This window comes from Bacillus sp. FSL H8-0545 (genome assembly GCF_038006105.1).
In the GTDB taxonomy this organism is placed as follows: domain Bacteria; phylum Bacillota; class Bacilli; order Bacillales; family Bacillaceae_G; genus Bacillus_A; species Bacillus_A cereus_U.
In genome coordinates, this window is the sequence record NZ_JBBOUO010000001.1 from 4,160,480 (window position 1) to 4,218,150 (window position 57,671).

Genomic DNA, 57,671 nt, shown 5'->3' on the forward strand with positions numbered 1-57,671 from the left:
GTTCGCTATTATAATATCATACGTTTTACATTTCATTCAACTATTTACTTCTTCATTTTCAAAATTATTTTGAAGGAAGCTCCATCTCTTGTTTTCTAAGTTCAATACGGCGAATTTTTCCGGAAATCGTTTTTGGTAGTTCATCTACAAATTCAATTTTTCGAGGGTATTTATATGGTGCAGTCAGTTCTTTGACGTGTTGTTGGAGCACTGGAATTAATGTTTCTTCGTTCTTTTCTATATTCTCTCTTAATACGATAAATGCCTTCACAACACTTCCGCGAATTTCATCTGGACTTGCGACAACCGCACATTCTCTTACATATGGGTGTTTTACAAGTGCATCTTCTACTTCAAACGGCCCGATTGTATAGCCAGAGCTAATAATGATATCATCTCCGCGTCCTTCAAACCAAAAATAGCCGTCTTCATCTTTTTTCGCTTTATCACCGGTAATATAATAACCACCGCGGAATTGCATCGCTGTACGCTCATCGTCTTTATAATATTGTTTAAAGAGTGCTGGTGTTTCAATGTGAACTGCAATATCACCAACTTCTCCTACCTGTACCGGAATACCTTCTTCATTTACGATATCAACATGGTTTCCTGGCGTTGGTTTTCCCATTGATCCTGGTCTAATATCCATCCCTTTCATTATCCCAACAAGTAATGTGTTTTCCGTTTGCCCATAACCGTCTCTTACCGTAATATCGAAATGCCTTTGGAACGTTTCAATCACTTCTCTGTTTAACGGCTCACCAGCTGATACAGCGCTATGTAACGCTTCTAAATTGTACTCATTTAAGTTTTCTACCTTTGCCATTAATCTATACTCAGTCGGTGTACAACAAAGCACATTCACCTTATTATCGCCTAATAAATTTAAATATGTTTTCGGTTCAAATTTACCGTGGTATACAAATCCTGTTGCACCTGAACCGAGAGTCGCTACAAACGGGCTCCAAATCCACTTTTGCCAACCTGGACTAGCCGTTGCCCATACAACATCATCTTCTTCGATTCCGAGCCAGTTCGGAGCGCTTGTACGTAAATGAGCGTATGCCCAGGCATGCGTATGAACAACTCCTTTTGGATTTCCTGTCGTCCCTGACGTATAAGATAAAAAGACCATATCTTCTTTATCTGTCTTCGCCATTTCTAACATGTCACTTTCTGTTTCTAATGCTGTTTTTAAATTCGTCCAACCATCTACTGAACGCTCGCTCAAGACGAATTTTTGAAGAGATTCCACCGCTTCTACGCCGTCAAATTGTCCAATATACGGTTCGTAACTTACGATAGCCTTTACTTCTCCGTGCCCAATACGATACTCAATATCTTTTTTACGTAACATTTCTGAGCTTGGAATAACGACAAATCCTGCTTTAATCGCAGCAATATACGTCATGTAAGCTTCAATTAAGCGCGGCATCATAATAAGGAGCTTGTCCCCTTTTTGTAAGCCACTTTTTATAAAAGCGTTTCCAATTTTATTCGCACCTTGCATTAATTCAAAATATGTAATCTCTCGTCTATTCCCTTTATCATCTTGCCAAATTAAAGCAAGCTTCTCTTTATCACTCGTATATTTCTCTATTTCCGAAACTAAGTTATAAGACGGCGGCGCCAACAATTCCTCTCTCTTCATAAACATCCTCCTTTATTTCTATGCCTCTCTTATATAATAAAGAATTTTCTGTGAATTTTGAACCCTCTTCTTTTGACAAATTTTTTATATTTATGTCGAACCGTTGAATAAAATTATATCGATTTATCGATAAAGTGAAACTTTAATCAGCCCGCACCAATCGGGCCTTTACGGGCAGTAAGACTCCCACCTAACTTCTTCCCATTCGCCGAATTTCGAGGTGGGAGTCTTACTGCCCACAAATAGCGGGATAAATAATGACAAAAAAAAGAAAGAGCGGGAGAACCCGCTCTTTCTAAGCCATCGTATATGGGATTATTTTTGGTAACCGCCTAATTGTTGCTCAGCTAGTGAAACTAGACGTTTAGTAATTTCGCCACCAACAGATCCGTTAGCGCGAGATGTTGCATCAGCTCCAAGTTGAACACCAAACTCTTGAGCGATTTCGTATTTCATTTGATCTAATGCTGCTTGAGCACCAGATACTGCTAATTTATTTGTGCTTGCCATGTTGTATCACCTCCTTGTGAGTATAGAGTGTGATAAACAACATGACTTCATGCACATTTGAATGTGGTAATTTATGGGTTTAGAAAAGTTCTTCGAATTTTTCTTCTTCAGCCACTACTTCTACTGTTTGTAATACCATTGTTTCTTTGTTCGCTACAGCCTCTTCAATTAACGGCGCGAAATCGTATTTCGCTTCAAAACGATTTGCTTTCTCACGCTTCGGTTTCGTCGATGGACTTGCTGGTGTGAATACTGTACAGCAGTCTTCATATGGACGAATTGAAATATCATACGTTCCAATTTCTTTTGCAATTTTAATAATTTCTAATTTATCCATCGTAATAAGCGGACGAATAACAGGATAGTTTGTTACTTCGTTAATCGTATGCATACTATCTAACGTTTGGCTTGCTACTTGTCCAAGACTTTCACCAGTCGTAATTGCAAGTGCATTACGCTCCTCTGCAATACGCTCTGTAATACGCATCATCATACGACGCATAACTGTCATAGAATAGCTAGATGGAATTTCTTTATTAATCGTTTTTTGCACTTCAGTAAATGGAACAAGGTGAAGTGTTACACGTTTACAGTATTTCGTTAACTCTTGTGCTAAATCGATTACTTTTTGTTTCGCGCGCTCGCTTGTGAAAGGTGGACTATGGAAATGAACTGCTTCCACAGATACGCCGCGTTTCATCGTTAAGTAAGTTGCTACCGGGCTATCGATACCACCAGAAAGAAGTACCATTACTTTTCCGCCAACGCCAACTGGTAAACCGCCTGCTCCCATGTGCTCACCACACATAATATAGCTATAACCACTGCGAATTTCTACACGTACATTCACATCTGGATTATGAACATCTACTGTGATATCCTCTGTATTTTCTAAAATGTGCCCACCGATTTCTGGAAGTAACTCCATCGTCTTCATTGGGAATCGCTTATCAGAACGGTGCACTGTAATTTTAAATGTTTTCACATCACCTTTTACTTGTAAGAAAGCTGCTAATGCACCTTTTTTAATATCTTCTAATTCTGATGGTACTTTCATCGCTAAGTTAAACTTATGAATACCAAATACATCTTTCAATCTTTCAGAAATTTCTTCATGGTCTTCGCCATTTAACTGAATGTACATACGATCATGTGTTGCATCAATTTTAATGTTTGGGAATTTTTTTAATTTGAATTTCACATTATCTCTTAACGTACTTACAAACTTAGAACGATTCTTTCCTTTTGTCGTCATTTCTCCATAACGAACTAAAATATATTCATATGTCATCATATTTCTTTACCTCATCACTTCATATAATTTTGGCATTGTCTCTTTAACAATACCTTCAAATTGTTTTACTTCTTCCATCGTGTTGTCCGGTGCTAGACTAATGCGAATCGCACTTGTAGCTGCGGCGTGCGGTACTCCCATTGACACTAGTACTCGGCTCACTTCATTTGCTTTTGAAGAACAAGCAGACTTAGTCGATACATATACACCATGCTCTTCTAAAGCATGAACGACTACTTCGGGTTTTAAACCGACAAATGATACATTTAAAATGTGCGGTGCCGCATATTCAAGTGATGTATTAATCGTTACAGTTTCCATCTCTTTAAAGAAACGGACCAGCTCTGTTTGTAAATTTTGCAAATGAACTATCTTTTCTTTCACTTGTTCCATCGTCATACGAAGTGCTTTCACCATCGCTACAATACCAGGTAAATTTTCTGTACCTGAACGATACTTGAGCTCTTGTTGACCACCTGATAAGATTGGATCTAATCTTACACCATCACGTACGTAAAGAAGACCTGTCCCCTTTACGCTATGAAATTTATGTCCAGATATTGAACAAAGGTCAATATGAGAAGCGTATAAATCAAGTGGTACTTTTCCTATCCCTTGTACATGGTCCACGTGGAATCTTATTTTCGGATAGTTCGCTAATAATGTTCCAATTTCAGCAACGGGCTGAATCGCTCCAGTCTCGTTGTTCACGTGAATAATTGACACAAGAATCGTATCTTCACGAAGCGCTCGTTTTACATCTTCTACCGATACAACACCGTGCTCGTTAACCGGTAAATATGTTACATCAAAACCGAGATCTTCTAATTGTTTATATGCCTCAAACACAGACGCGTGTTCAATATTTGTTGTAATGATATGTTTGCCGCGCGAACGATTCCTCATCGCTATCCCTTTAATCGCAAGGTTATTCCCTTCCGTTCCACCTGATGTGAAAATAATTTCAGAAGGTTTAACGTGAAGGAGCTGTGCCGCAATCGTTCTCGATTGTGTTAATAGACGCTCTGCCTCTCCTCCAAGCGAGTGAATAGAAGAAGGATTACCAAAATATTTCCCTGCAACCGTTACGTACGATTGAAGAGCTTCTGGATATGGCTTCGTCGTCGCACTATTATCAAAATAGATCATCGTTCTTCCCCTTTCAACGCTATCACATCATATAATCATATCACAAATACGTGTAATTACGCTAAGACTACTCAAAGGTTCCGTTTTTATATAAAAGTGTACATTTCCCCCCGCCATTTGCAGGCATACTGAGTGGTGAAGATTAATAATTAGTGGTGGATGAAACCCCATCACTTACGGTTTCACTTTATTTTGAAACGAACGACCTTACTGTATTCCGCTATTCATTATAGCAACATCGACTTCAAAATTACACAAAAAAACAAACCCTTTATTAAAGGGTTTGCTCATTGTCTACATATTCAGCTATTTTTTGAACAACGCCAGGTTCAAGTTGCTCTAATATAGAAGCCGCTTGTTCTAAAGCTGCATCGTATTGATATTCACGGAATAATTTCTCCGCATAATTTAAGCTTTCTGCAAGATTCTCATCATGACTGCGGTACCGGTTACCGTATTGAATTAGTTTTTCAACTAAATACGCTTGTCCAATTAATTCTTCCGTCATTTCAGATACACCATTCACAACTGTGTATGCTTCTTCTAAACTGCTATTTACAGTATTCATATTTAACGGCTTTACTTCTAATTGCTCATACACAGCTTGCATCGCCATTTGCCCTTTTTGTAAATCTTCCATAATACTCTCTGGAAGACCTGGTAAATTCGACTTTTGCATAAAACGTTTCGTCTCAAAAATTGTATTTCGCATTTCTTGTAACTTCTCACGTGCTTCAAATTCCTCTTTGCGCATCGTTTGCAGCATTTCTTTATATTCTGCATGAAGTACTTTTAAAGTTTCACATTGCTCATAAACCTCTTCTAGTTCCTCACGAATAATAGAGAATGCAATATCTTGTTCAGCAACACGGATTTGCAACACTTCAAAACGTTTCATTAAAATATGCATTTGCTTTTCAATTACTTTTTGTGACTCAATGTCTTTGTCTTGTAATTGATAACTTTGTTTCACAAGTTGTGTTTCTATTTTCGTTTCAATTGTTTCTGTACGAATTTCTTCTAAATCTTCATAAACAGACAGTGTTTTTTGCTCCACATAGTGTTTCGCATGCACTTCTTGTTCAAGTTGATCATAAAAACTGTCTAAACGAGTTTTTAAGTCCTCTACTTTTTCTGCTGCTTCCGTTATATAAAGCTCCTGTATATCCATTAAACATGTTTGTAGTTGTGTCGTCATATCACGGACTTCTTTAGGAATTTCCAAATACTCTAATACATAGCCTTGTCTTATCATATCATCATGGCCTTGTAATAAATCTTCCAGCTGAACTGGTAATGTCGCTTGACACTCTACCAATAAATCTGGAATTTGATGAATAACGATTTCTAAACTTGCTAAACCTTCTTCTAAACTAATAACAATTTCTCTCGCTTTTAAATAATCACCATTATCAGTTGCCTCTTCAAAAGTTTTGAACTTCTCGGATTCAACATCTAACATCTCTTCAATTTTTTGCTCAGCTGCTCCATACATGTGTCGATGAGCAAGAACGCTCTTTTTCATACTACGATATGTATCACGTAACCCTTCAATTTCCGAGCTGTTTTTCTCATGGCTTTCTAACAGTTGCTGTAATTCATTTAAAATGTCTGTAATCCGATTATCAGCGTCATCTAAACCACTTATGGATTCTTTCATCGCATGCTTTGCTTTGCGGAAGGAGAATTGCGAGGCGAATTTTCGCGCTTGCCCTAAATCTTTTTCAGCTTTCGGAAGAGTTGTTGATACAATTTCATCCCACTCTTCACGCCATTTACCAAACAGTTCTTCTGTTTGACCTGTCATATTTAAATCTTTTACCCGCTTTAGTTCATCTGCCACAGGTTTATCTTTTATCTCTTGTTTCCACTGCTCCAGTGCTTCAATATCTTTATATGAACGATTTCTTATCACAAGCTCTATCATGAGCAGCACTAGAATAGAGCTTACTACAATGATAACGATCGTCAGGATAGAATCCATGTAAAAAAGCCTCCTAAGTTATATCTCTTTTTTTGTCCGTTCCGTTTATGAAATGGAAGGCATTATGTATAAAAAGGGAATTCCCCTATATTTAACAACTAACAATGTTCTAATCATACCATGTAATGACGTGTTTTTGACCTAGTTTTTTTTAAAATTTCATGTTTCTTTAAATGTAAATGTAATCTTTCTTAATATTCCGCTTACTTAACTACCTATCCTCAAATGATTGTAATAACAGGCACTCTTTCATATGAGATGCGAAATAAATTTTGCGCACAAGTGACATTTCCTTGCCTTACCGCTTGCTCTACCACCATTTCCGGAATTAAAGTAATACCAAGGCCAGCTTTTACCATTGCAAGCATCGGTTCTGCATAAGATGTTTCAACTATTAACGGCATATTATTTATGAATTTAGTTCCTGTACTTGCACTTATCGGTTTTATGTTTCAAGGTTATACTGTCGATAACATAGAAATTGCCGGCGCCTCATTAACAATTATTGCGCTAGTATGCAACAATTTATAGCAAAGAAAACAACATATAAAAATCCCCACCTCAATTCGTTAGGTGGGGGTTTTTCACATATGAACAGCTCTTGGCAGTTCATAATACATACTCGCTTTATATAATGTTCGTTCCATCCATTGCTCAATTTCCTTCGTATACATTTCTAAGAAAAACGTCTCGGATGGAAATGAGTGTAGCACCTCTGATATATATTGTGGATATAAAAACGGCATATTCATCATGCCTTTTAATTGCGTCATAAACATTGTAAAAGATACCTTTTTAAATTCTTGCTTCATTTGTCCTTGTTTAATGATTTGCTCTATATAATATCTTTCTCTAGAAAAATAAACGGTCATCACTTCACGAATTAATGTCGTATCAAGCGAAAGCTCTCTATAAAAAAAACGTGTCAGTTCTCTATTATCAAATTGATATCGTAAAATCCCGCGCACCATTTGCACCATCACATCTTTAGCCGATAAATATTCTCTCTGTTCAAATGACGTTTCAATTACATGAATATATCCTTCTAAAAAATCAGTAATAAGCTGTTCTAATAACCCTTGCTTTCCAGCAAAATAATATGAAATATTCGCTACATTCACATCCGCTCGCTTTGCAATGTCCCGCACCGATGTCCCGTCATACCCTTTCGTATTAAACAACGATATTGCCGCATCAATTACCTTTTGTTTCGTCTGCTTCATGCGCTCACTTCCTCTCAATGAACAGCTATAGTTTAAATTTCTTGACTTTTAAGACAAATTCCTTTAATTTTCTATCGACAAAGTCATGTGAAATACATCGTATTTTGCTACCATTTTACATATCTCGATAAAAAGGGAGTTGTTTCCATGTTTACAAAAGAAAGTTATGCAGGATCTCGTGAAAAGCAATATGAGACAGTAATTAAACAACTAGATGCATTATTAACTGGCGAACCGAACGTAGTCGCAAACTTATCAAATGCGTCCGCACTATTAAATCAATTTTTAGATCGCGTTAATTGGGTTGGCTTTTATGTAACAGAAGGAAATCAGCTTGTTCTTGGACCATTCCAAGGAATGCCAGCTTGCGTGCGTATTCCTTTCGGACGCGGTGTTTGCGGCGTTGCAGCTGAAACAAAAACAACGCAACTTGTAGCAGATGTTCACCAATTCCCAGGACATATCGCTTGCGATAGTGCCTCTAATTCTGAAATCGTTGTACCGATTCTGAAAGAAGGAACTATCATTGGTGTACTTGATATTGATAGTCCTGAAAAAAATCGTTTCGATGAAGTAGATCAGCATTATTTAGAAAAGTTTGTGGAAACACTCCTAAAACATATTTAATAAAGAAAAGAGTGAGTTATCGATTAAGTACGTAACGTACGAAACCGATAGCTCACTCTTTTTTATTGATTGCTAACCGTTGATATCTTCTTTAGTGCCTGTTCTAAATCAGAAACGATATCTTCCCATGATTCTAAGCCGACAGATAGGCGTATTAAATTATCGAAAATACCCATTTCTTTTCTTAGTTCAGCCGGAATAGCTGCATGTGTCATCGTCGCTGGATGCTGAATTAACGTTTCTGTATCACCTAAACTTACGGCAATTGTAATAAAATGGAGGTCATTGATAAACGACTGTGTTTCCTCTTTCCCGCCTTTAATTGAAAAAGAAATAACGCCCCCGCCTCGTTTCATTTGCCGAGATGCTAATTCCCCTTCCGGATACCAAACACCTTCTACCGCTTCATGATTTTTCAAAAACGATACAATTTTTTCTGCATTATCACAATGACGATCCATTCTTACTGCTAATGTTTTTAATCCGCGTAACAATAACCACGCGTCAAACGGCGCCATAATACCGCCGATATCTTTTCGCATCGGACGGATTTTGTCAGCTAACGCTTTCGTTCTACAAATTGTTACACCCGCTACAACATCCCCGTGACCACCAATATATTTTGTCGCACTGTGAACGACGGCGTCACAACCGAGCTCAAGAGGTCTTTGTAAATAAGGTGAACAAAACGTATTATCGACAATAACAAGCAAGTCATTGCGCTTCGCTACCCCGATCACCTTTTCTAAATCAATTAATTTCATCGTTGGATTAATCGGTGTTTCAACGAAAATGAGCTTTGTATTTGGACGAATTTTATTTTCAATATCCGTCTCTGTCTCCATATCACAAAACGAATGAGTAATCATAAATTTTTCTTCTAATACTTCTAAAAAACCGTACGTACATCCATATAATCCATTTGAACAAATAATATGATCTCCAGCCTTTAGAAAACCGATTAACGTTGCTGAAATGGCTGCCATACCTGAACCGAACGCCAGCGCTTCCTCTCCACCTTCTAAAACAGCCATACGTTCTTCAAATAATTTCACAGTTGGATTCCCAAGCCTTGAATAAATATAAGATGGATCTTCTCCCGCAAAACTCGCTTCTCCTTGCTGTGCTGTCTCAAACGTAAATGTAGAAGTTTGAAATAAAGGTGGCGTTAAACTCCCTTTATTTTCATTTGATTCATATCCGTGATGAATTAATGCTGTCTCCATATGTTTCTTTTTCATAAAAACATCCCCCTTATGTCTTTATTGCCACATATCCACCAAGAAAAATCTGATGAACGTTTTTACTACATTTTATGTAAGCGTTTTACTTCTGTTTCTATCTCTTCTTTCATATTGTTTTAAATTCCTTCTTGTTAATTTCCAAAATTTATCTGCATAAAACAAAAAGGGAGTCGCTTGACGAAACTGTAGGTAAAAGATATAATAGCGTTTGTGTAAAATAAAAAGGCAGCCTTGTAATGTGAGTTTATCGTTTGTATTTTGTTCCTCTGCGGAGGTGTATCTCGTAACTCCCTGCTGCTGGAGCGAAGGTACATGAAAACAAAATACCCGTAAATATCGATTACGTCTGTTTTTATTTTACGAAAATAAAAACATTTTTGAAGGAGGAGTCAACTATGGCTCGTTATACAGGTCCAGCATGGAAACTGTCTCGTCGTCTTGGAATCTCTCTAAGCGGCACAGGAAAAGAATTAGAAAAACGCCCTTACGCACCAGGTCCTCACGGTCCTAACCAACGTAAGAAACTTTCAGAATACGGTTTACAATTACAAGAGAAACAAAAACTTCGTCACATGTACGGCATGACTGAGCGTCAATTCCGTCGCACATTTGACCAAGCAGGTAAAATGCCTGGTAAGCACGGCGAAAACTTCATGATCCTTCTTGAAGCTCGTCTTGACAACCTAGTTTACCGCATGGGCTTAGCTCGCACTCGTCGTGCAGCTCGCCAATTAGTAAACCACCGTCACATCACGGTTGATGGAGCTCGCGTAGATATCCCATCTTACCGCGTTAAACCTGGTCAAACTATCGGCGTTCGCGAAAAATCTAACAGCCTTGTTGTTGTTAAAGAAGCGATCGAAGTTAACAACTTCGTACCAGAATACTTAACTTTCGATGCTGATAAGTTAGAAGCTACTTACACTCGTCACGCTGAGCGTCCTGAGTTAGCAGCTGAAATCAACGAAGCATTAATCGTAGAGTTCTACTCTCGTTAATCTCGGTACTCTGCAAAGAGTATTATTAAAAGCCTTAGGAACCTTGTTTATCAAGGGGCCTGGGCTTTTTTTATTGAATATAGCCGGTATATGTATAGAAACGGGACAATGTAACAAAATAAAAAGAACTGTAGACCTATAGTTAATGATGCTTAACCCTCTCTCTAGAATTTCACCAATTTTTTATCCACATTAATAAAAATCTCTCTTCTTCTAACAACGAAAAAATACTACACTCTACCCCCTGACTCATTTTTCTTTGTTATACTCTCCTTCCTCCCCTTTTGTTAATATTATTTTTACAACGTATTCTTTTGTACATAAACTATACCTTCCCCTTTTCTATTTACATTCAACCTTAAAAACCCCTGCATCACCCGAGCATCCGAATGAGATTAAAGAACTTAATGAACAAGTACCTCTTTGATCATGAATTTATGAGAATATTCCATTTACAACCCTCCCCTTAAATTGGTATTATTTCCTTGTAAAGGGGAGGGAAAGTTCATGTCTTTAAATATGTATCTGGGAGAAGTACAGGCTCAAACACAAAGTATGAATGCTTTCTGTACCGCTACTATTCAAGGTATGGAACAAGCTATTCAGTCGATTGATGCTTTCACCAGTGATACTGTTCTACAAGGGCAAACATATGACAGTGCAAAGGCATTCTTTGCAGAAACTTTTCGTCCTTTAGCACAAGGAATCATTTATTTGTGTGAAGAACTAATTCGTCAGAATGATGCCTTTCCAAATCAATTTCAATCACAGGTCGCTTCGACAGATGTAATCGAACAAGAAATATTAGAACAAATTCGAGAAATTGACCGAATGAAGGCAAGTATGGAAGCTATCAGTCAAGCTATGCCAATCCCAGGTATGGATGCTATGGTAAATCTTTTTATTGCCATGAGGCGCAAACTTCAAGAAAAGTTAGATCATTTGTATCAGTTCAACCAAACATCTAGCAATAACTACAGTACAGCAATTCAATTAGCTGCTAGTATTGCAACAGGTCTTGCAGAAGTCCAAAGTGGAAAAGGTTTTAGTCCTGCAAGTGGTACATTTAGTACACAAGCGTTGAATATGGAATGGGTGACTTCTATCCAAGCAATTACAGAAGATAGGAAGCGTCAGGCTGATAATTCAATTGAAGAAGGTGCAATGTGCGGCAAAATCCCACCACAATCAGAACAATCCTTTTGGGATAGAAATAAAAAGGATTTGAACGATGCCTGGACTGGTATTTCCACTGGTGTAGTAGATGGCGTTGTAGACGCATGGGACGGATTTGTTGCTTTGGGAGATAAAGAGACCTGGTTGAATATGCGGGATGCGATTGTAAACTATGAGGAAACACTTCCTGCTGCATGGAATGCTTTATCAGATTCATTCATGAATGAATTTTGGAATGGGGATATGGAAAGTAGAGAACATTATGCAGCTTATGCAGTCACTTCGCTACTCACTGGTTTTATTGGTAGCAAAGGTCTGGATAAAGTTGGACAAGTAGGAAAAGTAGCAGCTGTTACAAGTCTTACAAAAGGAAAATCGCTTCTAACAAACTCCTCTGCATACAGAAATGCATTGCATATATTAAATAACTATGAATTCATACCTGGAACTCCTTTCTCATATGCAGGAGTTGGAAGTATCCAACAGTATTTGCAGAAAGCAGCTCCATATACTTATGAAGGTCCAAATGGCCCTAAGACAATAAGATTAAGAAAAGGTGAGTTGGCAGGAGACAAACATCCTGTTACAGGTATTCCGTATGATGCAGATGGGTTCCCTATTTTTAAATCTAAGGGTGAGGTAATCCTCAAAGAGGCAGACTTCAAAAAATCTAGACCAACACATTTTAGAAAATGTAGTAAAGCATTATACGAACAAATAATAAAAGACCCTGATTTAGCTTCAAAATTTACGAAAGAAGAAATCCAAATGTTTAAACAAGGTGAAACACCAAAGCATTACACATGGCATCACCATCAAGATACTGGTAGAATGCAACTTGTAGATTATCAGATACATCACGATACTGGTCATACAGGTGGATATAGAATTTGGGGAAAAGATAGCGATAAATAAGGAGTGGCAAAAATGAACAATATTACATGGTCCTTTATGAGTAAAACACCAGTTACAGACGAAGAAATCCAAAAGATAGAACAATATTTTAATATTAAATTACCCAACGATTTTGTTGCGTGCGTGAAGAAATATGACGGGGGATACCCTAACCCAAAAGTATTTGATGTACCAGGACAAGATGAAAATGTATTCAGTGACCTCTTAACTCTTCATATAGAAGATAAATATTCGATTGTCCAAAACTATGAAGGTATAAAAGATAGATTAGTTGATAAAGTATACCCTTTTGCTAGAGACCCGTTTGGTAACCTTCTATGCTTTGATTACCGAAATAATCCCGAAGCCCCAACCGTTGTATTTTGGGATCATGAGGAAGAAGAGATGGAAGAAGCAATTTACCCTGTTTGTTCATCTTTTACAGAATTGCTGGATAGCTTACGCGATTTTGAAGACGACGAATAAAATAAAAAAAGAAGAACGCCTTGTAGTGAGGTGAACTGTACCCCGAATCATGGACACTTAAAAAAAGCCCCATGATTCGGGGTTTTTGTGTATTTTTATCAAAAAACCTCGTTATAATGGAACCAACGATAGAAATGAGGTACGGAGAATGAGTAAAATTATTTTTAACGAAATTCAAATGAAACAGCTAGAAAAAAATAAAAATGTATTAAAAGCGTCGGACCGTTCGATTAGCTATTGTTCAGATTTCAAAGTAAGAGCGGTAAAAGAAAATCAACAAGGAAAAGGTCCTAGCCAAATCTTTTTAGAGAATGGGTTTGACTTAGCTGTGATTGGTGAGAAGAAGCCAAAACAATGCTTGAAACGTTGGCGAAGAACCTTTGAACAATTTGGTGAGGAAGGCTTTTATACAGAACGCCGTGGGAAAGGAAGTACGGGACGCCCTTCGGAAAAAACCCTCTCTTCTGATGAAAAATTAAAGAAAGCGGAAGCACGTATTGCGTTTTTAGAAGCGGAATTAACATTCCTAAAAAAGTTAGACGAACTCGAAAGGCAGGCGTTACAGAAGAAGTGTTAACACCACGAGAAACATACACACTGATTGAACAAACCTTACGTCGATTTCAATTCCCACGTATGGTGCGTTACCTTTGCACACTGGCTGGGGTAAGTCGGAGTGGATACTATGCGTGGCTTCATCAGACAGATAAACAGCTGGAAAAAGAACGCAATGATGAAACAGATTATGAATGGATCCAAGAAATTTTCAATCGAAAAGGGAAAACATGTGGTGGTCGTTCTATCAAAATGGTGTTGGAAAAGACAAAAGGAATTTGTATGAATCTCAAGCGTATTTATCGTATTATGCGTAAATATAGCCTTGTGACAAAGATTCGCCGAGCGAATCCTTATAAACACATCGCAAAAGCGACACAAGAACATAAAACATGTCCGAACCTTTTAAAACGCCAATTCAATCAAGAAGAGCCTGAAAAAAGTATGTTAACGGATATTACCTATTTATTTTATGGAAAAGGAAAGAAGGCTTATTTATCATGTGTAAAAGACAGCGCAACACGAGAGATTTTAGCCTATCATGTCTCTTCCTCTTTACGAATGGATATCGTCTATCAAACATTAGATAACTTGAAAGAGAGATTAGGAGAAGTCATTCATCCTGAAGCGCTTCTACATTCAGACCAAGGTATTCATTATACACACCCTGAATTTCAGAAACGTGTAAGAGAAATGGGGATCAGACAATCTATGTCCCGTAGGGGCAATTGTTTAGACAATGCACCAATGGAATCCTTTTTTGGTCATATGAAAGATGAATTAGATTATAAAGATTGTCAAACCTTTGAATCCCTTGAGCTCAACATAAAGGATTATATGGAGGAGTATAATTATAATCGTTATCAGTGGACATTAAAAAAGATGGCTCCGATCGAATATCGGAACCACCTTTTAAGTGCTTGATTTTTCAGGGCTTTTTTATTAAACTGTCCATTTTATAGGGTACAGTTCATTCAGTTACTTCGAGTAGCTTTTATTTATATATATTAAAGTTATTTATTTTCCTCTTTTTGAACATATACATAAGCATCTTTCTGCTCTTTATGTATATCAACCTTCGTGTTCTCTGCAAGCTGACCCGCATTTAGCAAAGAAAAAATAATGAGCGCTTCTAGTGACATTTCGTTTTACCACTCCTTTCTATTTGTTATACGTTTATCATACCGCTTACATGTGATTTCCGTATGAACTCGAAAAGGAGATTACAACAAAAAGGTTACAGGAATACGAATGCACGTTATAATAACCATAAAATAGGAGGTTGATTCGTTTTGACAATAAACCAAATGGTTCAATTGGGCAGTGCATGTATGCTGTTTATTACTTCAGCACTTATGAGTTGGTATCAAGGGAGTAATTTAATAGATTATCCTGATGAATGGAAATATAGTGCTAAGTTTACGAATTACTTTAAAGGCACCGTTTCAAATTACCAAGATATTTATCAAATCGACTTCTTTATATATGCGGCAAAATTTTATCCCGCAGCATTTGTCGTTATGTTAATTAGCTTACTTTATATGCTCGTATTAATTCTTCATATTCTATTTAAAAGAAATCATGAGGCAATTTAAATGCATACATAAAAACCCCGAACGATAGACTTTTCAGCCTACCATTCGGGGTACTATTTGTTTTAAATTCGTTTCTGATTAGTAACGAATTAAGAAATATTTCTTCTTACCGCGGCGAATAATTGTAAATTTACCTTCGATGCGGTCGTTTTCTGTTACAACATAGTCTAACGCTTGTGTACGCTCACCGTTTACGTAGATTGCACCGTTCGTTACATCTTCACGTGCTTGACGTTTAGATGGAGAGATTTTGCTTTCTACAAGTAAGTCGATTAATACCGTATCTTCTGCAGTACGTTCTACAGATGGTACGTCTTTGAATCCTTGTTCGATTTCGCTTGCAGTAAGTTCTGCTACTGAGCCACTGAATAATGCAGCTGAAATTTTAATTGCTTGCTCTAACGCTTCTTCGCCGTGAACAAGTTTTGTCATTTCAGATCCTAATGATTTTTGTCCTGCACGTTTTTCTGGTGCTTCAGTTACTTGCTTCTCAAGCTCAAGAATTTCTTCATGAGATAAGAATGTGAAGTATTTTAAGTATTTAACTACATCGCGGTCATCTGTATTGATCCAGAATTGGTAGAACTCGTAAGGAGTTGTTTTCTCTGGGTCTAACCAAATTGCGCCGCCCTCTGTTTTACCAAACTTCGTACCGTCAGATTTTGTAACTAGTGGAATTGTTAAACCGAATGCTTTCGCATCTTCTTCTGATTTACGGATTAATTCAAGACCAGCTGTAATGTTACCCCATTGGTCACTACCACCGATTTGAAGACGGCAATTGTGTTGTTGGTATAAGTTTAAGAAGTCGTATGATTGTAAAATCATGTAACTAAACTCAGTAAATGAAATACCAGTTTCTAAACGAGATGCTACTGTATCTTTTGCTAACATATAGTTTAAACCGAAGTTTTTACCGATATCGCGTAAGAATGTAATTACATCTAAGTTACCAAGCCAGTCATAGTTATTAGCCATCGTTGCTGGGTTGTCCACATTTTCAAACTCTAAGAAGTTTGAAAGTTGGTTTTTAATGCTTTCCGTGTAGTAAGCAACTGTATCTTTCGTATTTAATGTACGCTCTGCTTTTTTACCACTTGGGTCACCGATCATACCAGTACCACCACCAACAAGTGCGATTGGTTGGTGACCAGCTAATTGGAAACGACGTAACATTAATACTGGTAACATATGACCAATATGTAAGCTATCCGCTGTCGGGTCGAAACCACAGTATAATTTAACGCTTTCTTTTTCTAATAATTGCTCTAATCCCTCAGCATCTGTTTGCTGATTAATTAGCCCGCGAAATTCAAGATCTTGTAAAATACCCATATCCTACATACTCTCCTTTAAGTTCATTACTGGCGTGAAGGTTGAAAACATAAAAAAATCGCCCCTTCAAATAAGGGACGATTTTGATCATCGCGTTACCACCCTAGTTGCAGACAAAAAAGCCTACCACCTTATTTACATAACGGCTTAGCACCGTCTTTTCCCTTTTGAATATAACTCAATCGAAAAAAGATGCTCTAGGGGCGTAATTCGCGATCATCTATGTGCTGATTTTCACCGACCATCAGCTCTCTAAAACAGGGAAATGATCACTACTTCTCCCTTTCCACGCTCAATTATTCATATACTTTTCTTTATACCATCATTTATATAGGCGTGTCAAATAGAGGTAGGATTTCTCTCCTTCCCAATCCTTTACAACGTCGCAAGGAGTATCGTAATAAGAGAAAGAACTGGCACACCAACTAATAACGATACATGAAACACAACCGATAAATCATTCCCAATCGTCGCCTCCACAGGATCTTTCGCTGGAGAAGCAAGAAATCCAAGTAATCGATCGAAGCGACTTACCGTTTTCGGAAAATCCGGTATTTCTACATGGTCACTATCTAAATGCTGCTTTAATTTATATTCATTCTTAAAGGGATTTTCGCTCAATTTCATCCACCTCCAGCAATTGTTTTAATTTCTTTATCCCGTTATGAAGTCTCGACTTCACTGTTCCAATAGGAATATCTAGTACCTCTGCAATTTCTTTTTGCTGCATATCATGATAATAAGAAAGAATCAGGACCGCTCGCTGTTCTTCAGGAACTTTCAAAATTGCTTCTCTTACCGTGAGCCGATCTTCGTGGGAAAATTCCTTTTCTTGAATCGGTACTAAAAACGGTAAGAGCGAACGCCACTTTTTTCTTCTATTTAATTTATTAATCATAAGACGATAACCGATTTGAAATAAATACGTTTTTATTTTTCCTTTTTCGATTTCATACATATGTTTCTTATGCTCTAACGTTAAAAATGTATCTTGAACGAGATCTATACTCAGTTGTTCATCACGATTAAATCGATACAAAAATGTATATAGCGCTGGCTTGATTAAAACATATAGTTTTTCTCCCGCTTGCTTATCTCCATTTTGATACGCAAGCATGAGTTCCTCCTCAATCCCAATCTGCGCCATTTTTTTTGATCTCCTTTATTCCTTTTAACGTTAATGAAATACGGGAAATTAAATATGCACTTGCGACAATGACCCATGCTTGTGACTGGTTCGTAAAAAATTGAACATATGGGTTTTGAATCGTATGGCCGGTTGAAACTAAAATATTTAACGCCAGCACACATATACATGCATACACTGCAAGACAGACCGAAATTGTATCAAATACATTCCAACGAAAATATATTTTTGTTTTTGTAAAATCAATTTTATTTCCATTTTTTCGTACAATATACTTCTTATCAAACGGAATAAGGATTGAAAAAATAACAATCATAATAATCCCAACTGTAATCATTGAAATTTTAAATCCAATTGGTATAGGTAATAACATACCACAAGAAAACACAACTATAATTCCAATTAAAGCAAAAGTAAGCATCAATTTATTGGACATATAAAAAGCCTCCCTCATCTATTCTTTCATAAATGTATACAGACGAGGAAGGCACTTCGTTCAAATATTATTTTATTTTTTTAATAATTTTCGCAGGATTCCCGCCAACTACTACATTATCTGGTACATCTTTCGTTACAACAGCTCCAGATGCAATGACTGCATTATGTCCAATTGTTACCCCCGGATTAATAATCGCTCTTCCGCCAATCCATACGTTATCGCCAATTGTTACTGGTTTTCCGTACTCTGATCCGCTTATGCGCTCCACCGGATCAAGTGGGTGCGTTGCTGTATAAATGTGAACTCCTGGAGCTAACATACAATTCACTCCGATTGTAACTGGGCATACGTCTAAAATAGTGCAATCAAAGTTTGCGTAAAAGTTTTCACTAACGTGAATATTATAACCGTAATCACATCTAAAAGAAGATTCAAGATGAATGTTATCTCCAGTCGTTCCGAATAATTCTTTTACGATTGCACTACGTTCTTCTAATTTTACTTCTGATGTTTCATTTAACTTTCTTGTTAATATACGAGCTTGCTCCCTCTCTTGTACTAAAACCGGATCAGCTGGTATGTACATTTCCCCTTGTATCATCTTTTCTTTTTCTGTTTTCATCATACTATCCCCTTTAACTTATATATATGAGTTTATGATACCATAAAAAAAGAAAGGTCTGAACGTCATTTCGTTCAGACCTTTCTCTCTTAATCTTCCATCGTCGATAAATCGCCTGTTGGTAAGTTTAATTCCCACGCTTTTAATACGCGGCGCATAATTTTACCACTTCTCGTTTTCGGTAATTTATCTCTAAATTCAATTTGTCTTGGCGCTGCATGAGCTGCTAGGCCTTTTTTCACAAATTGACGAATCTCTTCTTTTAATTCATCAGATGGTTCGTATCCCACGCGAAGCGCGATAAATGCTTTAATGATTTCCCCGCGTACTGGATCAGGAATACCAATTACACCAGCTTCTGCTACAGCAGCATGCTCGATTAATTTACTTTCTACTTCAAACGGACCAACGCGCTCACCTGACGTCATAATTACATCATCAATACGTCCTTGGAACCAGAAGTATCCATCTTCGTCCATATAGGCAGAGTCTCCTGATACGTACCAATCTCCCGGCATGAAGTAAGAATCATATTTTTGTGGGTTATTCCAGATTCCACGCATCATAGCTGGCCAACCTTTACCAATCGCTAAATTCCCCATTGTGTATGGAGGCACTTCATTTCCTTCATTATCAACAATCGCTGCTTTCACACCTGGAATTGGTTTACCCATTGAACCTGGACGGATTTCCATACAAGGATAGTTACAAATAACTTGTCCACCTGTTTCTGTCATCCACCACGTATCATGAATACGAAGTCCAAATGCGCTCATACCCCAGCGAATTACTTCTGGATTTAATGGCTCACCAACACTTAATACGTGACGCACTTGTGATAAATCATATTTTTTAATTGCGTCTTGTCCAGCTCCCATTAACATACGGAACGCTGTTGGTGCGCTATACCAAACTGTTACACCGTAATCTTGTAGCGCTTCATACCACGCTTCTGGACTAAAGCGTCCACCTAAAATAACATTTGATGCCCCCACTAACCACGGTGCAAAAATACCGTAAGCTGTTCCAGTTACCCAGCCAGGATCAGCTGTACACCAATATACATCATCTTCTTTTAAGTCTAATACCCATTTCGCTGTTTGATAGTGCTGCACCATAGCGTTTTGAGCATGAAGGACGCCTTTTGGCTTACCAGTAGAACCCGATGTGTAATGTAGAATTAAACCGTCTTCACGGCCTAACCACTCGATATGTAATTCTTTTGAAGCTTGTTCAAATAAAGGATTGAACGCTACAGTTTTACCGCCTTCTTCTGCATTGTCTCCAACAAGGAAGACCGTTTTTAAAGCAGGTAAATCATTTAATGGTATGCGCTCTAACAATTCAGGAGTTGTAATTAACACCTTTGCTTCGCTATCTTCTAAACGATCGCGAACTGCGCCTTCCATAAATGCTTCAAATAATGGTCCAACAATTGCCCCTAATTTCACTGCACCTAGAAGTGCGAAATATAATTCTGGGGAACGCGGCATAAAAATAAAAACGCGATCGCCTTTCTCAACATCGCCATAGTTTTTCAGGACATTTCCTGCTTTATTAGAAAAATCCTTCATTTCCTTAAACGTATATTTCTCTTTTCGCGATCCATCTTGATAATAAAGTGCTACTTTATTCTTTCGATCGGATTTCGCATGCTTATCAATTGCCTCATACGCCATATTTACTCGGCCAGTTTCATTCCAAGTAAAATTTTTATTAACCTCTTCCCAGTTAAAATTCGCGTATGCCTCTTCATAATTCGGCAAATTATTTTCTCCTTTAATGACAGGAAGCGTTTCCACTTTCATACTTTACATCCCCCTCCTATGTATTCTATTATCTATTATAATGATATTATTTAAAATTTTCAGTATATTTGTTGATTTTTAGACAAATTTTTAATGACAAAATTCGATTCACATCGCATATATTATAAAGTACGATATTAATAGATTCACAAACCCTCAAGGTGGTGAGCAATAAATTGATTCATAAAAAAATATATAATGCCAGAAACTTAAAAACAGCGAAAGGTACTTTAATTATTGAAGGTCCTGTCTCTACACATAATCTTGAAATGTATGAATTTCATCCAGACTTAATTGCGTTTCGTCCTGCCGAGCAGCAATATAAAGCAATTGTCGAAATTTCTAAATTGCCAGAAGCTCGTCTCATTATTGCTAGACATGACCAAACGATCGTTGGATATGTTACATACTTATATCCTGATCCGCTCGAGCGATGGTCAGAAGGAAAGATTGAAAACTTAATTGAACTCGGGGCGATTGAAGTTGTCCCAGCCTTTCGCGGTTGCTCTGTCGGAAAAAACTTATTAGAAGTTTCAATGATGGACGATCATATGGAAGATTACATTATATTAACGACTGAATATTATTGGCACTGGGATTTAAAACAAACAGGCTTAAATGTTTGGGAATACCGAAAAGTAATGGAAAAAATGATGAATGCCGGTGGTTTACAATGGATGGCTACAGACGATCCTGAAATTTGTTCACACCCCGCTAACTGTTTAATGGTTCGCATCGGTAAGCGCGTCGATACGGATTCCATTCAAGCATTCGATCGTCTACGTTTTCACAATCGTTTTATGTATTAATAAAGGGGGCAACTGGAATGATTGTAGAAGAAATTATGAATCAAAATGTAGTAACATTGCATCCAGATGACACAATCGAAACAGCAATCCGAACAATACGTACGAAAGGTATTCGGCACATTCCAATTGTCGATCAAAATAATCACGTAGTAGGCATTATTTCTGACCGGGATGTAAGAGATGCAAGTCCATCAATTCTTGATGAACAAGTTTCACTCGATATGCTACAGCAACCGCTCGAACTTATTATGAAACACCCTGTCATGACTTGCCATCCTCTTGATTTCGTTGAGGAAATTGCTACTTTATTTTTTGAAAATAAAATTGGCTGTCTCCCTGTTACAAAGGCCGGAAAGCTAGTAGGCATTATTTCCGAATCTACAGTACTGCACACATTAGTGAAATTAACAGGAGCACATCAGCCTAGTTCACAAATTGAAATTCAAGTGAAGAATGAACCTGGTATTCTCGGAAAAGTAGTTGCTATTTTTAGCAATTTAAAAATTAATATTGTGAGCGTTCTCGTCTATCCAGCAAAAGACGAGAATGATAAAGTACTTGTTTTCCGCATTCAAACGATGAATCCTCTAAAAGTGATTGATGCACTTGAAGCAGAGGGCTACCGCGTATTATGGCCAAACATAATGGGGATGCAAGCATGAGCAGCGCCTTCATTTATTCAGACGATTTTCGGGGCTATTCTTTTAGCCCTGATCATCCTTTTAACCAACTACGCGTCACACTTACGTATGATTTATTACAAAAGAGTGGTTTTATCTCCCCTTCTCAAGTCATCTCGCCAAGAATGGCTACGGATGAGGAAATTGCATTCATTCATACAGAGGAGTACATAAATGCGGTAAAACTTGCTGGAGAAGGAAAGTTAGAAAAATCAATTGCGATGACATATGGGCTCGGAACAGAAGATACACCGATGTTTCCAAATATGCATGAAGCAAGTGCATTACTCGTTGGCGGTACGTTAACAGCTGTCGATGCTGTTCTTTCCGGGAAAGTAAAGCACGCCCTCAATTTAGGCGGCGGCTTACATCATGGCTTTCGTGGTAAAGCATCTGGCTTTTGCATTTATAATGATAGCTCTATCGCAATGAAATACATTCAGAAGAAATACGGTTTACGCGTTTTATATATTGATACAGATGCTCATCACGGTGACGGGGTACAATGGTCTTTTTATGACGATCCTAACGTGTGCACCATTTCATTACATGAAACTGGGCGTTATTTATTCCCTGGAACTGGCGCAGTAAATGAACGTGGACAAGGAAATGGATATAGTTATTCTTTTAACGTTCCACTCGATGCTTTTACAGAAGACGAATCATTTTTAGATTCATATCGAACTGTTGTTAAAGAAGTTGCAGAGTACTTTAAACCGGATATTATTTTAACGCAAAATGGTGCTGACGCTCATTATTACGATCCACTCACACACCTTTGCGCAACGATGAACATTTATCGTGAAATACCGAAACTTGCTCGTGAAATCGCTAATGAATATTGTAATGGTCGCTGGATTGCCGTCGGCGGCGGTGGCTACGACCACTGGCGCGTCGTCCCAAGAGCCTGGGCACTCATTTGGCTCGAAATGAACAACATCCAAAACATCTCAGGTTATCTCCCCCCAGAATGGATTGACGCTTGGAAAGGACAAGCAGAAACAGAACTTCCCCTCACATGGGAAGATCCAGACAACATGTATCAACCTATCCCTAGAAAACCAGAAATCGAAGAAAAAAATGCATTAACTGTAGCGAAATCTCTTGAAATTATTCGGAATAATATGACAAAATCTTTATATTAAACAGAGAGGAGGCTCGCTTTTTGAACAGCCTCCTTTTATTTATTGTCGGTTTCTGTCGGTAAGTCGATATATTTTAATAATCGCTGATATATTTTGAGTTGCGGTCGATATATTTTGATAATCGCTGATATATTTCGAGTTGCGGTCGATATAATCGAAAAATCGCTGATATATTTCGAGTTGTGGTCGATATAATCGAAAAATCGCTGATATATTTCGAGTTGCGGTCGATATAATCGAAAAATCGCTGATATATTTTCAGTTACTAATGGACTGGTCCAACTTTTATAAGACAAGGGAGTGATATTATGTGGAAACAACAAATAATTAACACGAAACGTGGCACATTTGAACTCTTTACAAAAGGAAATGGTGAACCGCTTTGCATTACACATCACTATTCACAATTTAATGAAACTGTTGATTACTTTGCGGATGTTTTTACTTCTACACATCGTGTATTCCTTATTAATTTACGAGACGCTGGTAACTCTGTAAAAGCCCGGTCAGAAAATGAATTACGTATGATCGAAACGATTCACGACTTAGAAGCGATACGAGAATCTTTACAATTTCCCACATGGCATTTGGCTGGTCATTCAACAGGCGGTATGCTTGGACTTTTATATGCCATTACATATCCAACTTCCTTGCAATCATTAGTTGTGGTCGGGGCTGCAGCGAGCGATTATACGAAAACATCTAATTGTATTTATCATCCAGAACATCCGCAGTTTCATTATATGCAAGAACTCATCGAGAGCTTAAAAAGCCCTCACCTTACAAATGAAGAGCGAAAAGAACTATCTACTAAGAGAACCAAATTATCATTGTATAAACCTGAAAACTACAACTCTTATTTTTGTAAACCAATCCAAAAAACAATGTCCGCTAGCCGGATGAACGCTTTCTCTTATGAATATCCGTTATTTGATTTAAGAAAGTACTTACCTTCTATCCATACAAAGACGCTTATTATTTGCGGAAGACATGATGTGCAGTGCCCGATTCAATATTCTATTGAAATGCATGAGGGGATACGCAATTCTATTTTTGTGCCATTTGAGGACAGTAACCATTATCCTTTTTTAGAAGAAGTCGCCTTATTTACTTCTACTACTCAAAAATTTTATAAATCGTTACACAAAAAAAGTAGCAGGCACTAAACTTGCTACTTTTTCATATTTTACTTCCCTACAAATGTAACTTGCTCGCCAGTCGCCCAGCCTCCCATCGGCATAACTGTATACTTCATTCCTTGCTGCAGAGTTGCACCGTTTTGTAAGTCGAAGATTCCTACTGTACCTTTTCGAGAGCTGAAGCGATATTGTGCTTCTACTTTATTTCCGTCTGCACTTTGTAATTCTACTTTTCTACCAGCAAAGAGTTCCATGCTCGGATCTTTATCTAATGTAACTTGAATAGATGTATTGTCTATTGCTTCTGCACTTTGAATGATTAACGGAGCGATAGACGAAGCAGTAAATTTCGGATTTTTAACAGTTGCCCAGTCAGACGTAATTGTGTATTTTGTTCCTAGCTTCAACGTTTGGCCTGCAGGTAGGCGGAATTTAGGCGCTTGTCTACCATCTGCTGCTTGTGTAAACGGAACATATCCAACTTCAATTTTCTCACCTGAACTTGCTGTAATCGTTAGTTTTCTATCACGAAGTGAAGAAATGATTTGATATTGTTTACCATCTTTATCTTTATTTTCTTCATCTAATTGGAATGCTTGATTACCTCTTCCTGCTTTATACGCTTCAATAATATTTGCATAATCTACCACACCATCTTCTAAAAATGATTCAATTTCAAACGTATCATTTGTCACTTGCTTCGCTTGGCGAACATTAATCTTTTCCGAACTTCCTTCAAACTTTTCTTTTTTACCACCCTTATAACTTAACGTATATTTTTTACCTGGTTTTTGCACCTTTACAGGTACGATATATGTACTCGTTGCCCCTGTTTTTAGTCTCGGTACATTCACAATTTCCAGGCCATTACTAAACACGAAGTTTTTCTTAATAGCATCTAAGTTTTCTAATTTCACTTCTTCTTCTGATAACGGTTTAGCAAACGTTAGTTGCAATGTCATCGCATTTAATGGCTCTAATTTCGTAATTTGTGCTTGTTGTTTTTTCTTCTCTTTTTTCGCCTCTTGCTTCGTTTCTTGTTTTGATTCCGCCTTCGTTTCACCTTGCGCGCACCCTGTTACAAGTACTGTAAATCCAATTACTGCTGGTACTAAAAATTTCATTTTTTTCATCTTTATACCCTCCAAATTTATGATTAATATCTTCATTGTTTCCTATGATATTTATAATAAATAGCGGGTATAAATTGCCTATAAATAAATTATTAAAAAAAGATAAAATAAAGATAATATATTTTTAATCTCATTTTTTTCAATAAAAAAACCTATCAACAATTTGACAGGTTTACTACACATTAAAGCGATAACCAGCTCCCCACACTGTTTCAATATATTGCGGATGAGCAGGATCTCTTTCAATTTTTTCACGTAACTTTCTAATATGAACAACAACCGTTGCTAAATCGCCAGCTGAGTCTAATCCCCAAATGCGTTCAAATAACTGTTCTTTATTTAACACTTGGTTTGGATGCATTACAAAAAATGTTAATAAATCAAATTCCTTCGTTGTAAACGAAACTTCTTCATTATTTATAAAAACTTTCCTCGCTCGCTGATCGATAGAAATCCCGTGAATGTATAATGTATCACGCTTCTTAACCATATTTCCTGGTAATCTTTCATAACGAGAAATATGTGCTTTTACTCTTGCAACTAACTCACTTGGACTAAATGGTTTCGTTATATAATCATCTGCACCTAATCCGAGTCCGCGAATTTTATCTATATCTTCCTTCTTTGCTGAAACAAGCAAAATAGGAATGTCTTTTATAGCGCGTATTTGTTTACAAATTTCAAATCCGTTCATCTTCGGAAGCATAATATCTAAAATAATTAAGTCATAATCTTCCTGTAAAGCCCTTTGTAAGCCTGTTTCTCCAGAATGCTCTACATCAACTTGAAAATCATTAATTTCTAAATAATCTCGCTGTAATTCTGCAATACTTACTTCATCTTCAATTAGTAAAACTCTCTTCAATTCATTCACCACATTCCTGTACTTTTTGCAGCGAGAAGAAAATACTTGTGCTTTCTCCAAGCTTACTTTCCGCCCAAATTTCCCCACCATGTTCTTCAACAATTTGCTTCGCTATCGCTAAACCAAGTCCACTTCCACCTGTGCTAGAATTTCGTGATTGCTCTGCACGATAAAAACGCTCAAAAATATATGGAAGTGTATCAGATTCTATTCCTGATCCATTATCCTTTACCTTCACGATAACTTTGTTTTCATTACTTGATGCTGTAACGGTAATTTTTTTCTCACCTTTATCCATGTACTTCACACTATTATGAATTAAATTCGATATAACTCTCTTTATTTTTTCACGATCCGCTATTACATATAGTGGTGATACATGCTGTAATTGTAAGTATACAGATATACCTTCTTCACTTAAATCCATCTGCATCTCTTCTATTAAATCTTGCATAAACATATTTAACTCTATCGTTTCAAACTGAAATGGAACTCGGTTCAAATCGAGCTTCGAAAACAAAAAGAGTTCATCAATGAGTGTGTCCATATGTTTTGCTTTCGTATGAATGGTTGTTAAATATTTATCCATTTTTTCCGGCGTATTTGCTATCCCATCTTTTATTCCTTCCACATAGCCTATAATAGATGTAATTGGTGTTTTTAAATCGTGAGAGATGTTTGAAATAAGTTCTTTTCGATTTTCTTCATATTGCGTTTGCATCTCAATCGACCCTTTTAACTTCTTCCTCATTTCCTCAAATCCTTGGTTTAACTGTCCTATTTCATCATGCGATGTAGCTGGAATTTGAAAATCTAAATTTCCTTCTTTAATTCTCTCAGTCGCATCTTTCAATACAAAAATTGGTTTTATAACACTTCTTGAAACGAAGTAACTTAATAGTCCAATAAGTAAAATGGCTAAAAGTAAGAGCGATACGAACAAAATTGGAAATAATTTTTGTGTAAGATCTACGAACGAACTTTGCTTTTTTAGTACAAATATACTCCCTTCTTCATTCTCTGGAAAATAAAAATCAAATTTTACATATCGATAAAATGTACCATTTAGTTCCGTTGTTCCACGACTATTGATATTTGTCTTTTCAAACTTTGGAAGAGCTTCTTTTAAAGCTACGCTTTCAAATACTTTTGAAGCATATGAAATTGCTTCTCCTTTCCTTACAACTATTTTCACATCCTCCTCTTCGATCGATGACATGAACGATTCATCTAACAATTGCGATTGATTCTGTTTAGCCTCCGATTTCAATTCAAGAAAAATATTTTCTTCTTCTGCCGTCAGTGGCTTTTGAATATAAGAACTTTTGTAGAAATTTTTCACTGATTCTAAATCACCAGTTATCGAAAAAACAATTAAAAATCCCGTAACTAATATAAGCGTAATGGAAACGAGAATAACAGCGATATAAGAAAATAAAAATCTTGTTTTAATAGACATAATTAAAATCCTCACTTTACCCCGCTATTTGTGGGCAGTAAGACTCCCACCTCAAAATTCGCCTGGAGCAAAGAAGTTAGGTGGAAGATCAACTGCCCGTAAACGCCCGATTGGTTCAACTAATAATCAGTGGGGGATGCCCCCCCATTGATTAAAGTTTCACTTTATCTATCCTTATTACTCATAAGCATAAAAATATATGTTCAAATACTCAAGCGATTTTATAGTAATTTTAGCACCAGTTTATAAAAATTTAATGTTCCTATTTTACAGTTTAAATTAGGATACCGAATTGCTTACAAAAGGAGGTTGAAATTCCATGTTCAAAAAAACATTAAGCATGATATGTTGCGTAATTTTTTTACAAGGATGCTCGCAAGAACAAGAAGTAAAAAAGGAGATGACAAACATGGGGACAGCATTACTATCAGCTACTGAGAAAAAAGAAACTAACACTGTTATAGCATTACTAAAAAAAGGGGCAAATATAAATATAACTGACGGTAAAGGACGTACTCCTCTTATGATTGCTACATACAAGAATGATGTAAAAACTGCCAAAGCTCTTATCGACGCTGGTGCTGACGTAAATATCCAAGATGATATGAAAAACAATCCATTTCTATACGCCGGTGCAGAAGGTTACTTAGACATTTTAAAACTAACGATTGATGCTGGTGCAGATCCAGCTCTGACGAATCGTTACGGCGGAACGGCTCTTATTCCAGCCTCAGAGCATGGTTATCTCGATGTAATAAAAGAACTCCTCACTCGAACAAATATCGATGTAAACCATGTAAATAACCTCGGATGGACAGCTTTAATGGAGGCCATCGTACTAAGCAACGGAGATGAAACACAGCAACAAGTCATTCAACTTCTTATTGAACATGGTGCTGATGTAAATATTCCCGACAATGATGGTATTACTCCGCTACAACACGCCCGTGCTCATAACTTTGAAGAGATAGAGAATATTTTATTAGCGACAAATAAATAAAAGCTCATTTCCTATAAAAAACGTATCATTTTCAAATCTATTTTTTGCCATTCTCCCCAGTCTATGCTACAGTTATTTCGTCACATAGCTATACAGCTAGACAACTTATATATTTATAATAGGGGGGAAAAAAACATGAGCAAACCTCGTATTGGAATGATTGGATTAGGTAGTATTGCACAAAAGGCTTACCTTCCAACACTGACAAAGGAAACCGATTGGACTTTTGTGGGAGCGTTTACACCTAATGTTAATAAAAGAAAACAAATTTGCGAGCAATATCGTATTCAAGATTTTGCTAACCTTCAGGTACTCGCTTCAGAATGTGATGCGGCTTTCGTTCATAGTTCAACTGCAACACATTATGAGATCGTTTCTGAACTTCTCCAAAAGGGAATCGATGTTTATGTTGATAAACCGTTAGCAGCTACAGTGGAACAGGCTGAAAAATTAGTTGAAATGAGTGAAAAGTATAATCGAAAGTTAATGGTAGGATTTAATCGCCGTTTCGTTCCTATGTATGTTACTGCCAAAGAGCAAGCTAATGATATTTCATGGATTCGAATTGAAAAGCACCGCACAAATAAGGTGGGGCCATATACGTATGACTTTACTATGTTAGATGATTACTTACATATTGTAGATACTGCTCGCTGGTTAGCTAACGATGACCTTAACGTCGTTCACAATATGATGCAAATCAATGAAAAGAACGAACTTCTTTACGGACATCATACATATACAACTTCAAATGGACTATTACTTTCTACGGCGATGCATCGCCATGCTGGTACAAATTTAGAACAAATTGAACTTGTAACGACAGGTAAAATCATTCGCGTAAAAAATATGAACACATTTGAAGTGGAGCAAGAAAACTCCGTTTCACAAAGTGGTTCACCATCATGGGAGACAACGTTAAAGCAGCGCGGATTTGAAGATGCTGTTCATCATTTTATCGAATGTGTACAAGGTGATACAAAGCCTATTGTAGATGGATTAGAAGGATTAAAATCTCAACAAATGCTCCAATCTCTACTACAAGCTGTAAGCAAAAATTAAAACGGATACATTTTTCAGAATTTACTTTCATTCCCATTTCCTCTTTATTTCTATCACAAATTTCTATAGAATATGTTGATAGGAATTATAAATTTCATAATGAATCGTGGAAAGGGTGGGATTGACACATGTGGAACGAGTTTAAAAAATTCGCGTTCAAAGGGAATGTAATCGATTTAGCTGTCGGGGTTGTAATCGGTGCTGCATTCGGTAAAATCGTTAGTTCTTTAGTAAAAGATATCATCACACCATTACTTGGTATGGTACTGGGCGGCGTTAACTTTACAGATTTAAAACTTACATTCGGTAAATCATCTATTATGTATGGTAACTTCATCCAAACTATTTTTGATTTCTTAATTATTGCAGCTGCTATCTTTATGTTTGTTAAAGTTTTCAACAAGCTAACATCTAAAAGAGAAGAAGAAAAGAAAGAAGAAAAAGCAACAAAAGAAGAAGTTCTTCTTGGCGAAATTCGCGACTTACTAAAACAACAAAACTCTTCTAAAGATAGAGCATAATTGAACGGACAAAAGGCATGCCCCTCTCGGGATATGCCTTTTTTATATGCTATAACGTTTCCGAATTCATATGAATAAATGCAATAATACCTGCAACCATAAGTACCATAATGCTACCTGCAAATAGTGTAATACCGATAAACATTAAACTCGTACTTAAATCTATCGAAATACTTTCAGTAAAAATTGAAACTACATACGTGATAAGGGCGATTCCTGCAAGAATACTTCCTGGAACAAATCGCTTTAAGCCATTTTGTTTTAACGTCATATATGCAAAAATAGCAGTCATGCAAAGCGTAATTATCCAAAGAACGATCATCTCTTCTCCCCCCTCACAAGTCTTTTCTTTCTATTATACATGACATTGCCCTATAATAGTTAAATTTGCACTTGTGTGACATATAACAAGGAATAACCCCAACTGTAGCGAATGTCTTATGCAGAATCCCAAATACATTACCATTATCAAAGCAACGTATTTACAATACCGGCTTCACTTATCGCGAGTATTGTTTATAAAGTAAAACATTCAGCATAAGGAGATTGATCTCATATGTACGCTGTAAAATTATTATTTGAATCTGTTCATTCAGGTGAACCTAATCCTAGTAAAATTGATGAACATTATGAAGAGAATCACGATACACTTTTTGAAGAAAGTATCATTCTCGTTAAGGCGAACACTTTAGAGGAAGCTCACGAGCTAGGTGAAAAGATAGCTCTACAGTCTGAAGATACGTACGATAATATGTACGATGTGCAAGTAACATGGCAGTTTCGAAAAGTGTTACATGTATTTGAATTAAATGATACGTCATTTGAGACAGGAACAGAATTGTACGCAAGATTTTTACATGTTAAGAAAAATGAAACTGTCGATACAGTAGTTAAACAATACTATCCTGAATACTAATAAGAGCTCACAGCTATCGCTGTGAGCTCCCTTATTCTTACTTCGTTGAATCTCTAAATTGGATACGGTGAGGTAAGATAACTGAGTGATCTTCTACTTTTTCTTTGTTCATGTATTTCGTTAGTAGACGCATTGCTACTGCACCGATATCATACATTGGTTGTACAACTGTTGAAAGCTGTGGACGCACCATTAATGCAAGACGTGTGTTGTCAAAACCAAGCACTTCGATATCAGTTGGTACGTTTAATCCCGCGTCTTGTGCTGCGTGGATTACACCTAGTGCCATTTCATCAGAAGATACGAAGATTGCTGTTGGCTTTTCATCCATGCTCCAAAGTCTTTCAAACGCTTCTATACCTGAATCATATGTGTAATCTCCATCAATTATAAGATTTTCATCATATGAAATACCTGCTTCTTCTAAAGCTTTTTTATAACCTTGTAACTTCTTCGCGCTTCCTGCTTTATCAATGAAAGGACCAGAGACGAAACCGATACGTTTATGTCCTTGCTCAACAAAGTGCTTCATTGCATCGTAAGCGGCTTGTGTATAATCAATATTTACTGATGACGTTTCATTTTGCTCATCAAATGACGCTGCTAATACGATTGGTACTGGAGATTTTTTGAACTCTTCAACGTGAATATCTGTAATATCTTCACCCATGAAAACAATCCCGTCCACTTGTTTCCCAAGCATCGTATTTAATAAGTGGAACTCTTTCTCTTTGTTTTGGTCAGAGTTACTTAAAATGATGTTATATTTGTACATTGTTGCGATATCTTCAATTCCACGAGCAAGTTCTGCATAAAACGTATTTGAGATATCAGGAATAATAACACCCACTGTAGTTGTCTTCTTACTTGCTAGTCCACGTGCTACCGCATTTGGGCGGTATCCTAAAAGATCAATTGCTTCTAATACTTTCTTTCTTGTTGTAGGCTTTACATTTGGGTTACCGTTCACAACACGTGATACGGTAGCCATTGAAACGTTTGCTTCGCGCGCTACATCATAGATTGTTATGTTCATCTCTTCGCACACTCCTTCTATTTATGTTATCTATTTTTATGTATCGGTTCACTTGAATGAAAAAAAGACATCAACTCTATTTGCAGATGCCAACAATCGTCCCGAGTTCTTCCTTTTACTAATGATACGATAAAAACGCAGGGTCATACAATATTTTCCCGCAAAAGTTTCGAAAAAATTCGCTTCTTTTCTCGTATTTTCGTATTTTTTATGCAAAAAAGGTCAATTTTTGTAAAAAATTATGTAACAAGGGCTACATAGACTAAGAAATCTTTTTATAATTTACTTCCGAATGCTTTTAATTCTTTCATAAACTCATTGAACTGCGGAAAATTTATAAAATAAAAAAGACAGCTTAAAAACTGTCTTTTTTATTTTATAGGAAAGAAACAAACGGTTTATCGCTGTTCTTCTCTTTTATAATAACAACCTCGATTTTATTCTCGGACTTTATCTGTAATTGAACTTTAGCATCTTTAGGAAATTGTTCTAACATACTTTGAGCAGCCATTTGAGAGAGTGCCATTAATTCTGACTTACCATTATATTTAACGACAAGATCCATCTTTAATTTATCCATCTTATTTTGCTTATAAGAAATCTTAGCATTAACAGGGATATAATCTCCTGGAGAGAATTTCTTTATTGCTTCCGAAAAATTATCTAACTTTTTCTTATCTTCTCCCTGTGCTCCCTCAAATTCTTGAGAAGGATACGAATACGATTTTTCATCAATAGTATCCCAATTTCCAAGGTTAGTCTCGTTCTTTTGAACAGTAGCGCTTGAAATATAAGTACCATTCTTTAAAGAACTTGTACTTTCTTGCTTGAATATAGCAAACGTAATTGGAGATTTGTTATATTTATCATTTTTATTAATAGCTTCTATAAGCCCCTTAGCAACTTCAGTACCTTTAGAAATAGCTTCCTCATTAGATACACTTGAAGACATAGATAAACCAATAACAACACCAGATAAGCTTAGTTCATTTGAATTCTGTTTGCCGAAGTAGTCCTGTTCTATAATATTAGTCAAAACTGGTACTTCTTGTTTCGTAACTAATTCATCAATTGTTTTCTCTGGAATATATTGATTTAATTGTAATACGTAATTTTCTGTATCGAATTGTTTTGAAGCAATATCCATTAAACCATTTTCATATTCTGCTAAATCTAGTTTAGAATTAGTCTTAACATTAACTGTATTAATTACCTTTTGTTCTTTTAAAGGAATAACAGTTCTATAGTAATCCTTAGAAACAGCAGTTCTTGGAATCATACTTTTTTCTTTCGTATCTTTCTGTACAACTTCATCTTTCTTCTCAATAGTATTATTGCTGCAAGCCCCCAGTAATAAACTTAAGCTTGCGATGCATAACGCCATTTTCTTCATTGCTTAAAACCCACTTTCAAAAGTCAATTTACTTAGTTTTAATGTATCTCTAGTGTACCATTAAATATATGGCAACAAAATAAAAAAGAAGCAAGCCCTTCGCTTGCCTCCCCCTATTTTACATTCTCTTCTAAAGCTTCTTTTTTAATATTCCAATGCGATGTATGCCATACTACCATTCCATCTTTTATGTATAGCACTTGCGGAGATTCATGCTTAATGCTGTACTGCTCTGCAACATGGTTCGAAACATCTCTCGCATCTTGTACGTATAAGTAATATGCTGGCACTTCTCTTTCTTCACCGCAATACGCTTGAAACTCTGTATATGCACCGTGACTAATTGGGCATGTCGTACTATGTTTAAAAAGAACGTAAGGCTCATTCTTTTCTACTAACGCTTCAAGTTCTTCAATTGTTTCAATCTTCATCATACTCATCATTACTCACCTCTCATGCGAAGTCTAGAGCGCTTCTCTCTCTTTTCAGCCTTCTGCTCAGCTTTCTCAAGTTTACGCTCTTCTTTTTCAATCTTTTTCTCTTGTCTCGTAGCACGGTAATGATTGTATACTTCAATTGCTGCGCTGCTCCACTGCACAACTTGTGCTACTTTATCTGCATTATTTTCAATTTCATCTGTAACAGACTCTGAAACATTGCGAAGCTTCGTATTTAAAGAGTGAATCGTCGTTCCGATTCCATCTACACCTTCTACTACTTTATTTAGCGACTGTGACTTCTGTTGAATATCATCAGCTAACGCATTTGTCTTATGTAATAATTGCTCCGTCTCTACGCTTATTCCTTGCATTTGCTTTTCTAAACCTTCTAACGTACTTGCAACATTTTCTAACGTCTTCTGAACCGATAACAACGTTCTGCATACATACACTACTAATACAGCGAAAGCAACTGCAATAATAGCCGCACTTACGTATAAAAGAACTTGCATTTCATCACTTCCTTTATCTTTTTCATACTTTCTCTTATTATACAATCATTTTCCGTTTCGTTCTAATCCCTATCTTTTCATTAGAATTTTCATACTTATTCGTTAACTTTAACACAAATCATTCAACAAATTCCACTAAGTAGGTTACAATAGGAAAGGATACATAATTAGCAGGGAGGCTTTACATATGAAAGATCCACGTATTGAAAAGTTAGCATACAATTTAATTAACTACTCTATCCGCTTACAAAAAGGTGAGAAAGTATTAATTGAAAACTTTGGCTTACAAAAAGAACTTGTAACAGCACTTGTAAAAGAAGCATATGCAGCTGGTGGTTTCCCATTCGTTTCTTTAAAAGATCATCAAGTAGATCGCTCTTTATTAATGGGTGCTACTGAAGAACATTTCGAACAAATCGCTGCATATGAAGCGAGCTTAATGAAAGATATGGATGCTTACATTGGCCTTCGCTCTGGTGATAACATTAACGAACAAGCTGACGTTCCAAGTGAACGTATGAAAGTTCACGGCCAAACAGTTGGTAAAAAGGTTCATAGAGATATCCGTGTTCCGAAAACACGCTGGGTTGTTCTTCGCTACCCAAATGCTTCTATGGCACAGCTTGCTAAAATGAGCACAGAAGCTTTCGAAGACTTCTACTTCGAAGTATGTAACTTAGATTACGGTAAAATGGATAAGGCAATGGATAGCCTTGTTACATTAATGAATAAAACAGATAAGGTTCGCTTAACTGGCCCTGGAACTGACTTAACATTCTCTATTAAAGACATTCCAGCTATTAAATGCTCAGGTCATTTAAACATTCCAGATGGTGAAGTATATTCTGCACCAGTTCGCGATTCTGTTAACGGTACAGTTTCTTATAACACACCATCACCTTACAATGGCTATACATTTGAAAATGTACAACTTAAATTTGAGAATGGCCAAATCGTTGACGCAACTGCAAACGATTCAGAGCGCATTAACAAAATCTTCGATACAGACGAAGGCGCACGCTACGTTGGTGAGTTCGCAATCGGCGTAAACCCATACATCTTACATCCAATGGGAGACATTCTATTCGATGAAAAAATCGATGGCAGCTTCCACTTCACACCTGGACAAGCTTATGATGATGCATGGAACGGTAATAACTCTAACATCCACTGGGATTTAGTATGCATTCAGCGCCCTGAATACGGCGGCGGCGAAATTTACTTCGACGACGTACTAATCCGTAAAGACGGACGCTTCGTTGTAACTGAACTAGAAGCTTTAAACCCAGAGAACTTAAAATAATATGAAAAGCGCTCGGAATTCTATCCGAGCGCTTTTTCATTAATACTCTAATAATTTTTTAGCTACATCTTCTGGTACTTTAAAATTATTTTTATTTTTTATTTTATTAATTTTCAATTCAACCTCAACATAAGGAACATCTTTATATACTGTCATAGTACCAATTTCATGTAACTCTTTTTTATCTTTACCCGAATCCAATAATTTCGGTGTATCCTCTTGATACATTTTAAACGTTTTCCCTTGCGGAGTATCTAAAGGAGCCGATTCCATTTCCCACTCATCCATTTTGATTGATTCAAACAACTTTGTGATTTCTTTCTTATCGGTAATTGTTTTTTTATCACTCGAATCAATAAGCGATTCAATTTCAATTTTTTGTGCCTTTTCTAAACTAACATCAGACTTCTCTTTCTTCGCACTACATCCTATTAAAAGAATGGATGCAGTTAGCAGAAACAAAAACAACATATAGATCTTTTTCATTTCTAATCCCCCTGCACTATATAGAACTACTTTTATCGCTTTTTGTTTGCTGAAAATGAAAATAAAATAAAAGCGTCACTGCGATAGTACCTATTAATATTGGGACATATAAGGGCAGATCCCATTTCATATATACTCTAGTGCAACCAAAAAGCACAAACAAAACAAAAGTTTTACATATTTCATTTCTTACCTACCATTTCTATTTTCACATATGGATTCTCTTTCGCGATAAGCGCCAAAAATTCATCCGGATTTTGCGGCATCGCAATCATATGTACTTTATATGCATTCGTTGTAATCTCAAATGATTTTCCAACTTGACGAATAACTCTTATATCTTTTAATACAACGTCGTCATTTAAAATTCCGTATTTTAAAATACCATTTTCTACTTTATGTTTTTTAATGAACATTTCCCCAACGAGAGGGACATTTACAATAAAACATAATCCCATCCCAATTAGAGCTGAAGCCCAATCCCCTTTTCTTGTAAAAAATAAAACTATTGGATATACCACCATAAAAGCTAACGTTATACTAACGAAAATTATTCCTAACTTACTTCTTTGAATCGGAAAGTTCATACCCACACCCCTAATCCAAATTATACCATAATTTCCATTTTAGTTTATAAAAAAAGATCATTTATGAATGATCTTTTCAAATAATATATCTATAAAATTTCTTATCTACCTCTAGCACCGGAAAACTTTTCGGCAACTCTTCTATACTCACACTTTGGAAACCATTCTTCTCATAAAAGCGATGCGCCGCTAAAAATTTTACTGTTGTTCCTAAATAAATATCTTTCAACTTTTTATCATCAGCCCACGAAATCGCTTTTTGAAGCAGCATATGCGATGCGCCCCATTCTTTCCCGCGGAACTCTTTCTTCACGAACATTTTTCTTAGCGCTACTTGATGCTTCCCAATATCTAATAAAGCTACCGTTCCAACTACTTTACCATCATAAGTTGCTACCCAAAAGCTTCCGTTGTCCCTTTGATAGAACGTTTCTATTTCTAGTAAGTCAGGCTGCTCTTCTTTTGTAATTGGGACATTGTATTCTTTTTGCTGAATATGAACAATGAGATCTACTACTTCATCTTGAAACTGACTTTCATATGGAATAATACAAATCTTCTCGTTCATCGAATATCCTTCCATTCCGAAGCTAGTAAACTATATACAGCAATATCCTGAAAATGATCATACACCCATTCTTCATCTCGTAAAATTCCATCTAACTTAAATCCTAAACGTTCTGGGATTGCACGGCTTTTCGCATTTTCAACACCGCAACGAATTTCAATTTTATTCAGCTTTAAATTATCAAATGCATAATGAAGCACACTCTTCACACTTCGCGTCATAACACCTTTCCCGCCAGCATCTTCTGCAAGATAATATCCAAGACTCGTAGCTTTCTTACCCCAGCTCACCGGATGAATGCCTACCATCCCAACAAGCTTTCCTTTATAGCGTATACCAGCCTCAAACCCATCTCCCTCTGCAAATTTCCTTAACCACATCGGAAAAATCTCATTATACGCATCAGCAGATTTCGTCCCATCTACCCACGGAAGCCACTTTCTTAAATGGTTACGGTTCTGATCTATTAATTCATATAGTTCCTCTTTATGATGTTTTTCTAATAGTTGTAATTCGATTTCGTCATCTACTCGGAGTGTGAACATGTTTTTTAGCCCCCTTTTTTCTTATTATTCTAACATTTTAAAGTAAAAAATGTTAATTATTCACACTTTTTTTCGATCTTATCTTAATAAAACCAGAAGAGTATAGTACTCCCGTAATACCTAGTATCATTCCTACACATTGTGCGGGTGTTATATTTACTTCTTCTGTAAAAGAAAGAAATATAACACCACTATATATGATTGATATCTAGATATGAATCATATATAGTTAAAGTATGGAAAAAAATGATAATTTTATAATTCAATTACGTAAAGGTGTTTTTGATCTGGCTATTTTGTCTTTAATAAGCAAACAACCTATGTATGGATATGAAATCACAAGTGCACTACAAGAGATCCCTGTATTTCATATTCCAAATGGTTCGATTTATCCTATACTAAATCGAATCACGAAAAACAATTGGGCTGTTTCCTATTGGGAAGAGTCCGGTGATGGACCGAAAAGAAAATACTATCGGATTACAGATGAAGGGAGAGAAATTTTACATAGCCGCTTAAATGATTATGACGCAGTTTATCACGCTCTAATGTTACTAGCTAAAGGAGAGGATAAAAAATGAACAAGGAACAATTCTTTTCAAATGAACTCATCGCTTCTTTCTTACAGGATCTTCACAAAGGTTTAATGAACTTGCCTACATCAACAAGAGAACAACATGCGCTAGAAATCAAATCCGATTTATACGAAAATGCATTAAGTAAAGAAAGTGATGGGATATCATCAGCAATGATCCCTCAACAAGTTATTGAAGAATTTCTGCCTCCAAAAGAATTAGCAAAGGAAATTGCAGCAGAATATACAGACGTTATTCAAGATGCACAGCAATCTACAAATACGTTTATTAAATATTATTCCGGTCTATCTATCGGTCCGCTTGGTGCTTTATCAGTGCCTATCGCACTTGGGTTTATAAATATTTCAGCTAATTTGCCATTCTTACTAGCCTTTATTGCAAGCAACATTTGGTTTATCTTTAGAGAAAATCATTGGAACACAGATCTATTAAAATACTTTAAAACAATGATTTTTGTTAGCTCAAGGTTGTTAATCGCTCTTCCATTTACTTTTTTCGCCATTCGAATTATGATAACAAAACAGTTCGATATGTTTTCATTCTATTATTTAATCGGATATGTATTTTTTAGTTCACTGTATATCGTTTTATTAAAACGACAATACAAAAAGAATAAGCAATATCAACATATCAACGCCTTTTAAAATATATCGAACACAACAAAAAGACGCACAGCCATAGCTATGCGTCTTTCTTCTTACTTCTCTGCAACTTGAACTTCTTTTACGTAAGCTGCTTCGAATTTTTGGATGTCACCTGCGCCCATGAAAATAAGAACGCCGTTTTTATGTTTCTTTAATACCTCTGTTGTTGTATCTGTAATTAGCTCTGCACCGTCAATACGCTTTTGCAGATCTTCAATTGTTAATTCACCTTTGTTTTCACGTGCTGATCCGAAAATATCACATAAGTATACTTGGTCAGCTTTACTTAGGCTTTCTGCGAACTCATCTAAAAATTTCTCTGTACGTGAGAATGTATGTGGCTGGAATACAGCGACAACTTCACGCTCTGGATGTTTTTGACGAGCTGCTTCAATCGTTGCATTAATTTCTGTCGGATGGTGTGCATAGTCATCAATGATAACTTGCTCTCCCATCGGTTTTTCATTAAAGCGACGTTTAACACCTTCAAATGTCGTTAGTTGATGTTTAACCGCTTCTACATCAACGTCTTCGTAATGGCAAAGCGCGATAACTGCTAATGCATTTAATACGCTGTGATCGCCGTATCCTGTAATTTTGAACGTGTCATAATACGTATTACGAACGAATACATCGAATATAGTACCATCAGTTCTCTTTTGAATGTTACGTGCTTGGAAATCATTATCTTCTCCAAATCCATAGAAAATAACAGGTACTTTCGCTTGAATTTTTTGAAGTTCTTCATCATCACCACATGCAATAATACCTTTTTTCACTTGCAATGCCATCTCTTGGAATGCATTAAATACATCATTGATGTCTGAAAAATAATCTGGATGATCGAAATCAATATTTGTCATAATTGCATAGTCTGGATAGTAAGACAAGAAATGACGACGATACTCACAAGCTTCAAATACAAAATACTTACTATTTTCTACCCCATGCCCAGTTCCATCTCCAATAAGGTAAGATGTTGGGTGTGCGCCTTGCATTACATGGGCTAACAAACCTGTAGTTGATGTTTTTCCATGTGCACCAGTTACTGCAACACTTGTGTACTGATTCATAAGGTCACCTAAGAAGTGATGATAACGATGTACTGGGATATTTAATTCTTTTGCTGCTACGATTTCTTCATGCGTATCAGGAAATGCGTTTCCCGCGATAATCACTTGTCCTTCTTTAATATTATTTTTATCAAAAGGAAGGATGGAAATACCACGCTTTTCCAATGCTATTTGTGTAAAGAAACGCTTTTCATAATCAGACCCTTGAACAGTATGCTTCATGTCATGAAGAATTTGTGCTAATGAACTCATTCCTGTTCCTTTAATTCCTACAAAATGGTAAACTGTCATCTTAAAGAACCTCCAACATTTCGAACTAATACAACGGCCTATCTATAAGACAGTATATGAATCTTTTCTTATTTTGGTAATCATCATACATTTCTGATGCAGTGAATTTCTTTTTATATTCACTTATCAGTGATAAACTCGTACGTACTTCTTTTATGTCCATAACACATTTATTATAGCAAAAAACAAGCTGCTATACTATGATAACAGAAAAACTGATAGGGTCAATCACCTATCAGTTTTTCTCGCTTTTACATATCTTCTTTTGTTTCTAATTGAACACTCTCTAGACGTGAATTTGGACGGTATTTACGACCAGCTTTTGCTTCTGGTTTTCCATTTAATTCTACGTTATCACCAGTAAAACCAATATTCATTTTTAATAAGCTACTTCCTACTCCGTATATATCGACAGGAACATTTTGAGCTTCAAATTCACGAATACGCTTCTCATCAAACCCACCAGTTACAACGATATCTACATGTTGGAACCCTTCCTCATCAAGAGCCTTACGAAGTGCAAATACAAGTGATGGATTTACACCACGTGGATCGAATGTTCCAAGTACTTCTGGGTGACGAATGAAGTATTGATCAATCATTGTACGAGACGTATCGACACGTACACCTTTTAATGTTGATCCAAATTCACGCGCTACGCGAAGTGCATCTGTAATGACATCATTGTTATAATCAATTAGTACGACTAATTCATCTTCTGGGAATTTTTTATGATATGCCTTTGCTGCTTCAACAACATCGCCATTAAACATTTGAATTAAAGCGTGAGGCATCGTCCCCATACCACTTCTGCCCCACCATTCATTCATTGCATGCGTTGCTTGTGCGCTCATACCTCCGATGTATGCCGCATAGCCGTCACCAGCTTGTTGAGTATAATGATCGTCACGATCTCCCATGAAAATAACCGGTTTTTCTTTATCTACACTACGTGCAGCTTGGACAACGTTATATACGTTTGTCGCAACTGATGTACGACGAGCTAAAATCCCATCAATTACACCTTCTAAAAAGCCGAAGTATTCATAAGGACCATGAATTGTTAAAACTGTTTCAAACGGACTAATATTATCGCCATCCTTTAAAGAATGAATTTCTAATTTCTCAGGATTTTTGGCGAATGTTTGTAGCAATGCGATTACCTCATCTGCTCCGCAAAGAACTGAATGTTCTTTTTGGAAAAACTGCATTGTTACAACACTTTTCGGGCGAAATTCTTCAATGATTTCTCTAGTTTTTAAAAAGTAAACGGCAGAGAACCAGCCTTCTCCAACACGTTCATCAAATTTAAATGTTTTATTTGTTAGTCGATTTATTTCACCTTTTAATTTTAATTCAATTTCTTTCATGTCGCTTTACTCCCTACTTTACTATCCAACATTTTCTCTTAGTATACAGCAAAACCGTTTCCTATACATTCGTTTCCTGCATAGCGGCAAATTCATCCTCGGAAATAAGGACATCTCTCGGTTTCGTTCCTCTTGCTTCAGAAATAATCCCTTGCGATTCCATCTCTTCAATTAGACGTGCCGCGCGATTATAACCAATGCGGAATTTTCTCTGTACAGAAGATGTGGACGCTCCCCCTTGCTCTACAACAAATTGACATGCATCAAAAAATAGTTCATCTTCAGACTCACTCTGCTCTGATTTTGCTAATAAATCCTCTTGCTTAAATAAGTAGTTTGGCTTCATTTGCTTTTTCACATGATCAACTGTTCTTTCAATCTCATCATCTGATACGTATACACCTTGTACACGAACTGGTTTAGATGTGCCGTTTCCTAAAAATAGCATATCACCACGGCCAAGTAATTTCTCCGCGCCCCCGATATCGATAATCGTACGCGAATCAACTTGAGATGATACTGTAAACGCAATACGCGTTGGAATGTTTGATTTAATTAAACCTGTAATAACGTCTACAGATGGACGCTGCGTCGCAACTAATAAGTGAATACCACAAGCACGAGCTTTTTGTGCAATACGACAAATCGCTTCCTCAACATCACCAGGAGCAACCATCATTAAGTCCGCTAACTCATCAATGACGATTACAATATAAGGTAATGTCTCACCTGGGATTTCTCTCCCACTTACAATCGTATTGTAACGAGTTAAATCACGAGCACCAGCATGAGCAAACAATTCATAACGACGTTCCATCTCTTCAACCGCCCACTTTAACGCAGCTGTAGCTGCTTTTACGTCAGTAATAACAGGTGCTACAAGATGTGGAACAGAATTGTATGGTGCAAGCTCGACCATCTTCGGATCAATTAGTATCAACTTCACTTCATGCGGCTTCGCTTTATATAAAATGCTCGTTAAAATCGCGTTAATGCACACACTTTTCCCTGAACCAGTTGCACCCGCAATAAGTCCATGTGGCATTTTTCGAATATCCGTTACAATTGGATCACCTGAAATATCAAGCCCCAGCGCAACTGTAAGCGGTGATTCACTCTTTGTAAATACAGGACTTCTTAAAATTTCACGAAGGAATACTGGCTTACTTTCCTTATTCGGAACTTCAATTCCAATTGCACTCTTCCCTGGAATTGGTGCTTCAATTCGAATATCTTTCGCAGCTAAACTTAACTTAATATCATCACTTAAATTTGTAATTTTATTTACTTTCACACCTGGGTCTGGTTGTACTTCAAAACGAGTTACCGCCGGCCCTTGTGACACATTAATAACATGTGCTCCAACATGGAAATTATTAAATGTCGTATTTAATAATTCTTCCTGTTCTTCTAGCCACTCCGTATTATCTAATGCTGCCTGCTGTGGAATCGACAACAACGTTAATGGCGGAAATTCATACTTCGGCGGCGTTTGTAGTACGTTGCGCATATCGTTCTCTTTTTGATTTACAACATATGCTTTCTCTTGTACTTGTTCAGCCACCACTACTTGCTGCATCGGTTTTTCTTCTACTTGTGGTTCCACTACCACTTGCTGCATTGGCTTTTCTTCCACTTGAGCTTCTACTACCACTTGCTGCATTGGCTTTTCTTCCACTTGAGCTTCTACTACCACTTGCTGCATTGGTTTTTCTTCCACTTGAGCTTCTACTACCACTTGCTGCATTGGTTTCTCTTCCACTTGAGCTTCTACTACCACTTGCTGCATTGATTTTTCTTCCGCTTGGGTTTCTACTACCACTTGCTGCATTGGCTTTTCTTCCACTTGAGCTTCTACTACCACTTGCTGCATTGGTTTTTCCGTTACTCGTTCACCCACAGTAGATTGCGTTACGTTCGTTCGTACCGCATGTCTTTCCATTAACTTCTTTCTGTCTTGTTTTAACATGACAACGTTAAATGGAACATGACGCTTTTTCTCACGTTTCGGCTCTTCTTTTTGTGCAGCAGGCTGTTCTTCAACAACTTGTTTCTTTTCTTCAGCTTCTTCAATTAAAACATTCGCAAAGCTTTGAACATCTTTCTTCGTTTGCTCATCTGCTTCTGAAACTAGTACGAATACTTCACTTTCTTCCATGAACTCAATTGTTTCTTGCTGAGAAATCACTGGTTGCTCTTCAACTGCTATATTTTCTAACGACCCTGTATTCATCGTTTCTTCAATTACTTCTTCTTGCGGTGTTTCCTCTAATGCGAATTCCGTAACTGATTCTATTTCCTTAGATTCCTCTAATTCCACAGCTTTTTCTGCTTCCTCAGATTCTTCTAACTCCGCAACTTCTTCTGCTTCCTCAGATTCTTCTAATTCCACAACCTCTTCTGCTTCCTCAGATTCTTCTAACTCCGCAACTTCTTCTGCTTCCTTAGGTTCTTCTAACTCCACAACTTCTTCCGCTTCTTTAGATTCCTCTAATTCCACAACTTCTTCTGCTTCCTCAGATCCCTCTAATTCCACAACTTCTTCTGCTTCCTTAGGTTCTTCTAATTCCGCAACTTCTTCCGCTTCTTTAGATTCCTCTAATTCCGCAACTTCTTCTGCTTCCTCAGATTCTTCTAACTCCGCAGCTTCTTCTGCTTCCTCAGATCCCTCTAATTCCACAACTTCTTCTGCTTCCTTAGGTTCTTCTAATTCCGCAACTTCTTCTGCTTCCTTAGGTTCTTCTAACTCCACAACTTCTTCCGCTTCTTTAGATTCCTCTAATCCCACAATTTCTTCTGCTTCCTTAGATTCTTCTTCAAAAGCATCTGGTATTTCTATAGTAATTGTTTCTTCAAGTTTTTCATCTGCTTTTACAATCACTACATCTTCTAAGGTTTCTTCTTCGACTTGATTTGCTGCAACTTCAGCAACAGTTTCTTCTATTTCTGTATTACATTCATTTTCTTCTGTTAATATCGAATACACATGCTCTACTTTAGAATCTATTGACTCTTCTTGTAAAGTTTCTTCGTTATCTTCTGTAGATGATAACGCCACTACATCTTGCTCCTGCTTCAAGGCTTGTACAATTGTAGCCTCTTCTTCCACATGCTGTCCTACTGTTTTATGAAGCAAATCATCACTTAGGCTTTCTTCTAATGAAGGGGCTTGACGTTCAACTTCGTAACCGTTTTTCTCTAACCATGCATCCACAACCGATTTTTCTTCTACTTTATTACTTCGTTCGTTCTTAACAGATGAACTCCCTTGTAGAACTTCCGAAAAGTCAGATAATGTATATCCTTTTTTCTCTAACCATGCGTCAACAACAGCTTTTCCTTCAACAGATATTTCAAGATCTTCTCTTTCCTTTTCTTCCTCCTGCACAACCTTCGTTTCTACTGAAGGACGGTTATATCCATAAATTGGAGAAATCATTTCTGTTGGACGAAATGGTCTACGGTTACTTTCTTGCGACGGTACGAATGCTTTTTTTACGACAGGCTCTGGTTCCGGTTCATATTGCAATTCCGGTTCCTCATATGTAGGTGCTTCTGTTTCCACATACGGTCGTCTGCTTCTTTCCACTTTTGTTCCTCTTTGAGTAGGCTGTTCTTCATATGTTCCTCTTTGAATAGGTTGTTCTTCAAAGTTAGGCAGTTCTCTTACATCCTCCTCATCGAAGCCATTATCTGGTATTAGTGGAAAACGACATTTCCCTGCATTCCGACTTGCCATTTGTGCTTCTCTTGCTTCAGTGTAGTGGTTTACACGAGGAATTTTCGGCTGACTTACAATTTGCTTTGGTACTTCTTTATTCATCGCTGTTTTTTCTTCCTCTTTGTTAAACAGCTTTTTCATCCAATCTAACATGCTTACCACTCTTTCTACTAAATAGTAACAACCTTTATTGTATCAGCATTCGGCAAAAAGTGCAGGTAAAATTAAGCATATTAACTTTATCCATAATATTCTAATTTACGAGTGTTTTGTATATAGAAAAAAGCAGCCTTCCATATAAGACTGCAATTTAAGCTTTATTTTTCCGATATTCATCTACACTATCCGTCACGCTTTGTAATAAAGAATTTACATACTGTGGGTCTGATAATTTTTTGTCTTCTTCTGGGTTTGACATAAATCCGAGTTCTAATAGTACTCCAGGTACTTTCGACCAATTAAATCCAGAAAGGTCATCTCGAAATTTAATTCCATTTACTTTCACCTGATGATTTCCCCTCATTTTGTTTACAATTGTTTGAGAGACTTGAAGACTTTCAGCATAGATTTCTTTCGTATATTGATTTCCTTCTGCTGGCGTCAATACAGCGAACCCACTTTGGTTTGGATTTTCAGAGCCATCCGCGTGAAGACGTAAAAATAAATTCGCCTTATGATCATTCGCGAATGCCGCTCGTTCCTTATTACTTATATCAACCTCATGTGACGTTCTTGTCATCAATACTTGTATACCTTTTGCTTCCAGTTTTTCTTTCAATATAAAAGCCATCTCTAATACAAGAACTGATTCCCTCTTTTTCGTTACAACTCCCGTTGTTCCGTCTGTTACTTTATATTTTTGCGTAGTTGCTCCTGGACCAATTGGCTCTAAATTTAAATTCGCTTTTTGTTGATGCCCCGGATCAATAACGACGAGAAACTTCTCTTGTTTCTCATTACTCTCTACTTTTTGTTCATTATTTTGTACGGGCTGTTCAGTCGTCTGTGCCGGCGGGATTTCCTCTGTCTTTTCTTTGGCCGACACTTCCTCCTGCTTCAGTTCAACTTGTTCATTCGTTTGAATTGCTTGCGGTTCTTCTTTCTTTTCTTGTTCTTCTTGCTGCTTTTCTACCGGTGCGTCTTCTTTTTTATCGTTGTTTTTTTCTTGTACAGAAGATGTTGTTTCTTTTTTCGGTTGTTCTTGTGAACAACCTCCCATATATATTCCAATGACTGCAATAGCGCACATTATTTTTATATACTTCATTTTTCTCTCCTATCACTTTGCACCGGGCTCAAAGCATTTTCTTATAGTATTTTTATAATATCATCCATATTTCCGATATAAATCGGTTGCCACGTTTCCGTACCGCGCTCAGCTGTATAAACAGGGTAAGTATCTTCAGCTACATTAACGAAAACAGGATCTCCCATATCCGTTTCATATCCGATAACAATCCATCCTTCTTGCCATTTTCCACTTTCTTTACTTATTAATGAATTTTTATGTTTATCATATCGGTAACCGATTTGTCCTTTTTCTAATTCATCTTCGCTAAATAAATATATTTCATAGGAACCTAACTCGATATCTTGCTGTTTTGAAGTTTCAATTCGTTTCAGAAGTTCTGCAATTTTTGGTTGTTGTTTCATACGTCTATCCCTTTCTTTTTTCTAAATTTTACCTAATCTATTTTTAAAATACAATATAGATTTTGAGAGGAAACGTTACAATGCTAGGAATTCCGCACAAAAAAAGTAGCCTCACGTATGCGAGGCTACTTTTCTAATATCAATTAAAATTTAAATTCTTGTCCAACTTCAAAGCTGTCTTCTAATACAAGAATACCTTTTTCTTCTGGAGCATCTGGAAGCTCTAATTCACGTGCAGAGCAAATCATTCCAGAAGAAGGAACACCGCGAAGTTCAGCTGGTTTAATTAACATACCGCTTGGCATTACAGCACCGATTTTCGCAACGACAACTTTTTGTCCTGCATCAACGTTTGGTGCACCACATACGATTTGTAATGTTTCTGTACCGATTTCTACTGTACAGATGTTTAATTTATCAGCATTTGGATGCTTCTCTTTTTCAGCTACATAGCCTACAACAAATTTCGGCGTGAAATCAGCTTCCACTTTTTCTTCAAAGCCGTTCTTTGCTAAAATGTCGTTAATTTTTTCAACAAACTCTTTCGTTAATGTAACGTTTCCGTTGTCTGTTACTTCTACATAAGAAGACGCATTAAAGATGTTGAATCCTCCTGTTACGTTGCTTTCACGATCATAAACGCGAGCAACATCTCCTTTGCGGTCAAATGTACGGTTTTCTAAAGTAATATCTTGTAAGGTAACAATTAAAGTGTCACCAATTCCTTCAAGGTTGTAAAAAACGTTCACTTCGTTCATCCTTTCTCTTTTCCATCTGTCTTCTTCCGATTCTTCGCTAAAATAAAGATTGGTTCGAAGTCTCCATCTTCATATACGAATGAAAGTGATGTAATCGGAACATGCCCTTCGGCAAAAAATTTCATTGTCATTTGTGCAATAATATCATAACCGATTTCGTTGACGATATCAGCAATAATTAATACATCTTGGTGAGGAACTGCAACAACCATATCACCAGAGATCTTTTCACGCATCGAGTGTAGTAACGATTCATTTAAAATACGACTCGCATCGTATCCATCATTTGTGTTTAAAAAGTAGAATGTATTGCCTGCTACTGTGTCCTGCTTAAATTCATAGCCTAATGAGCGAGCATTAAATAATGCCATTTCACGTACTTGTTCCTCTGTAAGCTCTAATTTTTGCAATAAGCGCTCATCAATTAATCGATACGTTTTATTAGAATCTAGCGCATAGTAAATACGTGTTTCCGCCGTATGGTCCGTCATAAGAAACGGATTTCCTTCTTCTGATTGTTTCGGGAAAGAAGTAGAGCGAATAACAGGTAAAATTTTCGCCGTGCTATTTTCTTCTTTATGCATTGCAATTAGCGCTTCTTGTACGTAATAAGCGACCTCTTCAATCGCTTTTTCTTTGTTCACTTCCCATTTTGCCACTACTCCTGGAAGTGATACGTTAATACCTTTTTTCGAGTCTATTTGTTCAATACGAAGAACTTCTTTCTCACTATCATAATGAAAGTCCCATTCTGGTCGAGATAATTTCTTCATTAACTCGTCTTTCATCTTTTTACTTGTCATTTTCATCTCTTTTTCCTCCCTTCCAAAAAAATAACCTCCCCCGCGAAGGTAGAGGTTGTTTTTACAATTCAATTGGCTAATTGTCTTATTTTAAACCTTCAATAAACTCTTCGATTTGCTCTTGTGTTTTACGATCTTTATTTACATAGCGTCCAGTTTCTTCACCTTTATTGTACGCTACAAAGCTTGGAATGCCAAATACGTCTACTTTCACGCATAGATCAATAAACTCATCACGATCTACATAGTAAAATGAGAAATCACTATACTTCTCTTCTACTTCTGGCATAAATGGATCAACGAAACGGCAATCTGGGCACCATTCTGCTGAGAACATGAAGACTACATTCTCTTCATTTTTTAATTCTTGGAATTGTTCCATGCTTTCTAATGATTTCATCTATATTTCCTCCTCTAACGAGTGCACTTTTTTCACACTATAATCTTTTCTTTATACTACCATACATCGCGCATGGTGCAAGGTTTATGCTTGCTTTTCATCATACTTATATTGTCCAATAAGTAACTTAACAACGTGTACAAATAATTCCGTTCGGTCGACATAATCATCTGTAAAAATACCGATAGCACCTTCGTGACTACGAATATCTTTTCGCTCTACAAACTCTTCCATCACTTCACTTAGCTCTTTTCCTTCTTCAAGCGGTGCTAAAAAATCGTCTGGTAACTTAATACGTGCCCCGCCTGCTACAAATGTTTTACCGTCAATCGTCGCTAAAGCACCCCAGTTACACATAAATAACCCATGCTCCGTTTTCATAACGCCGCCTTCTAGCCCAATGCCGATATGAGCTTCACCTTCCTGTAACGCTCTCTTCGCCCTATTTACTGCTCCTTGCATCGTCTCTTCATCTGAGAAAGGCTGGTTTGCCACTCCTGACGGAACAGAAAGAGATGTAATTTCAGCATCTTTCCAAACCTTCTCCACAGCCCCAACTTTCGTTTTATTCTTCGATCCAACTACTACCTTCATTTCACTCACCTCTATATAAATTCATTATTCTATCCTAATACTAGCCTCGAACACCAAATCGGTCTTCATGACTGAGGCTTATACGTAGTGCAACTGACCGCACACACGCATCGCTGGGTCATCTCTCCCATCAAAAAAAGAAAGTAGCTTTCCACAATATTTTCAGCTCCGAACACAAAAACAGTCTCCCGCTTTCTTCCTATCCGGGGTTTAAATGCATCGCTCGACCACCAATTAAGCACTAACCGCCACCACTCATCGCTGGGCCATCTCTCCTACCTAAAAAAAAGAAAGGCTCTTCAGCCCTTCCTTTCTACGCGTTATTCTTAATTGTCTCTAACGTCGTTTTGTCCGTCGCTCTCACAAGCTTCGTAATTAATTCCTTCGCTGCCGCATAATCATCAACATGTAAAATAGAAGCATGTGTATGAATGTAGCGTGCACAAACACCAATTACTGCTGATGGGATACCAGAGTTACTTGTATGCACACGGCCCGCATCTGTACCACCTTGTGAAATAAAGTATTGGTACGGAATGTTATGTGTTTCTGCTGTATCTAAAATAAATTCACGCATTCCTCTATGTGTTATCATTGTGCGGTCATAAATACGAAGAAGCGCTCCTTTTCCTAATTGACCGAACTGCGTCTTATCACCAGATGCATCATTTGCTGGACTTGCATCAAGCGCATAGAAAATATCTGGTTGAATCATATTTGCAGCAGTTTGTGCTCCGCGAAGACCTACTTCTTCTTGTACAGTCGCACCAGAGTATAATGTGTTTGGTAATGTTTCATCTTTTAATTCTTTTAGCAATTCGATAGCAAGACCACACCCATAGCGGTTGTCCCAAGCTTTCGCCATAATTTTCTTCTCATTTGCCATCGGCGTGAATGGACAGATTGGCACGATTTGTTGCCCTGGCTTTATGCCAATTTCAATCGCATCTTCATAACTATCTGCACCTATATCAATTAACATATTTTTTATATCCATCGGTTTTGCACGTTGCGCATCACTTAATAAATGAGGCGGAATAGAACCAACAACCCCAATAACAGGACCATTCTTCGTCATAACTTGTACACGCTGAGCTAATAGTACTTGGCTCCACCAGCCACCTAACGTTTGAAAACGAAGCATCCCATTTTTCGTAATTTGCGTAACCATGAAACCTACTTCATCCATATGACCTGCTACAAGAACGCGCGGGCCAGTTTCGTCCCCTTTTTTCAGGCCAAATACGCTACCTAAACCGTCTTGCACAATTTCATCAGCATATTTGCTTAATTCTTGCTTCATAAAACGGCGTACATCATGTTCAAAACCTGATGCACCTTGTAATTCTGTTAACGTACGAAATAATTGTAATGTCTCTTTATTCACGAAGTCCCCTTCTTTCAAACCTTAGTAGAATACCTCTTTTATTGTAACGAAATTTTCGAAATGTTTCTAGTTTCTTCTTTTTTAGTTGCATTTGCATTATAATTATTATTGGTACACTATTTTTATTTTACAGAATTGAGGTGAATATATGAGCTGGAAAGGTTTAGTCACAGGTCTTGGCGTTGGGTTCGCAGCTGGTTATTTCGTTGCAAACAAAGTACAAGAACAATCCCATATTTCTTCAGAAAAAGCATTGAAAATGGTGAAACAAGCATTAAGTCATAAAGGTGAAATTACTGGCTCTTGGGTACATATGGTTCCAGAGACATTTGAAAAATATGATGTCGCGTACGAAGTTTATCGCGGCGGTCTTACAACGATGTTAGATGAAATACAAGAACGATTTGAATTTTTAGTTGATGCTAAAACAGGCACTGTCTTAGAAGTTATAGCAGCATAAAAAAAAGCTAGTAATTACTAGCTTTTTTAAGCTTCTACAATCGTTTTTCTCTCTATCTTTTCCACTATATGCCCTTCTTCATTCCACTTTACTGCACGGTAATATGCATCATGATAAAAAGTAAACCACGCCTCTTTTTCAGCACCATACTTCATCCACTTTTGTTTATGTTCAATCGATGTCATCGGATAATCATCGTATGCCATTACCCATAATACATTTTGATGTGCATGCGTCGGTAAAATATCCGCTAAATGAAGCATCGTTTCACCTTGACTTTCAAGAATGACAACGGCATGTCCATCACTATGACCACCTGTATGCGCCATTTTTATTTCATCCGTAATTTCTATTTCTTGCCTGAACGTAACAATCTTATCAACGATTGGCTCCCAATTTTCCTTCCAATATGTATTACGCGATCTAACATTGGGATTTTTCATTTCATTCCATTCAGTCTCACTTACATAAATCGTTGCGTTCGGAAACGCCGGAACAAGGTGATTTCCCTCCCATTTTGTTAAACCAGATGCATGGTCAAAATGAAGATGTGTCATTAAGACGTAATGAATATCTTCAGTACGCAGTCCCAGTTTTTCTAAAGATTCCTTAACTGATGATTCTTCTGTTACACCTTGATTCCGCTTCATTTTCTCATTCAATTTACCGTTCCCTATCCCTGCATCAATAAGCATGTTTCCTTCTTTCGTTTGCAAGAGTAACGGATCTGTTCGTAAATAAATATGATTTGTATCATTATGTTTATATTTGCGTGACCAAAGTACTTTTGGCACAACTCCAAACATCGCGCCTCCATCTAAATGTGTATTCCCACCTTTTAGCCACGTCACTTTTATATTTCCAATTTGTAACTGTTCCATATCCAATCCCCCTTTTTTTATTTAATTTTAACATAATATTCCGATTATTTTTCATATAAAAAACCTATGCATTACTGCATAGGCTCCGTACGATATTTTGCTTCAACTCGGTAAATACGATGACCTTTACTAGAGAATTTCTCTTCGTATTCTGTCATAATGTTTCCTTCATAATCACTATTATGAAGATCTAGGCTAAGGTAAGTTAATAACATACCATACTCAGCCATACTCATAAGAGAATATTCAAATAAGCTTTGGTTATCAGTTTTGAAATGAATTTCTCCACCATCTACTAACACTTCTTCATAATTGCGTAAAAATGCTTTATACGTTAAACGACGCTTCGTATGACGATTCTTCGGCCATGGATCTGAGAAGTTTAAATAAACGCGGTCAATTTCACCTTTCGCAAAGAAAACTGTTAAATCTTCAGCATCTTTATTAATTAACTTTAAGTTCGGTACTTCTTCTTCAATTAATTTATCAAGTGCATCTACAACAACACTTGTGAATTTTTCAATTCCAATATAGTTTATATGTGGATTTGCTTTTGCCATATCATACATAAAGCGGCCACGTCCTGTACCTACTTCAATATGAATTGGCTGTTCATTTCCAAATACTTCTTTCCAGTTACCAGCGCGCTCCTCTGGGTTCCCAATTACGATATGTGAATACTCATTAATTCGATCCATTGCATAAGGCTTATGTCTTAAACGCATAGATGTCTCCCTCTCTTTACAAAACTATTTTAAAGGAAAAATTCCTTCTTTCTGTTTTAATCAATCTATCAAACAAAAAACCAAGTACGTACGAGCACTCGGTCCGTTTCTTTCAAGTATAAGATGTACCATTTTGATAAAAACTACATAAAGCATTAAACATTCCATGACGAAACAGCTTTTTCTCTTACATTTCTAGGGAGAGAAAAACACTCGAAAGGATGATCCGTTCATGCCAATTAATCAACAGCATCAATTAGAAGTGTTAAAAGATATTTTAATCAATCATCAAAGTGATTGCTGCGGGACAGTTTCTGAATGCGAGCAATTAGAGCGCCTCATTCAATCGTTACTCGCAAACGATAGTATAAGTAGTGACACTAAAGCAATGCTAAACGATGTATATTCTTATAGTCAATCGGGTAAATCTTCCTCTAATTTGGACAACCATATTTCCAATAATCAAGAACAACTTACTCAGTGGATTGCTGGAATGGACAATTTTTCTTAAGTATTATTCTGAAGCAAGTAGTTGCTGTAAATATTGATGCCAATATTTCGCTTCTGCTTGCTGCTTTTTTGTTGTGTGCCATTGAATAGATAAAATCGTTTGTGCTATCACATACCATCTCATACGCCTAAGCAACGATTCATCTAGTTCAACCTCATAATATCCGAGCCACTCACTCCATTCATGGCGCGGAACATACCAATATAATAACATACCAATATCCAGAGCTGGATCAGCAATAACAGCTCCATCCCAATCAATTAAAAACAATTCATCTTCATCCGACAATATCCAATTGTTATGGTTTACATCACAATGGCATACAACGAATTCATTGTACTCAATATCTTTTAATGACTCAGTTAAATATTGAAGACCTTGCTGAATTGTTTCATCAACCCTTATATCTCCTCTTAAAACGAGCTGTAATTGTTGTAATAACTCTTGCCCATGAAGCGGCTGCTTCCCTAGCCTTTGAATCATCTGCACAAGTGCTTTAGAGGAGTGTATTTTCTTCAAAAGTTTCGCAACACGTTCTAGTTTCATATCCTCTGGCTCTAACTTCTGTCCCGGAAGCCATTTTTGAGCAGAAATTACATCACCGTTCGTTACCCTTCTTGTCCAAAGTAATTTTGGAACAATTCCTTCTGCTGACAATACCGCTAAAAAGGGCGATGTATTCCGCTTTAAAAATAACTTTTGTTGTCCGTTTTGCGCAATATATGCATCGCCCGTTACTCCACCAGCCGGTATAAGACTCCACTCTTTTCCTAATAATTGTTCCAACCATTCCATATTCATTACCCGTTAACAAATCCTTATCTTTTATAGTTATGAAAAGAAAAACCGCAACATTTCTACACATGTTGTGGATTCATATATTTTACTGTATTTGAATGAAAAAACTTGGCATAAGCCGAAAACAGGATAAATCACCTGTTCTTCTAGTTTATTTTACAAAATCACTCATAGAATGACAACTTATCAAAATCGTCACCTTTGTCAATTCTACATTTATTACATTCTCATCGTCAAGTAGCGATTTGTCACATTATCGTCAATATATACGTGCTAATTGGAGCCAATTGAAGTTCCTTTCCTCTAAATGAAGAAATTGGCTCTATTTTTGCTTGCTTTTCGTTTACTAACACATGCCACGTTTCTTCTTTTGGAAGCTGCACCGTTTTAGCTTCCAAACCGCTATTGAATAGCACAACAATCTCTTTCCACGGCCCAAATAATTCTACATGTTGCAGGTGGTATGCAAGTGCTTCTTTTGATGTTTGCAAAAAAGTCATATGCTTTTTTATAAGGTCAGCGCTTTTTAATCGGAATGCCCCATGCTCCTTCCGAATCGCAATTAAACCTTTTATATAGTTAACTGTCTCCATCTCTTTTTCTTTTTGATCCCAATCTAATTGATTAATTTCATCATTTGCATTATAACTATTTTCATTTCCTTGCTTCGTACGATAAAACTCTTGCCCCGCATGTAAGAAAGGAATACCTTGTGAAAGAATAACCATTGCAGTTGCTAAGCGATGACGCCTTTTCAAAATTTCTTCTGATTCTGGATTACTTTGCACTAGTTTATCCCACATCGTCATATTGTCATGACATTCTACATAGTTAATGCTTTGTACTGGCTCTAGGAACAATCCTGTTTCTTTCATACTTAAAAGGCTACCAGCTACTATATACTGCAAATGATTACAGTCTACATGCCCACCAAATGCAAAGCCACGTTTATTTATATTAAAAGTACTTCCTTTTACTCCATCACGAAATTGATCATTAAACTGTGCGATACATGGCATTTTATTCGCATTATTTAACGTCGCTTTCTCTTCAAGAGGAAGCGGTGTTTGTAAATCCCATCCTTCACCTAATAACAGCGCATCCTGCTTTATTTTTCGCACTTCTTTTTCTAACGTATTCATCGTTTCAACATCTGAAATCCCCATTAAATCAAATCGGAATCCATCAACATTGTATTCAGTAAGCCAATATAAAACAGATTCTATAATAAATTTCCTCATCATTTTCCGTTCAGATGCTATATCATTTCCAACTCCCGTCCCATTAGAAGGCATACCATCTTCCCCATGACGAAAATAATATCCCGGGACAAGCTTCTCAAATGATGATAATTCTCTTTCATAAACATGATTATATACAACATCTATAATCACTCGAATGCCGTGATCATGAAATGTTTCAATTAGTTGTTTACACTCTACTATCCTGTTATACGGATCAGAAAGGTTTGTAACATAAAATCCTGTTGGTATATTGTAATATAATGGATTATATCCCCAATTATATGCGGAAGCAGGATTCACTTCATCTATACCACCAAAACAATGTAAAGGTAATAGTTCAACATGTGTAACGCCTAAATCTTTTATATGAGACAATCCTGTTAATGTCCCATTTCTTCCCGTTGTCTCTTCTTCCATCAATCCTTTATATGTTCCCTTTTTATTCACTCCACTGTTTGGATGAATAGTAGCGTCACGAATATGCAGTTCATACAATATGGCATCTGTCATTGACTGTAATGGTGATAATTCCTCTCGTTTTGTTACATTCGTCTTTTCCAAATCGATAACAACGCCGTATTTCCCATTTACAGTCACTGACTTTGCGTAAGGATCAACCGCTTCGTTCCATATTAAATTAATACAAACAAGGAATGTATATCTTGCTCCATCATGATCACCTTGTAATGTATGAATCCACACTCCGTTTTCTTCTCTGTACATTTCATAATCAATATATTCTTTATCACTTTTATAAATCCGTACTTTCGCAAGCCTTGCGGTCGGAGCCCATACTTTAAATATTGTTTCTTCTTTTTTATACACAGCACCTAAGTCGGTACCTTCGTAATAATATTTTTCATCGAAAACTACTGTTCGAATCACAGCGCCTATTTGTAAATCTGTTTCTTCATTCCGTTCATCCCGTACTGTATAATACTTCCCCACATCTAGCGGCTCTTCTATAAAACATTCATACTTCGTTGCATCTGGAAGAGCAATAGTATGAACAATCGGTAACTCTTTCACATTGCTTCCTTCTTGTAAACGAAATGTCCGGCTTGTTCCATACGCATGCGGGAGCAAAATTGTAATTTTATTCATTTCATCTAAATAGGCATCAAATGGACGTTTTACTTTCAACATAAAAAATCACCATCATTCTTAAAGTTAAAATGAAACGAGCTGCACATGATAAGGCTTTTCTTATCAGCGAAGCTCTATACAGTAACATATTATTCCCTATAGTATATTCACCTGTATAAAAAACGTTTTCACACATTCTATTTTTGTAATTTTATTTCGGCAACTAGTCTATACTTTGGCGTTTCCTTAACGTGAGATTCATACAAAGTAATCGTATCTGCTCGAAATGATGTTACGGGTAAATCTTTTACATTTGTCAGATCAAATACTTTTTCTCCTA

Annotated in this window: 60 protein-coding genes, 4 pseudogenes and 1 other annotated feature (1 of these 65 cut by a window edge); of the genes and pseudogenes, 21 read left to right on the forward strand and 43 right to left on the reverse strand. The window is 36.8% G+C overall.

Features of this window, described 5'->3' with window-relative positions; genetic code table 11:
- Positions 1-64: 64 nt before the first annotated feature.
- The 6 genes and pseudogenes from mbcS to MHI07_RS21820 all read right to left on the reverse strand — a co-directional run.
- The gene (mbcS, locus tag MHI07_RS21795) at positions 65-1,651 is read right to left on the reverse strand and encodes an acyl-CoA synthetase MbcS (RefSeq protein WP_340826240.1); all 1,587 of its coding nucleotides are present in this window, start codon (positions 1,649-1,651) and stop codon (positions 65-67) included.
- A 315-nt stretch (positions 1,652-1,966) separates the two neighbouring features.
- Entirely contained in the window at positions 1,967-2,161 is a 195-nt protein-coding gene (locus MHI07_RS21800; protein WP_000168891.1) for an alpha/beta-type small acid-soluble spore protein, read from the reverse strand.
- A gap of 79 nt (positions 2,162-2,240) precedes the next feature.
- Positions 2,241-3,455, reverse strand: a complete 1,215-nt coding sequence (gene thiI, locus MHI07_RS21805) for a tRNA uracil 4-sulfurtransferase ThiI (protein ID WP_002160228.1) — start codon at positions 3,453-3,455, stop codon at positions 2,241-2,243.
- A 6-nt stretch (positions 3,456-3,461) separates the two neighbouring features.
- A complete protein-coding gene (locus MHI07_RS21810) occupies positions 3,462-4,604 on the reverse strand; it encodes a cysteine desulfurase family protein (protein WP_002199169.1) in 1,143 nt (380 codons plus the stop codon).
- 274 nt (positions 4,605-4,878) lie between these two features.
- On the reverse strand, positions 4,879-6,588 hold the full coding sequence (gene ezrA / locus MHI07_RS21815) for a septation ring formation regulator EzrA (RefSeq protein ID WP_002160226.1): 1,710 nt from the start codon (positions 6,586-6,588) through the stop codon (positions 4,879-4,881).
- A 211-nt stretch (positions 6,589-6,799) separates the two neighbouring features.
- Positions 6,800-6,986: pseudogene (locus MHI07_RS21820) on the reverse strand (LysR family transcriptional regulator); the annotation flags it as partial.
- On the opposite strand from MHI07_RS21820, the pseudogene MHI07_RS29415 reads away from it, so the two are divergent.
- Positions 6,973-7,119, forward strand: a pseudogene (locus MHI07_RS29415) (EamA family transporter); the annotation flags it as partial. The pseudogenes MHI07_RS21820 and MHI07_RS29415 overlap by 14 nt on opposite strands.
- Positions 7,120-7,172: 53 nt before the next feature.
- Here the strand turns inward: MHI07_RS29415 and refZ are convergent.
- Positions 7,173-7,811 carry a forespore capture DNA-binding protein RefZ gene (gene refZ, locus MHI07_RS21825; RefSeq protein WP_002160225.1) on the reverse strand — a complete coding sequence of 213 codons (639 nt, stop codon included), beginning with the start codon at positions 7,809-7,811 and terminating at the stop codon, positions 7,173-7,175.
- Between the two features lie 147 nt (positions 7,812-7,958).
- Between refZ and MHI07_RS21830 the strand changes: the two genes are divergently transcribed.
- Complete coding sequence (locus MHI07_RS21830; protein ID WP_002160224.1) at positions 7,959-8,438, forward strand: GAF domain-containing protein; 480 nt, start codon at positions 7,959-7,961, stop codon at positions 8,436-8,438.
- A 62-nt stretch (positions 8,439-8,500) separates the two neighbouring features.
- Here the strand turns inward: MHI07_RS21830 and megL are convergent, their stop codons facing one another.
- Entirely contained in the window at positions 8,501-9,679 is a 1,179-nt protein-coding gene (megL, locus tag MHI07_RS21835; protein WP_002112279.1) for a methionine gamma-lyase, read from the reverse strand.
- A 398-nt stretch (positions 9,680-10,077) separates the two neighbouring features.
- Between megL and rpsD the strand changes: the two genes are divergently transcribed.
- From rpsD to MHI07_RS21855, 4 genes are all read left to right on the forward strand, one after another.
- Positions 10,078-10,680, forward strand: a complete 603-nt coding sequence (rpsD, locus tag MHI07_RS21840; protein ID WP_002145373.1) for a 30S ribosomal protein S4 — start codon at positions 10,078-10,080, stop codon at positions 10,678-10,680.
- A 507-nt stretch (positions 10,681-11,187) separates the two neighbouring features.
- Positions 11,188-12,771, forward strand: coding sequence for an HNH endonuclease (locus MHI07_RS21845; protein WP_340826246.1), 1,584 nt, complete (start codon positions 11,188-11,190; stop codon positions 12,769-12,771).
- 12 nt (positions 12,772-12,783) lie between these two features.
- A complete protein-coding gene (locus tag MHI07_RS21850) occupies positions 12,784-13,236 on the forward strand; it encodes an SMI1/KNR4 family protein (RefSeq protein WP_001060039.1) in 453 nt (150 codons plus the stop codon).
- A gap of 148 nt (positions 13,237-13,384) precedes the next feature.
- A protein-coding gene (locus tag MHI07_RS21855; RefSeq protein WP_340824667.1) for an IS3 family transposase occupies positions 13,385-14,715 on the forward strand; the annotation gives its coding sequence in 2 pieces (ribosomal slippage) (positions 13,385-13,772 and positions 13,772-14,715; 1,332 coding nt in all).
- A gap of 89 nt (positions 14,716-14,804) precedes the next feature.
- Here MHI07_RS21855 and MHI07_RS21860 read toward each other — a convergent pair.
- Positions 14,805-14,933 (reverse strand): hypothetical protein, encoded by a 129-nt coding sequence (locus tag MHI07_RS21860; protein WP_002112286.1) that lies wholly within the window; start codon positions 14,931-14,933, stop codon positions 14,805-14,807.
- A gap of 150 nt (positions 14,934-15,083) precedes the next feature.
- On the opposite strand from MHI07_RS21860, the gene MHI07_RS21865 reads away from it, so the two are divergent.
- Positions 15,084-15,386, forward strand: a complete 303-nt coding sequence (locus MHI07_RS21865) for a YjdJ family protein (RefSeq protein ID WP_078180059.1) — start codon at positions 15,084-15,086, stop codon at positions 15,384-15,386.
- Positions 15,387-15,464: 78 nt separating this feature from the next.
- Here the strand turns inward: MHI07_RS21865 and tyrS are convergent, their stop codons facing one another.
- The 6 genes from tyrS to acsA form a co-directional block, all read right to left on the reverse strand.
- Positions 15,465-16,721 carry a tyrosine--tRNA ligase gene (tyrS, locus tag MHI07_RS21870; RefSeq protein WP_016106357.1) on the reverse strand — a complete coding sequence of 419 codons (1,257 nt, stop codon included), beginning with the start codon at positions 16,719-16,721 and terminating at the stop codon, positions 15,465-15,467.
- A 70-nt stretch (positions 16,722-16,791) separates the two neighbouring features.
- Positions 16,792-17,019: a binding site (T-box leader), on the reverse strand.
- A gap of 77 nt (positions 17,020-17,096) precedes the next feature.
- The gene (locus MHI07_RS21875) at positions 17,097-17,342 is read right to left on the reverse strand and encodes a hypothetical protein (protein WP_002160222.1); all 246 of its coding nucleotides are present in this window, start codon (positions 17,340-17,342) and stop codon (positions 17,097-17,099) included.
- Positions 17,323-17,868: an RNA polymerase sigma factor gene (locus tag MHI07_RS21880; protein ID WP_002160221.1), complete on the reverse strand. Its 546-nt coding sequence runs from the start codon at positions 17,866-17,868 to the stop codon at positions 17,323-17,325. The genes MHI07_RS21875 and MHI07_RS21880 overlap by 20 nt, the downstream gene beginning before the upstream one ends.
- Positions 17,849-18,304, reverse strand: coding sequence for a hypothetical protein (locus MHI07_RS21885; protein ID WP_131246748.1), 456 nt, complete (start codon positions 18,302-18,304; stop codon positions 17,849-17,851). Before MHI07_RS21885 ends, MHI07_RS21880 begins: the two co-directional genes overlap by 20 nt.
- 67 nt (positions 18,305-18,371) lie before the next feature.
- Positions 18,372-18,929, reverse strand: coding sequence for a maltose acetyltransferase domain-containing protein (locus MHI07_RS21890; protein ID WP_033710727.1), 558 nt, complete (start codon positions 18,927-18,929; stop codon positions 18,372-18,374).
- An 89-nt stretch (positions 18,930-19,018) separates the two neighbouring features.
- Positions 19,019-20,737, reverse strand: a complete 1,719-nt coding sequence (gene acsA / locus MHI07_RS21895) for an acetate--CoA ligase (RefSeq protein ID WP_002067621.1) — start codon at positions 20,735-20,737, stop codon at positions 19,019-19,021.
- A 176-nt stretch (positions 20,738-20,913) separates the two neighbouring features.
- Here acsA and acuA point away from each other — a divergent pair, with 176 nt between their 5' ends.
- From acuA to MHI07_RS21915, 4 genes are all read left to right on the forward strand, one after another.
- On the forward strand, positions 20,914-21,546 hold the full coding sequence (acuA, locus tag MHI07_RS21900) for an acetoin utilization protein acetyltransferase AcuA (RefSeq protein ID WP_002112293.1): 633 nt from the start codon (positions 20,914-20,916) through the stop codon (positions 21,544-21,546).
- A gap of 17 nt (positions 21,547-21,563) precedes the next feature.
- Complete coding sequence (locus tag MHI07_RS21905; protein ID WP_340826257.1) at positions 21,564-22,208, forward strand: acetoin utilization AcuB family protein; 645 nt, start codon at positions 21,564-21,566, stop codon at positions 22,206-22,208.
- Positions 22,205-23,371 carry an acetoin utilization protein AcuC gene (gene acuC / locus MHI07_RS21910; protein WP_080025056.1) on the forward strand — a complete coding sequence of 389 codons (1,167 nt, stop codon included), beginning with the start codon at positions 22,205-22,207 and terminating at the stop codon, positions 23,369-23,371. The genes MHI07_RS21905 and acuC overlap by 4 nt, the downstream gene beginning before the upstream one ends.
- Before the next feature lie 308 nt (positions 23,372-23,679).
- Positions 23,680-24,537, forward strand: coding sequence for an alpha/beta fold hydrolase (locus MHI07_RS21915; RefSeq protein ID WP_340826261.1), 858 nt, complete (start codon positions 23,680-23,682; stop codon positions 24,535-24,537).
- A gap of 20 nt (positions 24,538-24,557) precedes the next feature.
- Here the strand turns inward: MHI07_RS21915 and MHI07_RS21920 are convergent, their stop codons facing one another.
- From MHI07_RS21920 to MHI07_RS21930, 3 genes are all read right to left on the reverse strand, one after another.
- On the reverse strand, positions 24,558-25,643 hold the full coding sequence (locus tag MHI07_RS21920) for a hypothetical protein (RefSeq protein ID WP_340826264.1): 1,086 nt from the start codon (positions 25,641-25,643) through the stop codon (positions 24,558-24,560).
- A 175-nt stretch (positions 25,644-25,818) separates the two neighbouring features.
- Positions 25,819-26,508: a response regulator transcription factor gene (locus MHI07_RS21925; protein WP_340826269.1), complete on the reverse strand. Its 690-nt coding sequence runs from the start codon at positions 26,506-26,508 to the stop codon at positions 25,819-25,821.
- Between the two features lies 1 nt (position 26,509).
- Positions 26,510-27,967, reverse strand: coding sequence for a sensor histidine kinase (locus MHI07_RS21930; protein ID WP_002112299.1), 1,458 nt, complete (start codon positions 27,965-27,967; stop codon positions 26,510-26,512).
- A 319-nt stretch (positions 27,968-28,286) separates the two neighbouring features.
- On the opposite strand from MHI07_RS21930, the gene MHI07_RS21935 reads away from it, so the two are divergent.
- The 3 genes from MHI07_RS21935 (at position 28,287) to mscL (ending at position 30,550) form a co-directional block, all read left to right on the forward strand.
- Entirely contained in the window at positions 28,287-28,967 is a 681-nt protein-coding gene (locus tag MHI07_RS21935; RefSeq protein ID WP_340826273.1) for an ankyrin repeat domain-containing protein, read from the forward strand.
- Positions 28,968-29,102: 135 nt separating this feature from the next.
- Positions 29,103-30,029 (forward strand): Gfo/Idh/MocA family protein, encoded by a 927-nt coding sequence (locus MHI07_RS21940; protein ID WP_340826275.1) that lies wholly within the window; start codon positions 29,103-29,105, stop codon positions 30,027-30,029.
- 128 nt (positions 30,030-30,157) lie between these two features.
- Positions 30,158-30,550, forward strand: a complete 393-nt coding sequence (mscL, locus tag MHI07_RS21945) for a large conductance mechanosensitive channel protein MscL (RefSeq protein WP_215579860.1) — start codon at positions 30,158-30,160, stop codon at positions 30,548-30,550.
- Between the two features lie 49 nt (positions 30,551-30,599).
- Here mscL and MHI07_RS21950 read toward each other — a convergent pair whose 3' ends face one another.
- Positions 30,600-30,872 carry a DUF3917 domain-containing protein gene (locus MHI07_RS21950; RefSeq protein ID WP_002199128.1) on the reverse strand — a complete coding sequence of 91 codons (273 nt, stop codon included), beginning with the start codon at positions 30,870-30,872 and terminating at the stop codon, positions 30,600-30,602.
- A 111-nt stretch (positions 30,873-30,983) separates the two neighbouring features.
- On the opposite strand from MHI07_RS21950, the pseudogene MHI07_RS21955 reads away from it, so the two are divergent.
- Positions 30,984-31,091: pseudogene (locus MHI07_RS21955) on the forward strand (DUF3949 domain-containing protein); the annotation flags it as partial.
- A gap of 15 nt (positions 31,092-31,106) precedes the next feature.
- A complete protein-coding gene (locus MHI07_RS21960; RefSeq protein ID WP_098988711.1) occupies positions 31,107-31,466 on the forward strand; it encodes a DUF4288 domain-containing protein in 360 nt (119 codons plus the stop codon).
- A 37-nt stretch (positions 31,467-31,503) separates the two neighbouring features.
- Here MHI07_RS21960 and ccpA read toward each other — a convergent pair whose 3' ends face one another.
- From ccpA to MHI07_RS21980, 4 genes are all read right to left on the reverse strand, one after another.
- Positions 31,504-32,502, reverse strand: coding sequence for a catabolite control protein A (ccpA, locus tag MHI07_RS21965; protein WP_002160207.1), 999 nt, complete (start codon positions 32,500-32,502; stop codon positions 31,504-31,506).
- Between the two features lie 376 nt (positions 32,503-32,878).
- Positions 32,879-33,895: a CamS family sex pheromone protein gene (locus MHI07_RS21970; RefSeq protein WP_340826281.1), complete on the reverse strand. Its 1,017-nt coding sequence runs from the start codon at positions 33,893-33,895 to the stop codon at positions 32,879-32,881.
- Positions 33,896-34,008: 113 nt separating this feature from the next.
- A complete protein-coding gene (gene ytxJ, locus MHI07_RS21975) occupies positions 34,009-34,335 on the reverse strand; it encodes a bacillithiol system redox-active protein YtxJ (protein ID WP_002145356.1) in 327 nt (108 codons plus the stop codon).
- A gap of 2 nt (positions 34,336-34,337) precedes the next feature.
- On the reverse strand, positions 34,338-34,847 hold the full coding sequence (locus MHI07_RS21980) for a DUF948 domain-containing protein (RefSeq protein ID WP_001197724.1): 510 nt from the start codon (positions 34,845-34,847) through the stop codon (positions 34,338-34,340).
- Between the two features lie 187 nt (positions 34,848-35,034).
- Between MHI07_RS21980 and MHI07_RS21985 the strand changes: the two genes are divergently transcribed.
- Complete coding sequence (locus tag MHI07_RS21985) at positions 35,035-36,150, forward strand: aminopeptidase (RefSeq protein ID WP_340826285.1); 1,116 nt, start codon at positions 35,035-35,037, stop codon at positions 36,148-36,150.
- Between the two features lie 39 nt (positions 36,151-36,189).
- On the opposite strand, the gene MHI07_RS21990 is transcribed toward MHI07_RS21985, so the two are convergent.
- The 5 genes and pseudogenes from MHI07_RS21990 to MHI07_RS22010 all read right to left on the reverse strand — a co-directional run.
- Positions 36,190-36,636, reverse strand: coding sequence for a hypothetical protein (locus tag MHI07_RS21990; protein WP_340826287.1), 447 nt, complete (start codon positions 36,634-36,636; stop codon positions 36,190-36,192).
- A 182-nt stretch (positions 36,637-36,818) separates the two neighbouring features.
- On the reverse strand, positions 36,819-37,223 hold the full coding sequence (locus MHI07_RS21995) for a PH domain-containing protein (RefSeq protein WP_340826289.1): 405 nt from the start codon (positions 37,221-37,223) through the stop codon (positions 36,819-36,821).
- Between the two features lie 76 nt (positions 37,224-37,299).
- Entirely contained in the window at positions 37,300-37,791 is a 492-nt protein-coding gene (locus MHI07_RS22000; RefSeq protein ID WP_199708926.1) for a GNAT family N-acetyltransferase, read from the reverse strand.
- On the reverse strand, positions 37,788-38,336 hold the full coding sequence (locus MHI07_RS22005) for a GNAT family N-acetyltransferase (protein WP_002160201.1): 549 nt from the start codon (positions 38,334-38,336) through the stop codon (positions 37,788-37,790). Before MHI07_RS22005 ends, MHI07_RS22000 begins: the two co-directional genes overlap by 4 nt.
- Positions 38,337-38,388: 52 nt before the next feature.
- A pseudogene (locus MHI07_RS22010) lies at positions 38,389-38,505 on the reverse strand (EamA/RhaT family transporter); the annotation flags it as partial.
- Positions 38,506-38,572: 67 nt separating this feature from the next.
- On the opposite strand from MHI07_RS22010, the gene MHI07_RS22015 reads away from it, so the two are divergent.
- Positions 38,573-38,917 (forward strand): PadR family transcriptional regulator, encoded by a 345-nt coding sequence (locus MHI07_RS22015; RefSeq protein ID WP_340826295.1) that lies wholly within the window; start codon positions 38,573-38,575, stop codon positions 38,915-38,917.
- Complete coding sequence (locus MHI07_RS22020; RefSeq protein ID WP_078175095.1) at positions 38,914-39,576, forward strand: HAAS signaling domain-containing protein; 663 nt, start codon at positions 38,914-38,916, stop codon at positions 39,574-39,576. The genes MHI07_RS22015 and MHI07_RS22020 overlap by 4 nt, the downstream gene beginning before the upstream one ends.
- A gap of 53 nt (positions 39,577-39,629) precedes the next feature.
- Here MHI07_RS22020 and murC read toward each other — a convergent pair whose 3' ends face one another.
- The 10 genes from murC to MHI07_RS22070 form a co-directional block, all read right to left on the reverse strand.
- A complete protein-coding gene (gene murC / locus MHI07_RS22025) occupies positions 39,630-40,940 on the reverse strand; it encodes a UDP-N-acetylmuramate--L-alanine ligase (protein WP_002112319.1) in 1,311 nt (436 codons plus the stop codon).
- A 251-nt stretch (positions 40,941-41,191) separates the two neighbouring features.
- Complete coding sequence (locus tag MHI07_RS22030; RefSeq protein WP_340826299.1) at positions 41,192-42,310, reverse strand: nicotinate phosphoribosyltransferase; 1,119 nt, start codon at positions 42,308-42,310, stop codon at positions 41,192-41,194.
- Between the two features lie 61 nt (positions 42,311-42,371).
- The gene (locus MHI07_RS22035) at positions 42,372-46,184 is read right to left on the reverse strand and encodes a DNA translocase FtsK (protein WP_340826302.1); all 3,813 of its coding nucleotides are present in this window, start codon (positions 46,182-46,184) and stop codon (positions 42,372-42,374) included.
- A gap of 157 nt (positions 46,185-46,341) precedes the next feature.
- Complete coding sequence (locus tag MHI07_RS22040; RefSeq protein WP_070140007.1) at positions 46,342-47,298, reverse strand: N-acetylmuramoyl-L-alanine amidase; 957 nt, start codon at positions 47,296-47,298, stop codon at positions 46,342-46,344.
- 41 nt (positions 47,299-47,339) lie between these two features.
- Entirely contained in the window at positions 47,340-47,684 is a 345-nt protein-coding gene (locus tag MHI07_RS22045) for a thiamine transporter (protein WP_070140008.1), read from the reverse strand.
- Between the two features lie 143 nt (positions 47,685-47,827).
- Positions 47,828-48,442 carry a YtpR family tRNA-binding protein gene (gene ytpR / locus MHI07_RS22050; protein ID WP_002112328.1) on the reverse strand — a complete coding sequence of 205 codons (615 nt, stop codon included), beginning with the start codon at positions 48,440-48,442 and terminating at the stop codon, positions 47,828-47,830.
- Entirely contained in the window at positions 48,439-49,251 is an 813-nt protein-coding gene (locus MHI07_RS22055; protein WP_002112329.1) for a DUF1444 domain-containing protein, read from the reverse strand. Before MHI07_RS22055 ends, ytpR begins: the two co-directional genes overlap by 4 nt.
- A gap of 79 nt (positions 49,252-49,330) precedes the next feature.
- Positions 49,331-49,645, reverse strand: a complete 315-nt coding sequence (locus tag MHI07_RS22060) for a thioredoxin family protein (RefSeq protein WP_002015619.1) — start codon at positions 49,643-49,645, stop codon at positions 49,331-49,333.
- An 84-nt stretch (positions 49,646-49,729) separates the two neighbouring features.
- A complete protein-coding gene (locus MHI07_RS22065; RefSeq protein ID WP_078173970.1) occupies positions 49,730-50,239 on the reverse strand; it encodes a DUF84 family protein in 510 nt (169 codons plus the stop codon).
- 313 nt (positions 50,240-50,552) lie between these two features.
- The gene (locus tag MHI07_RS22070; protein ID WP_078173974.1) at positions 50,553-51,626 is read right to left on the reverse strand and encodes a M42 family metallopeptidase; all 1,074 of its coding nucleotides are present in this window, start codon (positions 51,624-51,626) and stop codon (positions 50,553-50,555) included.
- Positions 51,627-51,774: 148 nt separating this feature from the next.
- On the opposite strand from MHI07_RS22070, the gene MHI07_RS22075 reads away from it, so the two are divergent.
- On the forward strand, positions 51,775-52,086 hold the full coding sequence (locus MHI07_RS22075) for a PepSY domain-containing protein (RefSeq protein ID WP_002112333.1): 312 nt from the start codon (positions 51,775-51,777) through the stop codon (positions 52,084-52,086).
- 26 nt (positions 52,087-52,112) lie between these two features.
- On the opposite strand, the gene MHI07_RS22080 is transcribed toward MHI07_RS22075, so the two are convergent.
- Both MHI07_RS22080 and trmB read right to left on the reverse strand, forming a co-directional pair.
- Complete coding sequence (locus MHI07_RS22080; RefSeq protein WP_002112334.1) at positions 52,113-52,967, reverse strand: YtnP family quorum-quenching lactonase; 855 nt, start codon at positions 52,965-52,967, stop codon at positions 52,113-52,115.
- Between the two features lie 71 nt (positions 52,968-53,038).
- The gene (gene trmB, locus MHI07_RS22085) at positions 53,039-53,692 is read right to left on the reverse strand and encodes a tRNA (guanosine(46)-N7)-methyltransferase TrmB (RefSeq protein ID WP_016106380.1); all 654 of its coding nucleotides are present in this window, start codon (positions 53,690-53,692) and stop codon (positions 53,039-53,041) included.
- Positions 53,693-53,924: 232 nt separating this feature from the next.
- Here trmB and MHI07_RS22090 point away from each other — a divergent pair, with 232 nt between their 5' ends.
- Positions 53,925-54,203, forward strand: a complete 279-nt coding sequence (locus MHI07_RS22090) for a YtzH-like family protein (RefSeq protein WP_002160191.1) — start codon at positions 53,925-53,927, stop codon at positions 54,201-54,203.
- A gap of 3 nt (positions 54,204-54,206) precedes the next feature.
- On the opposite strand, the gene MHI07_RS22095 is transcribed toward MHI07_RS22090, so the two are convergent.
- The 3 genes from MHI07_RS22095 to thpR form a co-directional block, all read right to left on the reverse strand.
- Complete coding sequence (locus MHI07_RS22095) at positions 54,207-55,004, reverse strand: phosphotransferase family protein (protein WP_002160190.1); 798 nt, start codon at positions 55,002-55,004, stop codon at positions 54,207-54,209.
- A 245-nt stretch (positions 55,005-55,249) separates the two neighbouring features.
- Entirely contained in the window at positions 55,250-57,391 is a 2,142-nt protein-coding gene (gene pulA / locus MHI07_RS22100) for a type I pullulanase (protein WP_165497492.1), read from the reverse strand.
- A 137-nt stretch (positions 57,392-57,528) separates the two neighbouring features.
- Positions 57,529-57,671 carry the end of an RNA 2',3'-cyclic phosphodiesterase gene (gene thpR / locus MHI07_RS22105; protein ID WP_204208863.1) on the reverse strand. Its footprint extends 403 nt past the window's final position, so the window shows 143 of its 546 coding nt (coding positions 404-546); its start codon lies beyond the right edge, outside the window; its stop codon occupies positions 57,529-57,531.

Excerpts from the sequence above, each read along its gene's own strand:
- MHI07_RS21850 (WP_001060039.1), top strand. The coding sequence starts at position 12,784 with ATGAACAATATTACATGGTCCTTTATGAGTAAAACACCAGTTACAGAC.
- MHI07_RS21830 (WP_002160224.1), top strand. The coding sequence starts at position 7,959 with ATGTTTACAAAAGAAAGTTATGCAGGATCTCGTGAAAAGCAATATGAG.
- MHI07_RS21940 (WP_340826275.1), top strand. The coding sequence starts at position 29,103 with ATGAGCAAACCTCGTATTGGAATGATTGGATTAGGTAGTATTGCACAA.
- MHI07_RS21960 (WP_098988711.1), top strand. The coding sequence starts at position 31,107 with ATGTACGCTGTAAAATTATTATTTGAATCTGTTCATTCAGGTGAACCT.
- MHI07_RS22075 (WP_002112333.1), top strand. The coding sequence starts at position 51,775 with ATGAGCTGGAAAGGTTTAGTCACAGGTCTTGGCGTTGGGTTCGCAGCT.
- MHI07_RS22000 (WP_199708926.1), bottom strand. The coding sequence starts at position 37,791 with ATGAACGAGAAGATTTGTATTATTCCATATGAAAGTCAGTTTCAAGAT.
- MHI07_RS21995 (WP_340826289.1), bottom strand. The coding sequence starts at position 37,223 with ATGAACTTTCCGATTCAAAGAAGTAAGTTAGGAATAATTTTCGTTAGT.
- MHI07_RS22090 (WP_002160191.1), top strand. The coding sequence starts at position 53,925 with ATGCCAATTAATCAACAGCATCAATTAGAAGTGTTAAAAGATATTTTA.
- MHI07_RS21935 (WP_340826273.1), top strand. The coding sequence starts at position 28,287 with ATGTTCAAAAAAACATTAAGCATGATATGTTGCGTAATTTTTTTACAA.
- murC (WP_002112319.1), bottom strand. The coding sequence starts at position 40,940 with ATGACAGTTTACCATTTTGTAGGAATTAAAGGAACAGGAATGAGTTCA.
- MHI07_RS22040 (WP_070140007.1), bottom strand. The coding sequence starts at position 47,298 with ATGAAGTATATAAAAATAATGTGCGCTATTGCAGTCATTGGAATATAT.
- rpsD (WP_002145373.1), top strand. The coding sequence starts at position 10,078 with ATGGCTCGTTATACAGGTCCAGCATGGAAACTGTCTCGTCGTCTTGGA.
- acsA (WP_002067621.1), bottom strand. The coding sequence starts at position 20,737 with ATGAAAGTGGAAACGCTTCCTGTCATTAAAGGAGAAAATAATTTGCCG.
- MHI07_RS21915 (WP_340826261.1), top strand. The coding sequence starts at position 23,680 with ATGTGGAAACAACAAATAATTAACACGAAACGTGGCACATTTGAACTC.
- MHI07_RS21930 (WP_002112299.1), bottom strand. The coding sequence starts at position 27,967 with ATGTCTATTAAAACAAGATTTTTATTTTCTTATATCGCTGTTATTCTC.
- MHI07_RS21845 (WP_340826246.1), top strand. The coding sequence starts at position 11,188 with ATGTCTTTAAATATGTATCTGGGAGAAGTACAGGCTCAAACACAAAGT.
- MHI07_RS22045 (WP_070140008.1), bottom strand. The coding sequence starts at position 47,684 with ATGAAACAACAACCAAAAATTGCAGAACTTCTGAAACGAATTGAAACT.
- MHI07_RS22060 (WP_002015619.1), bottom strand. The coding sequence starts at position 49,645 with ATGAAATCATTAGAAAGCATGGAACAATTCCAAGAATTAAAAAATGAA.
- ytxJ (WP_002145356.1), bottom strand. The coding sequence starts at position 34,335 with ATGAGTATGATGAAGATTGAAACAATTGAAGAACTTGAAGCGTTAGTA.
- megL (WP_002112279.1), bottom strand. The coding sequence starts at position 9,679 with ATGAAAAAGAAACATATGGAGACAGCATTAATTCATCACGGATATGAA.
- thiI (WP_002160228.1), bottom strand. The coding sequence starts at position 3,455 with ATGATGACATATGAATATATTTTAGTTCGTTATGGAGAAATGACGACA.
- MHI07_RS21880 (WP_002160221.1), bottom strand. The coding sequence starts at position 17,868 with ATGGCGCAGATTGGGATTGAGGAGGAACTCATGCTTGCGTATCAAAAT.
- mscL (WP_215579860.1), top strand. The coding sequence starts at position 30,158 with ATGTGGAACGAGTTTAAAAAATTCGCGTTCAAAGGGAATGTAATCGAT.
- refZ (WP_002160225.1), bottom strand. The coding sequence starts at position 7,811 with ATGAAGCAGACGAAACAAAAGGTAATTGATGCGGCAATATCGTTGTTT.
- MHI07_RS21980 (WP_001197724.1), bottom strand. The coding sequence starts at position 34,847 with ATGCAAGTTCTTTTATACGTAAGTGCGGCTATTATTGCAGTTGCTTTC.
- MHI07_RS22030 (WP_340826299.1), bottom strand. The coding sequence starts at position 42,310 with ATGAAAGAAATTGAATTAAAATTAAAAGGTGAAATAAATCGACTAACA.
- MHI07_RS22080 (WP_002112334.1), bottom strand. The coding sequence starts at position 52,967 with ATGGAACAGTTACAAATTGGAAATATAAAAGTGACGTGGCTAAAAGGT.
- MHI07_RS21905 (WP_340826257.1), top strand. The coding sequence starts at position 21,564 with ATGATTGTAGAAGAAATTATGAATCAAAATGTAGTAACATTGCATCCA.
- MHI07_RS22035 (WP_340826302.1), bottom strand. The coding sequence starts at position 46,184 with ATGTTAGATTGGATGAAAAAGCTGTTTAACAAAGAGGAAGAAAAAACA.
- MHI07_RS22065 (WP_078173970.1), bottom strand. The coding sequence starts at position 50,239 with ATGAAGGTAGTAGTTGGATCGAAGAATAAAACGAAAGTTGGGGCTGTG.
- MHI07_RS21985 (WP_340826285.1), top strand. The coding sequence starts at position 35,035 with ATGAAAGATCCACGTATTGAAAAGTTAGCATACAATTTAATTAACTAC.
- mbcS (WP_340826240.1), bottom strand. The coding sequence starts at position 1,651 with ATGAAGAGAGAGGAATTGTTGGCGCCGCCGTCTTATAACTTAGTTTCG.
- ezrA (WP_002160226.1), bottom strand. The coding sequence starts at position 6,588 with ATGGATTCTATCCTGACGATCGTTATCATTGTAGTAAGCTCTATTCTA.
- MHI07_RS22055 (WP_002112329.1), bottom strand. The coding sequence starts at position 49,251 with ATGAAAATGACAAGTAAAAAGATGAAAGACGAGTTAATGAAGAAATTA.
- MHI07_RS21950 (WP_002199128.1), bottom strand. The coding sequence starts at position 30,872 with ATGATCGTTCTTTGGATAATTACGCTTTGCATGACTGCTATTTTTGCA.
- MHI07_RS22015 (WP_340826295.1), top strand. The coding sequence starts at position 38,573 with ATGGAAAAAAATGATAATTTTATAATTCAATTACGTAAAGGTGTTTTT.
- ytpR (WP_002112328.1), bottom strand. The coding sequence starts at position 48,442 with ATGAACGAAGTGAACGTTTTTTACAACCTTGAAGGAATTGGTGACACT.
- pulA (WP_165497492.1), bottom strand. The coding sequence starts at position 57,391 with ATGTTGAAAGTAAAACGTCCATTTGATGCCTATTTAGATGAAATGAAT.
- MHI07_RS22005 (WP_002160201.1), bottom strand. The coding sequence starts at position 38,336 with ATGTTCACACTCCGAGTAGATGACGAAATCGAATTACAACTATTAGAA.
- acuC (WP_080025056.1), top strand. The coding sequence starts at position 22,205 with ATGAGCAGCGCCTTCATTTATTCAGACGATTTTCGGGGCTATTCTTTT.
- MHI07_RS21890 (WP_033710727.1), bottom strand. The coding sequence starts at position 18,929 with ATGAAAACAGAAAAAGAAAAGATGATACAAGGGGAAATGTACATACCA.
- MHI07_RS21920 (WP_340826264.1), bottom strand. The coding sequence starts at position 25,643 with ATGAAAAAAATGAAATTTTTAGTACCAGCAGTAATTGGATTTACAGTA.
- MHI07_RS22095 (WP_002160190.1), bottom strand. The coding sequence starts at position 55,004 with ATGAATATGGAATGGTTGGAACAATTATTAGGAAAAGAGTGGAGTCTT.
- MHI07_RS21810 (WP_002199169.1), bottom strand. The coding sequence starts at position 4,604 with ATGATCTATTTTGATAATAGTGCGACGACGAAGCCATATCCAGAAGCT.
- MHI07_RS21990 (WP_340826287.1), bottom strand. The coding sequence starts at position 36,636 with ATGAAAAAGATCTATATGTTGTTTTTGTTTCTGCTAACTGCATCCATT.
- trmB (WP_016106380.1), bottom strand. The coding sequence starts at position 53,692 with ATGCGTTTAAGACATAAGCCTTATGCAATGGATCGAATTAATGAGTAT.
- ccpA (WP_002160207.1), bottom strand. The coding sequence starts at position 32,502 with ATGAACATAACAATCTATGATGTAGCGCGCGAAGCAAACGTTTCAATG.
- MHI07_RS21860 (WP_002112286.1), bottom strand. The coding sequence starts at position 14,933 with ATGTCACTAGAAGCGCTCATTATTTTTTCTTTGCTAAATGCGGGTCAG.
- MHI07_RS21800 (WP_000168891.1), bottom strand. The coding sequence starts at position 2,161 with ATGGCAAGCACAAATAAATTAGCAGTATCTGGTGCTCAAGCAGCATTA.
- MHI07_RS21885 (WP_131246748.1), bottom strand. The coding sequence starts at position 18,304 with ATGTCCAATAAATTGATGCTTACTTTTGCTTTAATTGGAATTATAGTT.
- MHI07_RS21970 (WP_340826281.1), bottom strand. The coding sequence starts at position 33,895 with ATGAAGAAAATGGCGTTATGCATCGCAAGCTTAAGTTTATTACTGGGG.
- tyrS (WP_016106357.1), bottom strand. The coding sequence starts at position 16,721 with ATGGGTATTTTACAAGATCTTGAATTTCGCGGGCTAATTAATCAGCAA.
- MHI07_RS22020 (WP_078175095.1), top strand. The coding sequence starts at position 38,914 with ATGAACAAGGAACAATTCTTTTCAAATGAACTCATCGCTTCTTTCTTA.